This window comes from Pasteuria penetrans (assembly GCF_900538055.1).
In the GTDB taxonomy this organism is placed as follows: domain Bacteria; phylum Bacillota; class Bacilli; order Thermoactinomycetales; family Thermoactinomycetaceae; genus Pasteuria; species Pasteuria penetrans.
The window spans coordinates 288,356-346,026 of record NZ_UZAC03000001.1 but is presented as its reverse complement, the minus strand read 5'-3'; the positions used below and the strand labels follow the sequence as shown (position 1 = coordinate 346,026).

The window sequence follows — 57,671 nt, the reverse complement described above, 5'->3', positions numbered from 1 at the left end:
GTGGAGTTGAAAAATTCCCCTTTTCCCCAAATTGCCCTAGAGGTTTTGTTGTTGTCCACTTGCCAGTCCATGGTGGGGGAAAACTGCAGGGGATCGTTCTTTGCGGAGGGGGATAAGGATGGGGTTTCCTTTTCAGATTCGAATCAAGGGGGATTTCCCCCGGGGGGAACGGAGGCAAAGGAGCATTTCGACAGTTTAGTGCAGCGCTTTCAAAAATTGCGAGAACATTGCAATCATTTAACGGAGCGTGTTCAACGGCTGGAGGGGTTTCGTGTGCCGTTGAGCGTTGGACAGCAGGGGGTTTTGCCCTTTTTTCCCCAGGCCGGTTCCCCCTCGTTTTCCGATCGTTCTCCCACTCTTCGGGTTGATTGGTTGGAGGGGGCGGATTCCCCTCGATTACGTGAGATCGAAGGACGTTGGCCGGAAGTTTTGGATAGGGTGCGGAGGGAAGACGTTCGTTTGCATGCCTGGTTGAGCAGTGGTTCTCCCGTGGCGGTGACATCTGATACCTTGGTTGTTTCATTCGCGAGTGAAATCCATTGCAATATGGTTAGTCGGGCTAAGACGTGTCGGTGGTTGGAAAAAATACTCTCTGATTTTTTGTCGGGGGAATATCGCCTTCAACCCGTTCTGTCTTCGCTCTGGAAGGGTTGGATGGCGGGACGGACCATCGATACATCCCAGGAGGGGGCCAAGGGTACCCAAGGGGAGCGGGTGAAGGTAGCCTGGGAACGAGCGGTTTCCCTTTTTGGTTCATGGATGGTGTCTTGGCACGAGGAGGGGTAAGGGTTTTGGAGTGGGTTGTAGGGGGGTATAGGGTGTGGGATTGAGAAAATGGTATAGTGGTTGTGCAGTTTTGCGTCTACAGATGGGAACTTAAGAGTAGGTGGACGTGGTTCTCCATTCTCGGATCATTTTAGTATAGTAGGCATTTTGATACATGGGGGGATTCTTGTGCGCGGTGGTATGCCAAATCAACAGCAGATGATAAAAAATTTGCAGAAAATGCAGTCTGAAATGGAACGGGTTCAGGAAAATTTGAAGGGGAAGGAGGTAGAGGCCTCCGCGGGTGGGGGTGCTGTGAAGCTTTGTATGGATGGTCACAAGCGGGTTCGTAGTGTGACGATTTCCCCCGAGGTGATGAAAGCGGGGGATTCTGGTATGTTGGAGGATTTAATGGTGACGGCTTTCAATACGGCCTCTGATATGGCGGATGAAATGGCGAGAAAGGACATGGAGGGTGTGACACAGGGCATGCCATTACCCCCAGGTTTTTTGTGAATGGATAGGATGTAGTAACAATGGGGGGGTAGGTTTCTTATACACCCCTTCTTTGCACTGAGGAGGGTGATAGAGGAATGGGTGATTTTCGGATCCCCCCTTTGGTATCTGAATTGATCGAATTTCTCAATCGGTTACCAGGTATAGGTAATAAAACGGCCCAGCGTTTGGCCTTTTTCATCCTTGATATGGAGGAGGAAGAGGTGGTACGGATGGCAGAGGCAATGGTCCAGGCCAAACGGAGGTTGATTACCTGTGACCGTTGTCATCTGGTGGATGATCGCAATCCCTGTTTTCTTTGTTTGGACAAGTCTAGGGATTCCAAAACAATTTGCGTGGTTCAAGAAGTACGGGATGTTTGGGCGATGGAGAGAACGCAGGCCTATCGTGGTCTGTATCATGTTTTGCACGGGGCCCTATCTCCTATAGAAGGAATAGGGCCTGAGCATTTGTCCATTGCTGCTTTGTTGGATCGAGTGAAGGAGGGAGGGACGGGTGAGGTGATCTTGGCGACCAACAGTACAGTGGAGGGAGAGGCGACGTTGCTCTACCTTGCAAAATTGTTGTCTGCTTCACCCGTTAGGGTTACAAGAATAGCGCATGGTTTGCCGGCCGGGGGTGATTTGGAGTACGCGGATGAAATGACGTTAACGCGGGCTTTGGAGGGGAGGAGGTTGTTGGATGGGACAGGTGTGTGAGGTGAATCGTCCCTTGGTTCTTTGTGGGTCCTCTTCTGAATATCCCTGGGGGGAGTCCATTTTGTTTGCGGGCTATGAATAATGAGGGTTGATTGGGCCCGGGAAGCTGTGTAGGATGGGGGATGAAGGTGGATTTTATGGGTGGTCTTCTGTGGGTTTTTCTGGGGTTGTTGTTGTTGATGATCGTGGCCCGTTCCATAAGGAAACCACTATTGTGGTTGTGGTATGGTGTGGTTTATTCAACGGTAGGTGCCCTGGCATTGTTTGCACTGAATGGCGTAGGGCAATTTTTTTCTTTTTCGTTACCCATCAATCCCTTTACGGCCATGGTTGCGGGGGGGATGGGCATTCCCGGTTTGATTTATCTTGTGGCAATTCGTTGGTGTGTGGTGGTTTGAGGGGATCATTGTGGCGTGACTTTGAGAAGGAGTATTTTGTTAAGAGGGTAGCGGATGATGGGGGATGATGGTTTCTAAATCCTACTTTTCTAGGACGAATTTTTTTGAAAATAGGGTATTGACGATGTCGTTGTGACGATGTTAGAATAAGATCTGTTGCTGGCGGCCGTGGTTGATTCCTGAGGGGCCAGCGAGTTTTTCGAAAATAGGGTATTGACGAGTGCGGTGGCAGTGTGATACGATGTTTTCTGTCCTTCGGAATTGATCGGCTGGGAAGTCGTTCCGCCGAGGGGGTCAGGTTGGCCGTTGTTGGAGTGGTTGTATCCTCGAGTATCTGCGGGGTTGTGACCCCTGAGATATGGAGGCAAGTTGTTGGTCGTTTCCTTGTTTTTTCGCTCCTTGACAACCGAAGAGTGGTGGCATTTATGCAGAGTGCAGTAGCGTGAGGCCTTGGCCTTGCGTGGTAGATGTTTGTGTTCTATTCGCCATGACGAGTTTGATCCTGGCTCAGGACGAACGCTGGCGGCGTGCCTACTACATGCAAGTCGAGCGCGCTCCCCTTGGGGAGCGAGCGGCGGACGGGTGAGTAACACGTGGATAACCTGTCCAGAAGTCGGGGATTACCCCTGGAAACGGGGGTCAATACCGGATACGCTCTCTGGATCGCATGGTTCGGAGGGGAAAGGTACCTTCGGGTGTCGCTTTTGGGTGGATCCGCGGCGCATTAGCTAGTTGGTGAGGTAAGGGCTCACCAAGGCGACGATGCGTAGCCGGCTTGGGAGAGCGGACGGCCACACTGGGACTGAGACACGGCCCAGACTCCTACGGGAGGCAGCAGTAGGGAATTTTCCGCAATGGGCGAAAGCCTGACGGAGCGACGCCGCGTGGGTGAAGACGGCCTTCGGGTTGTAAAGCCCTGTTCATCGGGAAGAAGAAATGACGGTACCGGTGAAGAAAGCCCCGGCTAACTACGTGCCAGCAGCCGCGGTAATACGTAGGGGGCGAGCGTTGTCCGGGATGATTGGGCGTAAAGGGCGTGTAGGCGGATGTATAGGTCGGGCGTGAAAGGCACGGGCTCAACCCGTGTAAGCGTTCGAAACGGTGCATCTTGAGTGCGGTAGAGGGAAGCGGAATTTCTGGTGTAGCGGTGGAATGCGTAGATATCAGAAGGAACACCGGTGGCGAAGGCGGCTTCCTGGACTGTTACTGACGCTGAGGCGCGAAGGCGTGGGGAGCAAACAGGATTAGATACCCTGGTAGTCCACGCGGTAAACGATGAGTGCTAGGTGTAGGGATGCTCAGCATCTTTGTGCCGAAGGAAACCCATTAAGCACTCCGCCTGGGGAGTACGGTCGCAAGGCTGAAACTCAAAGGAATTGACGGGGGCCCGCACAAGCGGTGGAGCATGTGGTTTAATTCGATGCAACGCGAAGAACCTTACCAAGGCTTGACATCCCGATGAAAGGCCTCGAAAGAGTGCCGTGCCCCCTTCGGGGGGAGCATTGGTGACAGGTGGTGCATGGTTGTCGTCAGCTCGTGTCGTGAGATGTTGGGTTCAGTCCCGCAACGAGCGCAACCCTTATCTCCGGTTGCCAGCACGTAAGGGTGGGCACTTTGGAGAGACAGCCGGCGAAAGCCGGAGGAAGGCGGGGATGACGTCAAATCATCATGCCCCTTATGTCTTGGGCTACACACGTGCTACAATGGCCGTTACAGAGGGAGGCGAAGTCGCGAGACGGAGCGAATCCCAGAAAAGCGGTCTCAGTTCGGATCGCAGGCTGCAACTCGCCTGCGTGAAGTAGGAATCGCTAGTAATCGCGGATCAGCATGCCGCGGTGAATACGTTCCCGGGCCTTGTACACACCGCCCGTCACACCACGGGAGTGGGTCACACCCGAAGTCGGTGAGGGAACCTGGTTCGCCAGGACCCAGCCGCCGAAGGTGGGGCTCGCGACTGGGGTGAAGTCGTAACAAGGTATCCCTACCGGAAGGTGGGGATGGATCACCTCCTTTCTGGAGTTTCATTAGAGCACTCTTATGCATAGATAGCCATTACACTCTTCGGTTGTGAGGGAGCGAAGCAGGCCGAAATCGGTTTTCTTCCCTCCCTTTTCGTACCTTGCCAACTACATTATGGATTGAGAGAGCGTAGATCTGTTCCCGTTTGGTTGGGTCAAACAGAGAAGGGCGCACGGTGGAGGCCTAGGAGCCAAGTGCCGATGAAGGACGGGGCAAGCGCCGATATGCCACGGGGAGCTGCAGGCAAGCTGGGATCCGTGGATTTCCGAATGGGGAAACCCGCCTGTGTGGAGCACAGGTATCCGCAGGCCGAAGTGAGTAGGCCCGCGGAGGGTAATCAGGGGAAGTGAAACATCTCAGTACCCTGAAGAAGAGAAAACAAAAAGTGATTTCCTGAGTAGAGGCGATCGAAAGGGAAGTAGCCCAAACCGGCGGCTTTGCCGTCCGGGGTTGTAGGACGTATCTATGAGGCGTTTGGAATTCTGTAGGCGAAGTGATCTGGGATGGTCTGCCAAAGACGGTGAGAGCCCGGTAGCCGAAACGGAATAGGAAATGCTGGGGTACGATCCTGAGTACGGCGGGACACGAGGAACCCCGTCGGAATCTGGGAGGACCACCTTCCAAGGCTAAATACACTTGGCTACCGATAGTGAAGAGTACCGTGAGGGAAAGGTGAAAAGCACCCCGGAACGGGGAGTGAAAGAGTACCTGAAACCGTGTGCCTGACAGTCGGTCGGAGCTTGGGGTTGTGATACCCGCGAGTGACGGCGTGCTTTTTGAAGAAAGAGCCGGCGAGTGTAAGTGACGTGCGAGGTTAAGGTCTTATGGGGACTGGAGCCGAAGCGAAAGCGAGTCTACCAGGGCGCGAGTACGTCGTTTACGACCCGAAGCCGGGTGAGCTACCCATGTCCAGGATGAAGTGGCGGTAAGACGCCATGGAGGTCCGAACCCAAGGGTGTTGCAAAACCCTGGGATGAGGTGTGGGTAGGGGTGAAAAGCCTATCGAACCCGGTGATAGCTGGTTCTCCCCGAAATGGCTTTAGGGTCAGCCTGTAACGATAGCTGGCTAGGAGGTAGGGCTCTGGATGTGCAAGGGGCCCTCGCGGGTTACCGAGTGCAACTAAACTGCGAATGCCTAGGCAGAAAGTTATGGAGTGAGACCATGTGCTCTAAGGTTCATGGTCGAGAGGGAAACAGCCCGGACCATCAGCTAAGGTCCCAAAGTGATCGCTAAGTGGGAAAGGAAGTAGGTCCGCAAAGACAGCCAGGATGTTGGCTTAGAAGCAGCCACCATGGAAGGAGTGCGTAATAGCTCACTGGTCGAGTGGGCCTGCGCCGAAAATGTAGCGGGGCTAAGCGATCCACCGAAGCTATGGATAGTGCCATGGGTACTATGGTAGGGGAGCGTCCTGTGTGCAGAGAATCGGAACCGGAAGGTTTCGTGGAGTGCACAGGAGTGAGAATGCTGGCATGAGTAGCAAAAGAGGGGTTCAAAATCCCTTCCACCGAAAGCCTAAGGGTTCCTGGGGAAGGTTTAGCCACCCAGGGTTAGTCGGGGCCTAAGCCGAGGCGTAAAGCGTAGGCGATGGATAACAGGTGTATAATATTCCTGTACCGGCCACACGCGTTTGTACGAAGAGGGGACGCAGGTGGGATTGTGTCGCATTCTGTTGGAGATAGAGTGTGGAATCGGCGAGCTAGTGCGGGTAGGGAAATCCGCTCGCACGTTGGATGTGAGCCGTGATCCCAACTAGGGGGAGGTTCCCTAGGAGGGCGCATTGTCGTACTGCCAAGAAAAGCCTCTAGGAGTGTGTGGGCGCCCGTACCGTAAACCGACACAGGTGGGCGAGGAGAGAATCCACAGGTGAACGAGATAACGCTCGTTAAGGAACTCGGCAACTTAGCCCCGTAACTTCGGGAGAAGGGGTGCTCCCGTCCCCCTCACAGGGGAGGGGAGCCGCAGTGAAGAGGCCCAGGCGACTGTTTACCAAAAACACAGGTCTCTGCAAAGCCGAAAGGCGAAGTATAGGGGCTGACGCCTGCCCGGTGCTGGAAGGTTAAGGGGAAAGGTTGACGCCTTGAACCGAAGCCCCAGTAAACGGCGGCCGTAACCGTAACGGTCCTAAGGTAGCGAAATTCCTTGTCGGGTAAATTCCGACCCGCACGAATGGCGTAACGATCTGGGCGGTGTCTCAACGAGCGACTCGGTGAAATTGCAATGTCTGTGAAGATGCAGACGACCCGCGGCTAGACGGAAAGACCCCGTGGATCTTTACTGCAGCTTGGTATCGAGCCGGTGGCGTACATGTACAGGATAGGTGGGAGTCTGTGAAGTCTGGGCGCCAGCCTGGATGGAGACAACGGTGGGATACCACCCTTGTGCGTCGCTGGTTCTCACTGATGTTCCGTGACGGGACACAGGAATGTGCCTGGTGGGCAGTTTGACTGGGGCGGTCGCCTCCCAAAAGGTAACGGAGGCGTTCGAAGGTTCCCTCGGCGCGGTTGGAAATCGTGCGTGAGAGTGCAAAGGCAGAAGGGAGCCTGACTGCGAGACGTACATGTCGAGCAGGGACGAAAGTCGGACTTAGTGATCCGGTGGTACCGCGTGGGCGGGCCATCGCGCAACGGATAAAAGTTACCCCGGGGATAACAGGCTAATTCCCCCCGAGAGTCCACATCGGCGGGGGAGTTTGGCACCTCGATGTCGGCTCATCGCATCCTGGGGCTGAAGGAGGTCCCAAGGGTTGGGCTGTTCGCCCATTAAAGCGATACGCGAGCTGGGTTCAGAACGTCGTGAGACAGTTCGGTCCCTATCTGCCGCGGGCGTAGGAGGCTTGAAGGGGTCTGTCCCTAGTACGAGAGGACCGGGATGGGTATGCCGCTGGTGTATCTGTTGCTCCGCCAGGGGCACAGCAGAATAGCTAAGCATAAAGGGAGAAGCGCTGAAGGCATCTAAGCGCGAAGCCCGCCCTAAGATGAGGCCTCCCGCCGCAGAAAAGCGGGTAAGACACCTTGTAGAATACGAGGTCGATCGGTCCGGTGTGGAAGCATCGCGAGGTGTGGAGCAGACGGATACGAATCAGTCGAGGGTTTGACCTAGTTGATGGGAAATGGTTTTTACGCTACGTTGAAAATCCATAATGTAGGATGGTAGGGTGCGAGCTTGGTGACGATGGCGGAGGGGAACCACCTGTTCCCATTCCGAACACAGTCGTTAAGCCCTCCAGCGCCGATGGTACTTGGGGTGCAGACCCCTGGGAGAGTAGGACGTTGCCAAGCATTTTTTACATAGAACATAGGTGGGATTGGTTTATGGAAGATTTTGCTCTCTTGGTTGCTTCATTCCAAGCGCCGGGGGGCTTTTTTATGTTTTATAATAATAACATTCTGTAGGGGATATTTTTGTCTTTGGATTCCCGTGTGGGTGAAATCGGAAAGGAGGGGGGTATCTATTGCATGATTGTGGGGAAGCCCATCTTGGAGATCTACCTTGTTGCATCATTTGCAATCAAATCTGTTGGTCTGGCTTGCGTATCCAAACTCATTATCTTTGTCATCATTGTGAAAATGATATGGTTAGGATACAGGTGGAGGAGGGAGAAGGGGGGGATCGTTACCGGTACTTTTCCCATCGTTTGCGACCCCTAGCACGTTCCATGATGGGGGTAACCCTGAGGGAGAGAGGAAACAATAGACAGTAGAGAAGGGATGTAGGAGGATCCTATGGTAGCACCCCTATGGAATGAGTTATTGCAGCATGTGCGTCGGGCACAGGGTTCCTATCATGTCCCCGGCCATAAGCAGGGTTCCGTCTGGGATCGGGTTTCCTATGTCCATTTTTCCGCACTCCTGCCGTTTGATCTAACGGAGGTAGGACAGCTTGATGACCTACACAATCCGACGGGTGTCATTGCAGAGGCCCAAGCCTTGGCAGCGTGTGCCTTCGCCGCTGCCCATACATTTTTCTTAGTAGGCGGTTCAACGTCAGGGAATTTGGCAACCTTGCTATCTCTTTGTCAACCCGGGGATGGGGTGTTGGTGCAGAGGAATTCCCATCAGTCCGTTTATCATGGGTGTTGGCTTGCCCAGGCAACTCCTTATCCCTTATCCGTGTCTTTGGATCCATCTACAGGTTGCGAATTGCCCTTATCCGTGGATCAAGTGGAGGCTGCCCTTCGTACGTATACAAACATCAAGGTTGTAGTGGTTACCTCGCCATCGTATGACGGTATGGTAGAGCCTATCGAATCCCTAGCGAAATTATGCAGGCTTCATCGGGTACTTCTTGTTGTGGATGAGGCGCATGGTGCCCATTTTGGATTCCATCCTGATTTGCCCACTTGGGCTATACAGTGTGGTGCCGATGTTGTGGTGCAATCTACACACAAGATGTTGCCGTCGTTGACTATGTCCTCCATGTTGCATTTGGCCCCTTCTATGCTGGATAGAGTGCCAGTATTTCAACGTTCCCTCCGTTGGGTCGTTTCTAGTAGTCCCTCTTACTTATTGTTAGCCTCTCTAGATGTAGCACGCCGCTATATGGAAGAACATGGACAGGCCGTATTGACAGCTTCTTTGCGTGAGCTGGGGGTTTTCCGCTCTCGTTTGGCTGCTTCGTCTCGGTTTGGGGAGTTTGAATTCCCTGGTTTGCGAGATCCCTATAAGATTCTCCTAAGGCAGGAGGGTAGGGATGGTTTTTCCCTTCTACGGGTTTTACAGGAGAGGGGTTGCTATGCGGAAAAGGCTACATCACAATATGTTCTACTCATTTCTTCACTGGCTTTTAGTTCCACGGAGAGTGCGGTTCTATGGAATGTATTGGAATCCCTGCCCATCAAGGACGATACAGGGGGTACTGTGGAGGGGGGTTTCTTTGTGCATCCCGGGGGAAACACTCCTGTTGTACCGTTGGCTTTGGCATGGTCGGAATTGCGTCAGCGGTCCATGGCGTGGCGGTCCCTTGCTGCGTCGGTTGGGTGTGTTGCCGCGGATTTCGTTGTTCCCTATCCCCCTGGTATCCCCGTCTTACTGCCCGGGGAGCGGATCACCCCTGTAGTGGTGCAGCAGATGTTCGATTGGTTGGCATATGGGGGGCAGGTGCGCGGGATCCGGAACGGGGGCAGGGGATCGTCTGTTTCTATCCAGGTTGTCGTGTAGTGGCAATGTCTGTGTTGTTGTGGCAAGGGAATTTCGAGACGACGTTTGTGATAGGATGTAGCAGTTGGATTCAAAAATAGCGGGGGGATGTTCTTGGGGACACGTAGAGGTGATCGCCCTATAGGTTTTTTTATTACCCTGGAGGGGTTGGAAGGGGCGGGAAAGACAACACAGGCTTGTCATCTGAAAAACTGGCTAAGTCAGCAGGGCTGTGCGTACACGATAACCAAGGATCCCGGGGGTACTCTGGTTGGTGATCAAGTTAGGAACCTTCTTATGAAGGAAGGGGAAGGGGATCTTTCCTGGAAGACGCAGGTTTTATTGTATGCGTCGGCACGTGCCCAATTGGTGGACAAAGTCATTGTACCCAATCTTCTGGCGGGTCACGTGGTGGTTTCCGATCGTTATCTTGACTCCAACATAGCTTATCAATTTTATGGGGAGGGAAAGGATCCAGCATTAGGGATGAAGTGGCTTACATGGGCTTCTGATGGTTGGGTTCCCCATCGAACGTATCTTCTCGACCTAACGGTGGAGGAATCTCGTCATCGATTGCAGCAACGGGGTCAGCAATTGGATCCTATGGAATGTCGTGAGGATGCCTTTTATCACCGGGTACGACGCGGCTATCATGAACTGGCTGAACAAAGCGCTGATCGTTTCTGCGTAATTGATGCCACCCTTCCCGAGAAAACGATTTCAGAAATGATTTGCGGGGATTGTCGAAGGTTGTTGTCGTGGAGGGGGGCGCTGGGTGGTAGTGATGGGACGATGTTTGAAATAGGGTAGGGACCTCTTGCATCGTGGTCCTAGGGGTGTGTTTATATTCTTATCTCTAGTTCTTAATCTATTGATAGTGTTGGTGTCAATATATAGTAGGGCTACCAGTAACGATCCCAACCACTAAACATTTTTTAAAAATAATATGTAAATATGAATTTTGGGGACGGTTCTGCTTTGCACCATCATGATGTAGTATTCTTGGTGGATCCCAAAAGTATCGGAGTACAAACGATTGCATTGCAATATTATTTTTATTTTATATATGAAAATAATTATTTTTTTATATGATATATATTCATTTGTCATTATATAAGGGATTTTTGTTTTTTATAATATTTCCGATTCCGTGAGGGGGATTCTGGGGTGTTTTTCGTGTGCTTTTTTGGGGGGGAAAGTATCCGAACGGGTGTGTACATTCCTCTGGGATCGTGCAATTTCTTGTGGGGAATGCCCTATCTATGAATCTAGTCTCACCTTTTCGTAAAGCAATTGAGTAACATAATAACATTTTGTTATGACACTGTTCCTGTTTTTGTATCCCAGGGGTATTTATCTTATTTCATATGAATTTTTATAAAATTTTTACTAGGTCCTTGCGCGGAAGACGAACATTGTGTTGTAGTAAGATCCATCCTGTTTATGGTACGTACAAAACAACAAAAAATCCGTAATGTTGTCAACATTACGGATAAGATGGAACAAGGTTCCATTACCATGGACAAAGCGATCTGATCAACAAATAGGGCACGATCGCACGATCTGCAGTGAAAAAGAATGAAGCGTTATTATGTAAAAAGGGGATGACTCATGCCCCCTACCTCTGGTAGAATATTGATCACCAACAAACAATAAACTCAGAGAAGGGAAAACATGAGCATCCATACCCATAATACAACATTATCAGGAAAAATCAATATCCAAAAAGAAGAGTCATGGATAGCTAGAAATTCGATGAAGATAGGCGACCGGTCCATTGACTCCCCGTATTGTGGAAAAACACTGAAAAGTACGTGTCCCTTCTGTCATAGCCATAATGTCTTAATAGATGAGAAACTGATTCTAACCGATAGGCCCATAATGGCAATGGCAAACGAGAAGCTGGCCCTAGCCAACGAGACAATGACAATGGCAAACGAGAAGCTGGCCCTAGCCAACAAGGCAACGGCAATGGCAGCAGGGAATAAGGACACAAAATGGTCTGCGGTAGCCGGTGAGATTGGGAAATTACATAGTACGAATCCGTCCCCTGCCCCCCAAGAAACGGAACCCAACCCACTGATCGAGGATTCTCCATCCATAACTTTGCGTGACGGAAAAGATAAAGGTCCGGGGAATGCACGATCCGAAGGGGATGGATATCATCAATTGCACGATCCAAAAACTCGGGATCGATTCTTACGTGCTCAACGTTTTTTCGATGATCTCAAGGAGGGAATTACCTCATGGGGTCCCAAGGAGTGGGAGGAATCTAGGCATCTGATTGAGAAACTGCTATTATTGTGTTGTCCATCGAATCACAAGGAAAAAACGAAGGATTCCCTTCTCCTGAATGACGTTACTAGCCTTATGTTCCATCACGACGGTGGTAGTATTTTGGTGCGGGCGCTGATTGGATTGTTGAAAAACGCATGGATCCCAGAGATAGACCCTCTAACCGACCCAAAGACTTGGAAACCCGTTGTCGAGGACCTATGTAACTTACGCATGCGTGTAGATCAAACCCTCCATTGTCTGAAATATCCCCAGGATGAGGGGAATGGGGTCTATCATCGCGGATATAGCACACTGTTTGGGGAACTAGATCTAGAGGTTCCTAGGACAAGATGGGAATTTTCACCGTACTCGTTACCACGTTATCAGAGTGCAAAGAATACCCTCAAAGATTTCATTTATTGTCTTTATCTTCCAGGCTTTTCCTTGCGAAATAGTAGCAAACTCCTGAAGGAAAGGTTCAACCTTCAGACGCCCCCGGAAACGCTTTCGCAGTGGCTGCAACCCTATTACAACGATGCTATACAATATTTCGAAAGGGATCTGAGCACGACAGTATATACAGCCATAGGCATGGATACCCTCTTTGTTCCAGTTGGTGAAAGGGGGTACTGACGATTTGTACAAATACTCTAGTGAGATTAGTGGGGGACGGTTTAAGCGCTTGGGTGTTTGTGATCTTGCCTGCGGCGGTGTCACGGGTGCAGGTGGTTACGTGATTGGCTTGTTGGTCTCTCAGATCCATCCCGTGACGAAGCCCTTTGGTCATGTAGTTGGTGCGGGTGCAGCGACACTTACTGGTATAGGTAGCACTTATATTTGTGATCGATTTTGTTCGTGAATGATATCCGTAAATAACAATTGTCGAGCTGGGTTGGCTGAAATGCCAATCCAGCTCATGGAACTATATTCGGGTGCTAGTCTGATGTTGCGGCAGTACCCCTTTTTGCCGTATCTGTTCGAGTTTCGATCTAATGTTTGGTTCATCTTACAATGATTCTCCGCAATTTGGATTGTGCGTTGGCTGGATCAAGCCGGGTAATTCAAATCCCTTGCTACACCCCCATTACGGGGGTTTCATCACTATTATGAGTTCGATATTCCTAAATTATGAGTTCGATATTCCTAAATGGATTTCCTTCCTAGTGTTGTGATTTACTTAAGAGCAAATGTCGAAATAGTTGACCGCAGTGGTATAGAAACTGGGAATTGAATGGGAATGAAACCAATTTTGGTCTAAGGAATTTAGGAGCAGGTATTTCTATAGTTTCGGGGGGGAAGGGAATGGAGAAATGGCCGTATACTTCAATGATTGGGCCGCCACCCAAGGATACAGATCTTTGTTACCCTATACGATTCGTTGTGGCGCGTTGGGGTTGGATTAGCTTTCTCTTTCATTTTTTACTCTCCTTCCCTGTGTCACTCTACATGGTAGAAGGGGTACAGGCGTTGCCAAGGTATGTAATGCCATTGATGATAGGTTCCATTGGTTATATATGTTTTTCTATTATGGTTATTTTTTTGTTAAAAAAGGAAATAAAAAAAGAAAAAAATAATGAATTCCTTTCCCGGGCCCAGGTAGCTGCTAGACAGATGATTCAGTGGTCCACAAACCGTAAAAATTATCGGCGTGCTATAGTACAACATAGTTTATGGAGAAGGGGGGCTTGGTACTTGGTTTCATGGGGAGGAGGGGTATGGTTTTTGGTTATGACATGTGTATCCCTATGGACCTTTCCTTCCGTATGGTTGGTGACACTAGGCACAGTAGGATGGATGGCGGCTTTACGAGGGAGAATTTGGCAAGAAGAACACTGGTTGAGGGTGCAAGGCATTCATGTGGGTTTTGTCAATAGACGGATCATTATGTGTCTATTAGGGTATTTGTTATTCCTACATTTGCTTCATTTCGTTTCTCATTTTGGCGCTGGTTCAAACCCTTCTCTTCATTCGGATATGATATTTCGCGCCGGTAGTTCTTTTTCTTGTTTTTCGCTTTACCCTGTTTTACCTTCCTGGGCTCATCTCCTCTTAGGCCAGCGCCGTGCTTTCTTTAGGCCCTTCCTTAGCATTCGTTCTACTTCTGGTTTTTTCAGGCATTTAATTTTCTCACCTCCCTGCAATTATCTAGAAATATTTGATTATTATAATAATACACAGAGGAAGAGAGTGTTACAGTCCCGTAGTGGTACCAAAAATTGCTTACTTTGGGTTATTCTCGGTGTTTTAACGTTGTTTTCACTTTGTGGTCTTATCTGTGAAATTGTTAATATCAAATTGATTCTCTTCTGATCCCCTCTCCTGACTCACCCGAGCTAAAAAATTGTCGTTTGGAATCACGAGAGGCTGTTGCATGGACACCTAGACTTAGCCAGGTGAAAGGGCTAAGACTATACCGAAGCTGCGGTTGTGAACGGAGTCGGATCGTACGCTTTGCAAAGTGGTATGGACGATGAGGGAGGACCCCGATTGGGGTCTTGTTTCTTTTCAGAATTGGGCTGGTAGGGGCAAAGATTCTAAACCACCTTGCGCTGCTGGTGTAAGGAGTGGTCAAAGGAAAAGGCGGGGAGGCCTGTCGGGTGGGGGTCGTGGAGATCAGCGTGTGGTTCTGTGAGAGGGTTGGCTGGGATGCCAGTCCTACTCGACAGTATTCCCAAAATGGATTTGCTCCAACTAGTGGTTTTGATTTACCTGCGCACTGCCAGGGTCCTATAGCCCCGATTGGAGAATTAGGATGGAGAAGGAAAGCTAGGAGGTTGTTGTTATAGGATCGGAGGGACGAGTTACGGATTACGAATGTGGGAATTATGATACGAAAAATGGGAATTGATTTTACTTCGTGTCACTCATAGGGCAAATGTCGAAATAGTCGACCGTGGTGGATCAGAAACTGGGAATTGAATGGGAATGAAACCAATTTTGGTCTAAGGAATTTAGGAGCAGGTATTTCTATGGTTTCGGGGGGAAGGAAATGGAGAAATGGCTGTATACTTCAATGATTGGGTCGCCGCCCAAGGATACAGATCTTTGTTACCCTATACGATTCGTTGTGGTGCGTTGGGGTTGGATTAGCTTTCTCTTTCATTTTTTACTCTTCTTCTCTGTGTCACTCTACATGGTAGAAGGGGTACAGGCGTTGCCAAAGTATGGAATGCCATTGATGATAGGTTCCATTGGTTATATATGTTTTTCTATTATGGTTATTTTTTTGTTAAAAAAGGAAATAAAAAAAGAAAAAAATAATGAATTCCTTTCCCGGGCCCAGGTAGCTGCTAGACAGATGATTCAGTGGTCCGCAAACCGGAAAAATTATCGGCGTGCTATAGTACAACATAGTTTATGGAGGAGGGGGGCTTGGTACCTGGTTTCATGGGGAGGAGGGGTATGGTTTTTGATTATGACATGTGTATTCCTATGGACCTTTCCCTCCGTATGGTTGTTGACATTAGGCACAGTAGGATGGATGGCGGCTTTACGAGGGAGAATTTGGCAAGAAGAACATTGGTTTAGGGTGCAAGGCATTCATGTGGGTTTTGTCAATAGACGGATCATTATGTGTCTATTAGAGTATTTGTTACCCCTACATTTGCTTCATTTCGTTTCCCATTTTGGCGCTGGTTCAAGCTCTTCCCTTCATTCGGATATGATATTTCGCGCCGGTAGTTTTTTTTCTTGTTTTTCGCTTTACCATGTCTTACCTTCCTGGGCTCATCTTCTCTTAGGTCAGCGTCGTGCTTTCTTTAGGCCCTTCCTCAGCATTCGTTCTACTTCTGGTTTTTTCAGGCATTTAATTTTCTCACCTCCCTGCAATTATCTAGAAATATTTTATTATTATAATAATACGCAGGGGAAGAGAGTGTTACAGTCCCGTAGTGGTACCAAAAATTGCTTACTTTGGGTTATTCTCGGTGTTTTAACGTTGTTTTCACTTTGTGGTCTTATCTGTGAAATTGTTAATATCAAATTGATTCTCTTCTGATCCCCTCTCCTGACTCACCCGAGCTAAAAAATTGTCGTTTGGAATCACGAGAGGCTGTTGCATGGACACCTAGACTTAGCCAGGTGAAAGGGCTAAGACTATACCGAAGCTGCGGTTGTGAACGGAGTCGGATCGTACGCTTTGCAAAGTGGTATGGACGATGAGGGAGGACCCCGATTGGGGTCTTGTTTCTTTTCAGAATTGGGCTGGTAGGGGCAAAGATTCTAAACCACCTTGCGCTGCTGGTGTAAGGAGTGGTCAAAGGAAAAGGCGGGGAGGCCTGTCGGGTGGGGGTCGTGGAGATCAGCGTGTGGTTCTGTGAGAGGGTTGGCTGGGATGCCAGTCCTACTCGACAGTATTCCCAAAATGGATTTGCTCCAACTAGTGGTTTTGATTTACCCGCGCACTGCCAGGGTCCTATAGCCCCGATTGGAGAATTAGGATGGAGAAGGAAAGCTAGGAGGTTGTTGTCATAGGATCGGAGGGACGAGTTACGGATTACGAATGTGGGAATTATGATACGAAAAATGGGAATTGATTTTACTTCGTGTCACTCATAGGGCAAATGTCGAAATAGTCGACCGTGGTGGATCAGAAACTGGGAGCTGAACGGGAACGGAACCGATTGTGGTCTAAGGTAAGGGATTGAGAAGGTAGGTATTTCCATAGTTTCGGGGGGAAAGGGAATGGGGAGACGACTATATACTTCAATGATTGGGTCGCCCAGGGATAAAGATAGGCAGCATCCGGACGGGTGTGTGCATTTTTCGGAGGGGATTTTTAGTCCCACTTTTTTGCCTCCTTGGGTGACCTTTTCTTGTATTTTTTAAGCATAATTGTCTTATTAATTTGTATAGATAGAAAATTCGTTCCTGTCTTCCAACCTCTTCTCGTCCATTCTTATTATGAATCTTATAGGGATTGGGAAAAAGGAGATTCTTACTTTACCAAATTTTCAATCTAAATCGCAAAAAACACATGATTCCATACTATTTCTGCTTTCTTCCCAATCCCTATGATTCATGCTATCCTCTGGTCCGTTGTTTCCTGCCATTTTTGGTGATCACGGAGACAGAAGAGGGTGGATATTCGATAAGCAGCCCTGTCATCAGGATAGCAGCGGGCTTTGTTCGTAATGCGTTTTAAATTACCGTTTAAATTCTCCAGGATGTTGGTACTCCGATTCGACTTCTGATGGGTAAGGTCGTGTCCGAGGTGGATGGTGATATCTCGCAGGCCCTTTCGCAATACTTTTACCGTTTTCGGGGCCACTTCTTTATAATCCTCGCATATCCTTATGCCAACTGCATAGGCCGTTTCACAATTTTTACGGAACAGTATAACAGAAAGATAAACAAAAAGAAAATGGAAATTAATTACCATTTTTAATGAATTAGGATGGGTCAAGTACTATAGTGACATAGGTAAAAAAGGGGGGGAAGAGCTAGAAAACCAAAATATACGTTTTATATTTTAATATAGTAAATTTATTTTATATAGTAGTCCATGGGAGAAGCACCTCAAATGGGGGGAAATCCTCCTCCAAAAGCCCTGTTCAGAAATTCACATCCCCAACGGGATGCTGCCCTCTGGATCATCATAGAGCCAAGAATATAGACTATAATGTGGTATTTCCATAATGCAAGGGTTTTTAATGTAAAAAATAGGGACTGATCCCACCTCCGTACCGCCGCAGGACAAATGCTGAAATACCCAAATCCCATGGATGGGCCTAAAACTGGGGGGCGAATCAGCGAATCAACACTGCCCCCCTTTACAGGGATGGTTACCCAACCAGTATCAGCATCCACTCTGTTGGTTATAAGGTACAGTTCTGCTGTTATCTTCGCTGTTATCGGAGACAACGAATGTAAAGATCCACGCAACAGTAACAACCCCAACAACAACCGGAACAGAGGACTTTTCCGATATGCGGTATGGGAACTAAGCACTGGGGCAACAACAAATACCGCAAATAATATCAATATGGTAATCATTTCCGTTTTATTTCCATATCTTTTGAACCCACCGCAACAAGTATGGTGGGGAACCACACCCGTGCGGGGAAGGTATACATAATTGCTGGTATTTTGTCAATAGGGATAGTGAACCAAAACTAAAACGACAATCTTTTAGCCTGGATGAGTCAGAAAGAGATCAGAAAAGAAGCAGAGGAACCATTATAGAAAGTTTGATATGGACCAATCATAGGTAAGACAACAAAGCGACAATAGCGTTAAAGCACCAAGGATAGCCCAAAGTAGGCCATCTTTGACATCGCCATGGGACCGTAACACACCCCTCCCCTGCGTATCACAATCATAATTGAATATCTCTGGTGCTGGTGCTGTTAAAAAGGTTCACAATTGTTTCCTGGGGTTCGAATAAAAATGGAAAGTGGGCTTTTGTGGATTCATAAAAATAACTACATAAATTTTTATGAAATCATACTATCCATAGCAGTTCGGTTCCCTAATTATGGTTAGGCTACCGGTATTATAATAATATTCTGAATATATAAACAAAATGGGATATGACCCTATCTTCCTACGTACACTCGAAACAACTTTATATGTATTACCCGAAAAATACTTCCAAAGAAACTTGAAGACCATCTGTTATTCCTATACAATCCTCTTTATACACACATATATAAAAGGAGGTTGATAACAGATGGTATCAGGGTATTGTACCATAGAACAGTCGAACTTGGAAGGGGTAGGGGAATGGATTGAATGCTTCGCGGATAAGTGGCGCTGGTGTTCCACCAAGGAAGAAATTAAACTTGCAACCCTTTGCGAGTATTACGCGAAACATGCTTCATGGTACAAGGAAACATATGCCGATTATCATAATACTATCGGTCAACCCTGCAAGGATATCCTTTTTACCATAATCCTGGAGTCCATTAAAGAAACCTTTGGGTGGACAGACAGGCCAAGAGCCCCCAAAAGGATCCCCTTGGGTTCCCCTGATTCCGTACCCAATCTAAGGTACGGGGGTTTCAATTTTGGGATGGTAGGTTCTGTACTATAAGCATTCGGGGGATTGTGGTTTCTACAATAGCTATTCTTCTTGCCTATTTGTGATATGCTTGACTCCTAGGATTTTCCCATGATACACTAACTTGTGTGTGTTGTTTGTAAGGTGTTTATGTCCAAAGTTGGGATTTATTTCGTGTGTCCCCGTTGATTGTGAAGGTCCCGACCGTTTGGTGCGGGGTGAATGGGCGACGGTCGGTTTTCTACTCATGCTCTATCCGGGTGGGGTAAGGAATTAGGTAGTATTCTACCATATTATGGAGGGAATTTGGTTACTATGAAAAGAAAATTGGTTGCTTCCTTGCTTGTGGCCTCTTCATCAGTTGCTTTGGGGGGAGTCGTCGAGGCGAGTGCTCCTTATCAGATTGTGGTCGATGGACAGACGGTATTGTCCAGTGGCAGTTGTGTGGCTAACTACCAATGCAACACTTCTCTAGTTGCAGGGGCCCAAGTGACTACACTGTTGCCGACAACAGTTTTGAATGGGCAGTTTGTATCCTTTGGACAGTTGCAGCCCATGTATTACACGGTAGGTGGTGGCGTTCAGACGCAGTCCGTTTTCCTGAATCAGCTGGTTCAGTTCCTATCTTCCCATAGGGGCGAAGTGCCCATGAGGTTTTCTGTTGCTTCTTCCCAGGGTTCCGAGCTTTATGGCGTGACCATGGTGAATTACAGCCAAGGGGAAGTAATAAGGAATGTCAACGAAATCATGAACCGTATGAGTAAGAGTAGTGGTGGCAGGTTTATAATTAAGACCTCCCAGCAGCGTGTTTTTGAATTTACCGTTACACCAGGTGATATAGCGGTATGGGAACAGTTGTACAAAGCTAATGTTCTTCCCGCCTACGTCCCTAGTTACTAAGACAACTTCGTTGTTTTCAGTTTAGTTGTGGGTTTGTGGTCAGGATTATCGACATATGAAGAGGGGTAGTTGTTTACATCATGAGAAAATACATCGTTTCCCTTGCAAGTATGGTCCTTTTGTCCACATTGGGTAGTGTTTCTTCTGCACATGTTGTCCGGTCAGATGATCACTTCGACTGGGAAGATGCTCGTGAAGTGTGCACCTCCAATCGCACCTACGATTATTTTGGTAATAGAACTCAGGTTAAGACATGCCAGAAAACCGTAATGCGTGTTATGCGCAAGGTTGAGAGGGCGGCTTGGTATGTCGACCATTACGCCGACAGATATGGATACGTTTTTGTCCGATTGGGTGGAACGGAGTACAGGATCAGTCGGCAGTACAGTCCACACGAGGTGCAGGAGATCATTGAGTCTCTACTCCATAGGGCTCACGGCAGAGGGATTGTAGAATTTGGGAGGCCTGATCCAAATACAGGAAGGATTCTCTATCGGGGGGTACCCTATATAGACAGGGAAGTCATTTCTGTAGCAGACCGTCTCCGGCCGTTTTGATCCCTTTTTCATATGAAAGGTTGTCAATAGCACCAGTCCCTCCCAATAGGGGGATGGTGCTGTTTTTGTTGATTGTCATAATCTTTTGGTACTAGTGTAGTATCGGATTACGCTTGTTTCTGAACTTGTATTGGGAACTCATACAGTAGTAGAATTATTTATAGTGGGGGCCTTGTTTCTATTTTTCCTGTGAAATCAGAATGCTATAATTCCTTTCCGACACTTGGTAATGGCGCGATTTCTGTGATTCCTCTGCTCGTTCATTGCGGAGGGTAAGTTTTTTCAGGAGGATACCTTTTTCTAGCAATTCTTGGTTCTCCTGGAGGGCACGATAAAGCTCTCTGTCCTCTGTCGTTAATTCCAGATTGATGCGGGCCTCCAAAGGTAGGGACATTTCTTTACGTAAGTTTTGGATCTGGCGGATGATATTTCGGATCCATCCTTCTCCTCGTAATTCCATTGTGATCGTAGTGTCCATGAATACGAAGATATTTTCCTTCGGGTGATGAACCATGGCCCATTGGGATAGGGGTTCCATGGTGACCGTAAACTGTTCCTTCGATAGAGTGCAGGTGACGCCATTGGACAATGTACAGGTTCCCCCTTCATTTTGTACCATGTTCCAGGCCTCATCCGATGGCAATTCTTGTAGGTGTTTCCGCAGTATGGTGGTAGATTTCCCATAGATGGGTCCTGCTGTAGGTAAGTGCAATTGTAAGCGGGGTTTTAGCATAGTAGGGAGCTCATCATTCGTTACCTCCGCTACTTTTTTTACGTTGAGTTCCTGCTTTAGGAGTTCACCCGCTTCCTGTCCTATCCTTATCGCTCTTCCATGTATCTTCAAACTAGCTAAGGGTTGTCGTGTGGGGATCCCTGTTTCGTTCCGAAGTTGGCGACCTAGCTCTACAATGGTGCGTGTCCTTGCCATTTCTTTTTCCAGGGAGGGATCACACTGGATGGGATCATAGCTGGGGTAGTCGGTCTGATGAACGCTCTTCCCATCGGTTAGGTTTCTATGAATGGTTTCTGTAACAAAGGGAAGAAAGGGTGCCAGGAGACGGCTCAGTGTAACCAAGGTGGAGTGAAGAGTGGTGAAAGCAGATCGTTTGTCTTCCGACATGCCAGTATCCCAGAAACGTGGGCGAGAACAGCGGATGTACCAGTTGCTCATATCGTCAATCAATTTGGCTAATTGTTTGGCAGCGGAGCATAGGTCATAACCCCGTAAAATGCGGATTACCTCCTGCGTGGTTGTATGGAGACGTGAGATCATCCAGCGATCCATCCAGTGTGGGGATGGGTCTGGTGTGGTGGGAGGTGCGAATTGATCCAATTCCGCATAGAGAGAAAAGAAGGAATGTGCGTTGACAAGGGTATCAATGATCTGGGATTTGGCCTCTGCCACAGAGGTATCGGAGAAGCGTTTTTCCTGCCAAGGGGAGCCATTAGCATAAAGCGACCACCGGAAGGGATCCGCGCCGTATTCATTGATAATGGACCATGGATCCACGGTATTCCCCTTACTTTTTGACATTTTTTGTCCCCTTTTATCTAGGACAAGACCGGTGGCTAGTACTGTTTTGTATGCGGGTGGAACTTCTAGTAGAGCGGATATAGTGAGCAAACTAAAGAACCAGCCACGGGTTTGGTCGATTCCTTCACAGATGAAGTCAGCGGGGTATTGCTCCCGGCCCTCAGGGTCCTCAGAAAAAGGAAGATGGTATTGTGCAAAGGGCATAGAACCGCTGTCGAACCAGACATCAATGACCTCGGGGGTGCGGCGCATATGCCCCTCGCAATGAGGACAGGATACCTCGATAGAATCGATCCCTGGTTTATGAGGATCCCAGGGCCGTGGTGGTGGGGTTTTTGTCATCCGTTTTTCTAGGGAAGAGAAGCTGTCGGGAACGAAGAGAGCATCGCAGGATGTACAGATCCAGACATTGAGTGGTGTTCCCCAAAAGCGGTCACGACTGATATTCCAATCGACGAGGTTGTCGATGAAGTTTCCAAAACGTCCCTTTTGAACATGGCTGGGTAGCCAGCGGATCTGTTCATTGTAGGCTTGTAGGCGTTCCTTGATGGCTGTGGTTCGAATAAACCAGCTTGTTGTGGCCATGTACAGGAGGGGCGTGTCACAACGCCAGCAGAAGGGATAGCTATGTTCATGGTGGCCAGAATGAACGATACGTCCCGCCCTATGTAATTTTTTTATAATTTCTTCATCACAGTCTTTGACAAATCTGCCTGCAAAATCGGTAACTTCCTCCCGGTATCGGCCTCTAGAATCTACCAATTGTAGTACAGGCAACTCATTTTCACGGGCCGCACGTTCGTCCTCTTCACCATGCGCGGGGGCCATGTGGACAATCCCTGTTCCACTGGTTGCGGTAACGAAGGAAGAAGCTATCACTCGATAGGCAGGTGTGGTTTGCTGTGTCCCCTGGTAGGGAAAGGGGGCTTGGTAGGTTAGACCCTCTAGGTCCCTTCCCCGATAGCGTTCCACAATTTGATAGTCCTCATTTCCAAAGAGGGTATCCACCAGGTCCGCAGCGAGAATGTATTGATTCTGTTGCCGGGCTATCCGTACGTATTCTATGGTGGGATTCACTGCAAGGGCTACGTGGGATGGTAGCGTCCATGGCGTAGTGGTCCAAGCAAGAAGGGAGATATGGGGTTTGTCGACAAGGGGGAAAGAAACGATAATGGAGGGGTCCCGTACTTCTTTGTATCCCTGAGAGACTTCATGGGAACTCAGCGTTGTTTGGCAGCGTGGGCAGTAAGGACTCACCCGGTGTCCTTGCTGTAGAAGGCCCTTTTGGTGTATTTTAGCGAGGGCGTTCCAAACACTCTCGATGTAATCTGGATCCAGTGTGATATAGGGATTTTCCAAATCGACCCAATAACCGATAGCCTCGGTTAGTTTGTGCCAGGACTCCTTGTACCGGAAGACATTTTCACGACAGTCTTGAATGAATGTATCGACACCATAGGCCTCAATAGCCTCCCTCCCATCCAATTTTTTGGCTTTTTCCACACCTAATTCCACTGGGAGGCCATGTGTATCCCAACCCGCCTTAGGGTACACGTAGTATCCACGCATGGTTTGGTAACGTCCAACAAAATCCTTGATCACGCGGGCCAAAACATGGCCAATGTGGGGTTCTCCATTTGCGCCAGGGGGACCTTCGTATATCACAAAACGGGGGCGATGGGCACGATTTTTCATAGCGGCTACAAAGGTTCCTTCTTCCCGCCAAAGCTGCAGGATACGATCCTCGCGTGAACGGGCACTCTCACGTGCGTTGATGCGTTGAATCATAGGTCTCACCACCGTGTCTTTTCTATAGACATATTTCATGAAATTTTTCTATGGTTGGCTTTGTAAGAACAGAGGAACCAAAAAAATCCCCTAGCGGGGCACTTTTGCGACATTCTATCATGGAATGGGGTGCGTAGGCAACATTTCCGAACGGGGTGGTTGTTTGGGATGCTTGGGGGTTGATTGTGTTGGGCCCCCGTTCCTGATGATAGAGGTTCTCTCTTTATGGGATCATGGTATGGTAGGCGGGTAGTTCCCGTTTTCCCGTTCCATTACCGGATGGAAACCCAGAACCAAGGTGGACGGAAGAAACCCAATGTCATTCATAAAAAGATATTAACAATAGAGGATGGGGTCGCAATGGGTATGTTGGCAGAGAAAAATAGACCCTACGGTTTTCTATTAGTACTTTTTTCTATCATGGCTGGTATTCTTGCAGTGGATCAATGGAGTAAGGCTTGGGTTGTGCAGGAGATGGACAGGAATTCATCCTGGCCCGTCATTGAAGATTTTCTTCACATCACGCGCCATTACAATTACGGTGCGGCGTTCGGTGTTTTACAAAAACAGAAGTGGTTGATTGTTTTGGTATCGGTGGTAGTTCTATCCTTTCTCTTGTATTTCCTGCCTAAGTGGTCCCGAAAGGATCCACTTCAGGGGGTAGCAGCTGCTCTTTTGACTGGGGGAGGAATAGGAAATTTGATCGATCGTATACGGTTTGATGCAGTGGTGGACTTTTTTCAATTCCGTTTCTTTATTAAGGATTTTCCTTCCTCCATTTTCAATGTGGCTGATGTAGCCATTGTCACCGGTTTGGGGATATTTTTATGGATCCTATTCAAAAGAGGAAGGATTGCATTGTGATCAAATCCGGGTGTTGGGAATGGATGGTAGGTGCAGCGGAGGAAGGGCAAGGTCGTTTGGATAGGGCATTGACTCATTTTGAGCCTAGCTGGTCACGTACGCAGGTACAGTCTTGGATTGATGCGGGTAGAGTACTTGTGGACGGGTTGCAGGCCAGGGCGAGCCAGCGGGTGCGCCCTGGTATGCGCATTGTTGTTTCTATTCCCCCTGCTGTTCCTAGTCGTTTGCAACCTGAGGACGTACCTCTGGACGTTCGCTATGAGGATGACGATGTTTTGGTGGTCAATAAGCCGGCGGGAATGGTGGTTCATCCTGCACCTGGACATTATGAGGGTACCCTGGTAAACGCCTTACTGGCTCATTGTGGCGATAGTTTACGTGGTGTAGGGGGGGAGTGTCGTCCAGGTATTGTCCATCGCCTCGACAAGGATACCTCGGGTTTGTTGGTGGTGGCCAAACATGATACGGCGCATCGTCTCATGACCCAGCAATTGCGCGATCGTAGGGTGAAACGTATGTATTGGGCCCTGGTACAGGGACGGATCCCACGGGAGACAGGTAGGGTAGATGCTCCTATTGCCCGTGATCCCCTGGATAGGAAGCGTTTTCGTGTCCTCAACAAGGGGAAACGTTCCATCACACACTATGTAGTAGAGAAGCGCTTTGCCTATGCTACTTTGGTGCGGTGTCGATTGGAGACAGGGAGAACCCATCAGATCCGTGTTCATTGTAAGTATATGGGTTTCCCCATTCTGGGGGATCCCGTGTATGGTCCACGTAAGTCTCGATACCATCTTGATTTACCGGGACAGGCTTTACATGCTGGGGAGTTGGGTTTTCATCATCCCCGAACGGGTGAGTGGACGGAGGTGGGAATGGGTTTATCTGTTGGGATGGAGCAATCGATAGCTATGTTGGAGGGAGTACCCTAGGGCGTTGGTTTTGATTTCAAAGGGGGGAATGTATCAGATTGTTGGTGGAGACCATCCGTTTTTCTGTCTTTTTCCATGGGGGGATATTTTCGTTTCGTATGGGTTTCCTAGACCCATACGTCCCCCACATGGACAGAAAATCAGGTAAAAGAGGTCTCTCCTTGATGCAAAGGGGAAAGGGGCTAGAAACAGCAGTCCTGTTGTGGGCACGGGCATGGACAACATATGGGTTCAACACAGCACGTGATTTTGCGACATTCCTGAACTATCCGCGGTCTGCATTGGATGAATTCCTGGCAACATTTTTTGTTGGATTCACAGCATTTGTGATGATGATCATGATCAGGGTGGGAGTGTTGGTTCGGGTAACTGTTCTCAACATGATTATAAGTTGGTTGACTCACAGCAAGTGTCCTTTTGTGGCTGCTGTACCTTCTTTTTACCGTAGATTTCAAACCGCATTTTTTTCTCATGAATACCATGGCCCCCCGATATATTTTATTCTATATTTTTTAATGAAGGGTCTATCTTCTTGCGAAGGAGGAAGTGGAATGATATGGCAGTTTATAGGAGCTGCCATGTTTTAGGATATGTTTTTACTTTATAATAAACAGTATGTTTAACTAAATTGTAATAATTATATTATATACCTATGGTAGAGGGTATTTCTATGTAATGTTGCCAGGTAGGAGCTATCCCTGTTGGGTTCCCATAGGGTTATCCCTGTTATGGCCCCCGCCCACAGGGGAAGTGATAGGTGGGCGGGGAGCTCAGTTTCCATTGGGTGGGTACCCACAGTGATAGTTTCTTTGCATGGGAAATAGAGAGAGGGTTGAACCGGGATTGTCTAGTGAAGCGATCCAGATCTTAGTTTTTATTTATCGAAGAGATCACTGGGGAATTGTAAATTTGTTATGATTCCCAATCTCTTCCTACTGAGCAGAGGATCCTTCGGTAGTTGTAAAGGGGGTACGTGTTTTAGTAGTGATGATGGCATTTTTCACAAGGGCGACATATAGGTTTTATACAGTGTTTGATTTTGTAGCATTGTTGAACCACTTTGGGTTTACACTTGATGAATTCTCGACAGCATTCATTATGGTGGCCATGTCCATGGCCATAATAGACTTTTTTGTAACTATGACGACATCTTTTTACCCTGGGCTTATAGACGTATTTTCTTCCTACTAACATAGTGTATCCCCCATGTTCTATAATTTTTTAGAAATAATAGGAAGATAAGTTTTCTTCTTGAGCTGAGAAGGTTTTTTTAGCAGTTAGTAGGGACTGCCATATTCATTATGATATGTTTATCTCTTGAATAATAACTAGTACATTTTTATCATTTATAAATAATTATTATTATAAAACAGGTGAAAAAATAATGTCGGGCGGGACTGGATTCCATCCGTCTCTAACGTATATAAAAAAACGATATGCGTAAAGGATTATATATTGAAATATTATATAAATTTTATTTAAACAAAAATGTATACTCCTATCATTATCTCCCTTTATTATTACAGCTTACGGGGCACACCCCCAGGGGGAAATCACGCACGCGATCAGACACAATCTGCTTGACAAAATTAATCTGCTTGACAAAATTACGATAAATATATTAGAATACCCCGAGTATCGTTTATAGTATGGTTATGTGTGTGTTAAAGGGAGGGTTCTTTATTAAGGAGCGTGTAGGGTCAAAAAAACTTTCCGTAGTCCTACATCTATGGGAATGTGTTGGTCTTTCCGGTCCTTTCTAGGATTTTTTATATCTGGTGCTACCGCAGAAAGGAACGATCCGACAAGTACCGCCCAGAGCATTGGTTTCCAAAATTTGGTTCCCTCCCCGACCTATAATAAAATTTAATAAATATAGTAAGGTTATTTGATAGTACTTGCTCTTTCATTCAATGCATCCCCAGGAAATGGATCAGCACGATATTTCATAATAAACAGTTTATTTAGATTATTATGTATCAAACCATGGTAATTAAATCTTGTTAGTTAAAAAACATGGTAAGAGATATGGAAAAGCCATCTATCCTTGTTGTATAATCTTCCTTATAAAAATAAAAAAATATAAGGAGACTAGAGGACAGATGGCTTCCCAACGTTGTAACACAATACCCAATGACTACGAAACAGAGGAAATAGAACAAAGGGAAACTTACTTGCAGAATCGTCTATTATCCATGGTGGGTACGAAACAACCTTCTGATATAGAATTTGTTTTCATCCTCCTTGGCCTGTTCTTCACCGAATATGCATCCTTATATAGGAAGAGATACAGTGGTTACCACAATACCATTGGGAGGCCATGCATACATATACTCACACCATTGATTTTCGACATAATCAAGGAGTTTTTACGGTGTAGCGACCGTATGCTGATCATTCAAATTCCACGCGAAGGCCCTCTCTTTGAGGCATTGGGTGGTAAAGAAGGTAGACCACTTATGGGTGAAAGAACACTATATGAGAGTCGAAATCGCCTCAATGTCTATGAGGAAACCGAAGGCTATAATGTGAAGGAACAGTTCTACTCCGACTTCACCCAATTTTTGATGGGGATCGTGGGCATGGATCCCAGTATTTATCGGATGGATTCAACCCTTATCGACAGCTGTATCAGGAAACTGAGCCGCAATATGTTGATTTTCTTGGTGATTAGGATTTCGGTTCGTACGATGGCCAAACTTGCCCTACCTCTTCCTTCCGAATGGGAGATCTTCTTGCAACCAGATTGCGGGATGGCCGATGTGAACGAAGCCCAGGCCTATTCTTATAGGTCCCTCCTCCTTCTACCAGCAGATCACCCAACGGACAAGATGAAACGGAGGGCAACACTGCTAGAGATTTGCCTAGCCCTCAAACACTTTGGGAACCAGTACAAGGAGTTTCAATCCGCCCCAGTCCATATACTGTTGCAAAGGGTGATAGGAGAGCAGACAGAGGGAGTGGAACAGGAAGGGCAAAAGAAACTCATGGTGCGTTCCACCTCGCCATCAGGCAGTCTGCAAAGCCCCTTTGATCCAGACGCCCAATGTCGTATCAAGGGTAAGCAATTGTGTAGAGGGTATGTTTGTAACCTTGTCGAGGCTCGTGATGAGGTGAAGGGATTGAGTATACTCACCCATGTAAATACCCAAGGGGCACTTCACTCCGATAAGGATTTTGGAGTTGACTATATATCCAACCATGCACCAGAGGACAACAAGACCTTGTATTTCGACGGAGGGTACAACTGCCATGAGGTAAGGGAGGCGGCTAAAGAACGTACTATCGATATACACCCAACCGATATGTTGGGAAGAAAGGAAAATCCCAGTAAAAAAAGGGTAAGCGGGTTCAAGAGAGGAAAGGATGGAAAGATCCATCGGTGTCCTGGTGGCAAGACCCCCGACTCATCCACGTACCAACCCGGAGAGAAGGGCAAGGGTAAGATAGTGGCCCGCTTCCATGAGGGGACTTGCGGGGGATGTAAATTTGCCGAGCAATGTGCAGCCAAACCTCTGAAGAGGGGGGAAAGGGTCCTGCGCACCACAGATCAGTCCTATTCAACGGCGGAACAACGAGACAAAATGGAGCAACCGGGGTACAAAGAGAAGGGTAATCGTCGTGCGGCTGTGGAGGGGGTTTGTTCTTCTATGAAGAACCGTTTTCAGGCGGCCAAAATGAAGGTGCGTGGTAAGACGAGGGTGGCACGGGCCATGATGGCAAAAGGATCTGCTTATAATTTATCCCAGGCCGTTCGTTATCTTCAAAAGAAGATCAGGAAGATAAGGATAAGATCACCCATAACTACATAGGGTTTAATATATAATACTATTTAAATAAAAAATAAAATTCGACTTTATGTCGGTTTCTTTGGTGTGCGCAAAAGGGGCGAGATAGGAACCGGATCCTATGATTCCACGGTGATTTCGGTGGTTCAACAAAAAATAACCGATCGCACGAAATTTTCAGGTGCAATCCCCCTAGAAAGGGGTACCTTTCCACCCCAAAGAACTTACGCCGGAAATACCCAAGCAGACTGTTTTTATATACATTAACAATATAAACATTTCCTGAACACATCATTTAATCTACAAAAATATTTTAATAAGTTTGATACCTTTTTTCGCGGTAGCACCAGTACTAATTTTAAGTTATGGAAAATGCAAAAAATCCCTCTTGAGGTATCTCCCCGAGTTGATCGCTGTGTCCATTATTGTAAAATATATGTAATATAATAAATTTTTACTTATTACCCTATATATACGATTACTCCTTTGTTATAATTTGAAAAAATATATCTATGAAAATAAGGGAGTAGATATAGATGTCCTATTCCATAGACGATATGTGTGTCAAGAAGTCGGTCAAGAGATGAAGGTTGCTCGGCCCTTCGTAACCGGCTGATAGGTAGCAGGTTACAAACCGCCTAGTGCTGTGTGTCAAGAAGTCGTTCAAGAGATGAAGGTTGCTCGGCCCTTCGTAACCGGCTGGTAGGTAGCAGGTTACAAACTGCCTAGTGCTGCTGGGGTAAAGTGCCCTGGTTGTGAGCGATCTAGGAAAAGGCAGGGCATGACCCTGTCAGGTGGGAATCGGGGAGATCAGCGAAAGCGAACCGTTCGAAGACGCATCGAAAGGCGTAGTCCATGTCAAAACCGAGGTGGGGCACTAACGTCGGGATAAACCGTGGGGGACGACCTATCTTCTGCCCCGGTGGCATGCGGTGTACAGGCGGGATGAACCCGATTTAGGCTCTTGGTCGGAACTTGAGAGATCGTCGTACGGCGTCCGGCTGTCGCCAGATGGAAAGACCGAGGATAAACCGAGGTTCCGTGCACGAAGTCGGATCAGCTCATAGTAGTGTGGAAGCTTCTGTAATGGGAGTGGAGCGAAGGGGCTGACTCATCCTGAGGAGGACAGTAAAATGAAACTTTAGTGGGAGATCCGCTGGAGGAGATCACTGGAACCTCGGAGCAACATCCCTATAATCGAAGTATGACCTAAAGGGTCTGAAGATTGGGATGGGATGAGAAGAGCTGGATGATGCGAGAGTATCACGTCCAGTTCTGTGAGGGACTCGGCTGAAATGCCGGGTCTACTCGACGCTGGGGTTAAATGCCTTGGTTGTGAGCGATCTAGGAAAAGGCAGGGCATGACCCTGTCAGGTGGGAATCGGGGAGATCAGCGAAAGCGAACCGTTCGAAGACGCATCGAAAAATGTAGTCCATGTCAAAACCGAGGTGGGTATCGGACGTCGGGATGAACCGTGGGGGACGACCTATCTTCTGCCCCGGTGGCATGCGGTGTATAGGCGGGATGAACCCGATTTAGGCTCTTGATCGGAACTTGAGAGATCGTCGTACGGCGTCTGGCTGTCGCCAGATGTAAAGACCGAGGGCTAACCGAGGTTCCGTGCACGAAGTCGGATCAACCCATAGTAGTGTAGAAGCTTCTGTAATGGAAGTGGAGCGAAGGGGTTGAATTGCCTGCATGTTTCAGAGAAGTACAGCAACTTGGATGGAAATTACCGGAAGAGGAGACTGGTATGAAGCAAGCAACATCGGACCAAAATCCAGACAGATACAATATACAGCAGAAAGAGGTACTGAAGGCGTGGCATCAGGTAATGTCTAACGATGGAGGTCCTGGAGTGGATCAGCAGACGATTACCGCATTCGCATACGATCTGAGAAGTAATTTGTATGTGATATGGAATCAACTCTGCGCAGGATCCTACTTCCCCTCCAAGGTTAGGCGTGTGTGGATTCCCAAGTCATGCGGTGGAAAAAGGCCACTTGGCATACCCACGGTAGCAGACCGGGTAGCCCAGACGGTAATAAAGAATCGGCTTGAGCCTCTCCTAGAGACCCACTTTCATGGAGATTCCTATGGATGTCGCCCCAAGAGATCAGCGCATCAGGCGTTACGTGTAACCCGTGAGCGCTGTTGGGAGTACGACTGGGGAATCGACCTCGACATAGTGGGCTTCTTTGACAACATTCCGCATCACCTCATTTTGAGGGCCCTTGAGCACGTTGGGGCGGATAAAGTAACGTTACTCTATTGCAAGAGGTGGCTTAAGGCACCGGTATTATTACCTGATGGGACGAGCGAGGAAAGGGTTAAGGGCACGCCGCAAGGTGGAGTCGTAAAGTCCCCTCCTGGCCAATCTGTTCCTGCACTACGCTTTTGATCAATGGATAGAAACGGAGCACCCCGATATACGTTTTGCGAGGTATGTAGATGATATTATCGTCCACTGCCGGAACAAAGCGCAAGCTGAACATCTTCTTTCAGAAATTCGGCAAAGATTGGCAGAGTGCGGGCTGGAACTGCATCCGGAGAAGACCAAAATCTTCTACTGTGAAGATGATAGGCGGAACGGGAATCATGATGTTGTTGCCTTTGATTTTCTAGGGTACGCATTCAAGGCCCGTGAGGTCAGAAGTCGTCGTACAGGGGTGAGATCTGTGGGTTTCGTACCAGCCATAAGCCAAAAATCTAAAAGCAAGATAGCTAGGCAAGTTGGGAAGCTGGGCATCCCAAGTAGAGTGGGCATAGATCTGGAGGAGATAGCAAACCTTCTCCATGCCAAACTCATGGGATGGCTTACCTATTATGGCGCCTTCTACCCTTCGGCCATTAGGAATTTCTTGCGTGACCACATCGACCAAGTTCTGGCTCGATGGGCCACGAAGAAATACAAAAAGCTGAACAATTGGAAAAAGGCCCTGAGATGGGTTCGATATATACGGGGAAAGTACCGAAGGCTGTTTGTACACTGGCATCTGAATAGGACAAGATCCTAATGGGGCAATAAGAGCCGTATAATGGGAGACTATTAAGTACGGTTCTGTGAGAGGGTTGGCTGAAATGCCAGCCCTACTCGACAAGTAATTTTCCAGATCTTCATGGGAAATTAGAAAGAAAAAAGAGAAGAGAACAGGTGAGGAAAAAGAAACCCAATCTTTCAGAACAGCCTTGGGAAGATCATGAGGGCATAGGGGTAGAAGAAAAAAGCCGACTGCTTATGCTGCAGACATTAGCTACCACGGTCTACGGTCTCCCGAATGAGGAGAAGTCAAGCCGTACCCGTGTGATCGATCACCGTGTGTCGATATTGTGCTGTTTCGTTATGGCTATTTGGAATTTACAAAGTGAAAGAGAATTAATAAATGTTATAAATGGAAATAAAATGATAAGAGATATTATAGGGATTACGAAAGGGTTTAGTCGATCATTATATGATAAAAACATTAAAAAATGTATTGCAAAAAACGGAGAAACAATAATTTTTAACCTATTAGAATTTCTTAGTGAAGAAGATCAGAAGGTTATATTGTCGGAAATAAAGGAAAAATATCTTTTCTTGGATCAAGTGATTGTGTCGACAAGCAGACGGGCGAAAGATACGGCCACCCTTCGGAACTATAAGGGCTTTCACAGGGGAATAGGAGTAACCGTGGTGGCAACCATGGACGGCAGGATACCGTTGGTATTGGCCATGGGCCCCGCAAATTTAGGCGAGGTTGAAGCGTCCTGTTTACTGATCCCCGAGATATCAACCTTAGGATGTAGGGGCCTAGTAGCAGACAGTGCTTACGACGTACATGATCTGTTCGAATTATGTAAACAACACGGTTTAAAATTACTGGCTGGATATAATAAGAGAAGAGCCAAAACACCGAACTCCATCACCAGTCCACTGCGAAAGGAGAATTTTTATCAACTACAAACAAAGGGATGTAAAGAGTTAATGAAAAAACGTTCATCAGGAGAGCACTGTTTCACAATACTAAAGCATACAATGGGGCTAGATAAACATAGACCAACGTCATATAATCAGGCATTCATGCTAATTGTTTCATATATGATGACTATATGCTTTGATAGTATGATTCAGAAAAAGAATAACATAAACATAAGAAAGTCCCCGGGTAGACGTTTTTACCAGCAGATTTCCTGAAGGGGGCATCAATCTAATAATTTAAAATTTTCAAAAAACTATCAGAACATCCCGGTACGCACTATGATGGTAATATTTTACATAATAAGGAAGAAAAACCCTGGTATGAACTGGATAATCACGATGAGCATCGATTTCCAATTATATTGACGATTGTACCAGGAAGGCACCTTGATTTTAGATCATTATGTTCATCTTAATAAAATATATGTATATTTTATTTCTATAAATATTATTACACAATATCGATATCAATAAACATTTTTTTGGGTAGTAATACTTATAGACGTAAATAGGAGGGGGCTGTTCGCACCCCTCTTAGGGTAAAAAGGATATCCTTACACGGTTGACCAATCGTATTATGATAATCGGCATATGTTTGCCTGTACCATGAAGCATGTTGCCTGTAATACTCGCAAAGGATTGCAAGTTTAATTTCTTCTTTGGTGGAACACCAGTGCCACTGATTCGCAAAGCATTCCATCCATTCCTCTACCTCTTTCAAATTCGACTGTTCCATGGTATAACGCCCTGGGATCATCTGTTATCAACCTCCTTTTTTATAGTATAAAGAGGATTGTATAGAAATAACAGATGGTTCTCAAGTTTTTTTGGCAGTAATTTTCAGGTGAAACATAAAAGTTGTTTCGAATGTACATGGGAGAAAGGGGTCACATCTTGTTTTGTGTATATATTTCAGAATATTATTATAAATATCGATGGCCCGGCCGTAATTTGGAAACCAAACTGCTATGGATAATATGATTTCTTAAAAGTATATATAATTATTTTTATGAATCCGCAAAGGATCATTCCCTATTTTTATTGGAACCTCAAGAAACAATTGCGAACCTTGTTAACCGCGCCAGCACCATCAACTAGGGTTATAGGGCAGCCCGGTGAACTCAAACGATCTGTTTGCCTATCATCCGTTCTCCATATGCTATTCCATAATACTGCCTACCTGATTCATGCAATAATTTCATACCCTAAAGCCTCTGTTCATCCACCCGCTATAAACAGCGGAGACCCGTTCCTTCTTGCATCATATGAAAAAAAATTTTAAAAATGATTAATCTTAAGTATTAAAACAAAAATATGTTATTTATATAAATAAAGTATAATTATATAATCTAAATCAATGTTGAATGAAAACAATAGTGAACTCAATCCTTTTTTCCTTGGGTTGCCAATACATAGGACTATATATTATGATCTTGCTTATACTTGATTTGTTTACATCGATATTTAGGTGTAACATTTTAGTATAGCAAGTGGGAGAGGGTGGATAGTTCACTACAATCTGTAGCATTATACGGACTACGATATTTTCAACATTGTATCGATAAAATTAAATTCTATAGGAGTGGTCTACATTATGAAATTGTTTGGATGGAATGGAAAAATAGTAAAATCTGTTGCATGTGTGATGTTGCCCACGACCTTTCTTTTTTCCCCCATATCCCATACAGAGGCGGCGGAGCCGAGTGCTTTCTGGGGCAGGGTAATGCAGATGGTTGCCATGGAGCTTGTTCCCAAGGTTCTCATGTCCCCGACGCCATGCAGAAACAGTGATGGGAGTCTTTGTTAAGGATAGGCCTGGTATCTCAGATGGTCTTTCCGTCTCTTGTGGCCCACCCATCCTACCGGCCAGGACAGGACGTGGGTACCTGTTATTTTTTCATGTGGAATTGTTTCCTAATTTGTGGTGTTGATGCCAATACTATGTTTATTTTTGCATCAACACCATGGGTTTGTTTGTTGTGTAACCTTTATGCTTGCTGATGAGAAATTTCATAAGTAGGACAAATCCCTATGGGGGATGGATATCCCCCTGGAAACCCTGATGATCTGTCCGTGAATGTGGGCTCCCTTGTGTAAAATCCCCCTACTCAGATGGGGGAGATTCTGTATTTTACGGACCCCCTTTACAAAACTGTGTGGGTTGCCCTTATAGTATACGTATACGCTCCCACATAGGTTTCACAGGGAATCCAGCTTCTGCAGTGTTTTATGTTGTTCTGTGATGCATTCTGGTGATCCCCTCTCCCTTTGCTATCTTCCCCATACGAATTACAGTTTGCAGTTACGTATTTCCCTGTTTTTCGCACAGATTGTGTGTAGACGCACTTCTTGGTTTGTATAGGTTGTTCTCTTCGTTTGTCCCCCGTTCCGAACTTGGTTGTTGAATCCTTCAGTGTCCATGATGCCCGGGTTGGGGTGCAGATTTCTAGAAAGAGTAAGACGTTGTTAGGTAGGTGGTTTCTTTACACAGATGAGTAATTGTGGAGGGTCGTCGGTTCACTTCCCTTGATTCATGCTTTCAGTTTATGGACTTGTGGGGGTCTTAGGGAATCATTGCAGTGGTTTTTTGGATCTTAGGGAATACGTTGAAGTGTAGGGCGGATGAATGGTACGGTTGGTCACGGGTTCATCGTAGTACGATGCTTGGACATGGGGTGCATTGAATTTTGTTATCGATTCCAGATATTGTTCCAGGGGTTATTTTTTTGATTTTCTTATTGATTGTTGTCGTTCTTTTTTCTATTCCATTTGGCTGGTATAATTCCTTTATAATGGATAGGGGATTCGGGACTTTTGGACGTATAATAGCATTTTCTCTTGGTTTATTTTTTTTTCATGTAACTTTCAATATGGTTTTAGGAGTACTTTCCGAGGTCTTTTCCCCGTTCCTGTAGGGAACATGCCTATGAAGCATTTTGCGTGCGACTCATTGGGGAGGGATCTTGGCCGCATATCGGACTTGGGGGTTCAGTCTCGGGAGTGGGAATAGGCAACTCACCCCCTATCAGGTAATAAGGGGTTGTTGATATGAAAACAGAACTAAATTTCCCGGGGCCCCCCTTTTTCGGACGGGTCTCCGTACTTTAATGATTACGGAACCAGTAGGACCTAGGACGGTCCTATTTTTTTATGGTTAATAATAAAAAAGACAACGGAGAGAATTGAATCAGCATACCCATACTGCAATGTTGGGACCGTGCAATTTCTTGTGGGGAATGCCCTATCTATGAATCTAGTCTCACCTTTTCGTAAAGCAATTGAGTAACATAATAACATTTTGTTATGACACTGTTCCTGTTTTTGTATCCCAGGGGTATTTATCTTATTTCATATGAATTTTTATAAAATTTTCACTGTCGAGTAGGGCTGGCATCTCAGCTAACCCTCTCACAGAACCACACGTAATACTCTCGCATTATGTGGCTCTTATGGTCCCATAGGATTTTGTCCATTCAGAACCCCAGTCTGGTGTCACGTTCTCCGTACCTCCCTCTGCTGTGTTCTATCCGGATTTCGATCTGATGTTGCCTGGTCCAACTGCGATCATCTCCTTGTCTCAGATTGTGCGTCCAGTTAGACCCATCGGGTCTAACCCACGATCATCTCTTTGCTTCGGATTGTACGTTGGCTGGTCCAGGCAAACCATTCAACCCCTTCGCTCCACCCTCATTACAAGGGTTTCTCCACTACTATGAGTTGATCCAACTCTGTTCACGGAGGCCTTGGTATACCCTTAGCCCTTTACACCTGGCTAAGGCCGGGTGTCCGTGCGACAGTCTCTCGTGGTTCCCTATGAGGGCCTAAATCAGGTTCATTCCATCTATGCACCAGATGCTGCCAGGACAGTAGGTGGTTCGCCCTTCATGGCTTCGTTCCAAGGATAGGACCCGATACCCTTGTTTCGACATCGACTACGCTTTTCGATGCTTTCCTCCAATGGTTTGCTTTACTAATCTCCCTGATTCACACCTGACAGGATTCTTTCGTCCTGCCTTTTCCCAGAACGCTCACCACCATTGCTCTTTACAACAGCAGCACTGGTCGGTTTGAAATCTGCCTACCACCTGCCGGTTTCGGGGGGCCCCTCCCCCATCCCTCATAGAGCACGACACGACACACAGGTCCTTGCGCGGAAGACGAACATTGTGTTGTAGTAAGATCCATCCTGTTTATGGTACGTACAAAAACAACAAAAAATCCGTAATGTTGACAACATTACGGATAAGATGGAACAAGGTTCCATTACCATGGACAAAGCGATCTGATCAACAAATAGGGCACGATCGCACGATCTGCAGTGAAAAAGAATGAAGCGTTATTATGTAAAAAGGGGATGACTCATGCCCCCTACCTCTGATAGAATATTGATCACCAACAAACAATAAACTCAGAGGAGGGAAAACATGAGCATCCACACCCATAATACAACATTATCAGGAAAAATCAATATCCAAAAAGAAGAGTCATGGATAGCTAGAAATTCGATGAAGATAGGCGACCGGTCCATTGACTCCCCGTATTGTGGAAAAACACTGAAAAGTACGTGTCCCTTCTGTCATAGCCATAATGTCTTAATAGATGAGAAACTGATTCTAACCGATAGGACCATAATGGCAATGGCAAACGAAAAGCTGGCCCTAGCCAACGAGACAATGGCAATGGCAAACGAGAAGCTGGCCCTAGCCAACGAGACAATGGCAATGGCAAACGAGAAGCTGGCCCTAACTAACAAGGCAACGGCAATGGCAGCAGGGAATAAGGACACAAAATGGTCTGCGGTAGCCGGTGAGATTGGAAAATTACATAGTACGAATCCGTCCCCTGCCCCCCAAGAAACGGAACCCAATCCACTGATCGAGGATTCTCCATCCATAACTTTGCGTGACGGAAAAGATAAAGGTCCGGGGAATGCACGATCCGAAGGGGATGGATATCATCAATTGCACGATCCAAAAACTCGGGATCGATTCTTACGTGCTCAACGTTTTTTCGATGATCTCAAGGAGGGAATTACCTCATGGGGTTCCAAGGGGTGGGAGGAATCTAGGCATCTGATTGAGAAACTGCTATTATTGTGTTGCCCATCGAATCACAAGGAAAAAACGAAGGATTCCCTTCTCCTGAATGACGTTACTAGCCTTATGTTCCATCACGACGGTGGTAGTATTTTGGTGCAGGCGCTGATTGGATTGTTGAAAAACGCATGGATCCCAGAGATAGACCCTCTAACCGACCCAAAGACTTGGAAACCCGTTGTCGAGGACCTATGTAACTTACGCATGCGTGTAGATCGAACCCTCCATTGTCTGAAATATCGGGGACGGTCAGATCTTTCTGTACGGAACCTCTGTACGTCAAAAACCCTGCTCCAGCAAGGAGCAGGGTTTTATTTGTTTAAAAATGTTAATTGGGAATCCAACCCGAATCCTGTATCTATCTATTCAGGACCTGTTTATAGTAATTTTATATCTATATTAAACGATGATATTGTTTGTTTGTTGTAAAAGTTCAGAATTTTTTTGTATAAATAACATCGAATTACGAAAACCATAATATTCAACCCTTGTCAAGGTAGATCTTTGCAATTATCCGTGAGGCCAAATTCATATAGAAATACGTCTTGCAAAATATAATCTTACAGTGTATATTGTAGCAAATGTTCGCTGTTATTACCGAAATGATGGTAAAGGGAATGGGAAAAAACATGGTTCGCAAGAAATCGCACACAAAAGAGTGCCCAAATACTTCACACCCTATTGTCTAAGATATTCAAACCCACCAAAGTCTAAACATACTTTCGAAAGGGGAGGAAGAAATGAGCACTCCACGTCATTGTACCACAATTTCCCGAAAAGACAACCCGTCAAGCCAGCCCCTTTTTCATGTTTCACCTCTGCAGTACAGCTATGGGGACTTCATAGCCAGCGGGGATCCAACGCAATTGAAATATATTGTTGAAGAGGCAAGAGAAATAGAGAATTCCCCGCTTACTCCTGTTGAACAAAGGGATAGGGTTAGGAAAGTAAGAGAATCCCTCTGCGCGTTGTCAGAGGAATTCGAACGTGAGGGAGCACCCCCCTCCCGGCCCAATGATCGTAAACAGGGTTTTGAACAGCAACAGTCGAAAGAGGGGGAGGACCCTATTGCTGAAAAATGGTGTCCAAAGCCCAACAATGAGTCATTGAAAGAACAAAAGGAGGAAAACAACGCTAAGAAGGGGGGATCCAAAGCCCAGGGGGAGAGAGCAGCGGTAATATGGAAGAGAGACCAAAAGCTCTTAAGGATATTATCTACAGATGCAATCTACGGATCAGACGACATAACAGTGTCTAAGGAGGAACGTGAGATAGCTTCCCACCTGGCAAAAGCCGCTAAAATTTGTTTAGGGGATAACGACATGGCTGTTCGAATGCACCAGTTTATTACTACATATCCCAAACAATCAACAAGGATGTTTCTCTCTACGTTCATCAGAACCCCACTAACGAATCATAGGGTGGATGATATTGAAGAGGAGTTTTGTACAAACGGTTTAAAGCACGCTATAGAGCTAGGTTTGTGCTTTGAGCAATGGTATAACCATGGAATGATGCCCGGAAACTCTCGTAATGGGTTCACCATTCGTGAACGAAACGGGTTGAAAATACGCATTCCTCAATTGCGTGAGGCCGTTACCACTCAAATGATTGGCGATTCGGGTATTTTGGGATATCGTGATCTCAAATTAGTGGAAGGTTCTTGGATAAGAGGCATATCATTTCAGAGTATATCCGAACTCTTGTATGAGGCAAGGGGTATCGAGATCTCGCCATCCACTCTAAAATCCCATATCCAACCTCTTTATAACAGGCTAGATTCTTTTGGTAACCAGGATTTGAGCGGTTACAAATGTTTTGGCATCATGTTGGATGCCTCCTATGATCACACTGACATCATCACCCATAAGGGTAAGAGGAAAAAGAAGCGTAAACGGGGAAAACCCGTACTTACAGCCCTCGGGATCTTCATAGATGACGAGGGCATCAAGCTGGTATATTTGGGTTGTAAGAGCGTGGACAGTGAATCTACCGACAATTATGCCCTGCTTGTTGGGGAACTGGTGAAGCGGGGTTTCTCTACAAAGAATGTGGAGTTAATGTTGAGCGACCGTCATCGGTCGTTCGCCGGTTTACGAGATAAGATATTTCCGCAAGCCGAGCTGCATTACTGCGGTGTCCACCTCACTCGTAACCTAGGAAAAAAGATCCCGAAATGTTTGAAAGGACCATTGGGATCGGTGTTTTTGAAGGCAGCTTACTGGGTCTTAAAAGGCACCACCAAGGAAGAGGTTTGGGAAAGATTTGGGCTTCTCAAGTCCGCCCTCGAGTCCACCTACGATGGTGAAATGAAAGACGCTATAGAATACTTATGTGTAAATATAGAATCACATACGAATGTTGTAAAGTTTTTTAGTAATCCAGAAATTATTAGGGTTTTATTGAATACTAATAGGATTGAGAGTATGAATAGGCTCATAAGCCGCTGGGCTGATTGGAAAGGTGGATTTCGCAGCACAGAGGAACAAGAGAGAGCAGCCCACATAGCTGGACTGAGGATGGAAAAATCCCCCCTTATTTTCCCATTCAAGGAAGGGGATCTAATCCTTGATGAAGAAATTTCCGATAAGGAAAAATGTTTTGAGTTTAGAATAGGGCGTGTCGAGAAAAACTGTCGGAGTCTTATGGAGATATGTATAAAGGGATGGAAAGGAGATTGCCAAGAATTGGGGAACATCCTTGCCTCGTTGGCAAAACAAACTATTGAATGTTGCAATGGGCTATTATGGATACGGCATAATCAGCTTTTGTTATAGAAAATGGCTACAATGGTTTGATACGTCCTGGTGGTATCCGGCTTACCACCGTACCAGATTCCCCGGTGTCCTCTTAGCCCACATTCCTGATCCCCTCGGGGGAAGAATCTAGGGGATCCCGTAGGTGATGTACGGAATTCCTGAATGTAGGTTCGATTAGATTCCGGGGGCGTCACTGTGGGTACCCCTGTTGGTCCCTCGGTTTATCAAGGTCCCATGAGTATACAAGGATCTCCGAAAACAGGTGCCACTGCCTCCCTGGGTTTCGGATTCCCCGCGCAAGGGTCTGTACAATTTAGGCCCAGTCCTGATCCGGATACCGCAGCTGTTAGCGACTTCCCGCTGGTCTCTCCCTAGGTTCCACAAGGTCTGATACACCACCGGGGTATGATATGGGTGCCAGTGGAACTTCCCAATCCCCTGGGTCTAATGGAAGGGACGGAATCCCTAACACTGCAATGCAAGTGTGCAAGTGTTACCGGGCCTTTGGGAACCCCCAACAAGGTTTTACAGGCCTCACAAGTACACATTATGGGGATCATCATCATCTGAATCTGACACGATAGGGGCAATCCTTGTATCATATTCATAATTATAAAATAAAAATAACAATATAAATGCATTTATGAATATATATTAAATCATACCCAATGAGGCCTGAAAGGTATAGAGAAAGATAGATACAAGGGTTCGGGTTGGATTCCCAATTAACATTTTTAAACAAATAAAACCCTTCTCCTTACTGGAGCGGGTTTTTTGACGTATGGAGGTTCCGTACAGAAAGATCTGACCGTCCCCATATCCCCAGGATGAGGGGAATGGGGTCTATCATCGCGGATACAGCACACTGTTTGGGGAACTAGATCTAGAGGTTCCTAGGACAAGATGGGAATTTTCACCGTACTTGTTACCACGTTATCAGAGTGCAAAGAATACCCTCAAAGATTTCATTTATTGTCTTTATCTTCCAGGCTTCTCCTTGCGAAATAGTAGCAAACTCCTGAAGGAAAGGTTCAACCTTCAGACGCCCCCGGAAACGCTTTCGCAGTGGCTGCAACCCTATTACAACGATGCTATACAATATTTCGAAAGGGATCTTAGCACGACAGTATATACAGCCATAGGTATGGATACCCTCTTTGTTCCCATTCGGGAGGAGGGTCGTTATGTTTCGAAGGCGATCGCAGTCAGCACGGGTATCACGGCAGAGGGGAGGCGGGATATAATAGGGATCACCCCCTCGCCTGATGAGAATGTGGAATCCTATGATCAGCATATAAGGAAACTAAAGGAACGGGGCCTGAATGTTAACGATATACGTATCGTTACCACAGATGGGCATAGGGCTTTTCCCTTAGTTGTACGCAAGCATTTTCCTCACCATACGGTTCACCAACGATGTTACGTTCACGCGATTCGTAACATCATGAATGCAGCTCCTAAAAGTATGAAGAAGGAAATGGCTAAGGACGCTTCTTACGTCTTACGGTCTGGGGATATGGGACAGGCACTAGAACGGTGGTCTGAGTGTGCGGGGAAGTATCGGTTTGGAAATAAGGTGACGTGCGAAGCATGGGAAAGGCTCAGTCCTAAAAAAATCTCCCTGAGCTTACAAGCGGCATCCATAACCCAAAACCCCATACTTCTGCCCTATATACTGTCCACGAACTACACGGAATCGCTGAATGCTTTGTTTCGTGAGAGAACGAATAGCAAAAAAGGTGGATTCGTTGGTCTTGAGGTAGCGATGAAGGAATTGATGCTTACCGCTTTCTATTGGGTGGGGAAACAAAAAGAAAACCCCAACCCATTGCCTGTCGAGGATCTTCTTTCGATCCCTGCTGACTACGAGTCCGAAATTTCGAACGGAGAACCTCTCCCCACCACGGCTTATGACTTTCATCCCCTCTTATGCACGGAACAAGGGCAGGGTTGTATGGACGATGTCCATACCCTTGATTTCTAGCTAGCACCTTTCGGGGAAAATCCGTCTAAGGCGCCACGACGGTTTTTCCCCGGGAAACTCCCTCCATCCGACGAGTTCTTCCACGGAACGGAGGTACCATATTCCTTCTCAAGAATCCCACCGCCTAGTTCTGGGGGTAACCTATGTGGTACAATCCTTCCAGCATCAGACTGGGTATCCGCCGCCCATCTCAATATCCATTATACCCCTAAATCTCGCAACGGCCTGTTCAGCCCATTATTTTCTGAATTTACAATAAATTAGTGATTAAAGGAAACACCTTATAAATATAAGATAAATACCCCTGGGATACCAAAACAGGAACAGTGTCATAAAAAAATGTTATTATGTTACTCAATTGCTTTACGAAAAGGTGAGACTAGATTCATAGATAGGGCATTCCCCACAAGAAACTGCACGGTCCCCCCTTTCCCCTTATACTGCTTTACCCCACCCCTGACCCTGGCAGTAATGAAGTATGTGGAACCAGTTAGACCGATCGGGTTCAACCCACGACCATCTCTTTGCTTTGGATTGTACGTCGGTTGGTCCGGGCAGATCATTCAACCCCTTCGCTCTACCCTCATTACAAGGGTTTCCCCACAACTATGAGTTGATCCGACTCTGTCCACGGAAAGCCTCGGCATACCCTTTTAGCCCTTCTCATTACACCTAGCTAAGGCCAAGGTGTTCGTGCGACGACAGTCTCTCATGGTTCCCTATGAGGGCCTAAACCAGGGTCCTTCCATCTGTGCATCGGATGCCGCCAGGATCGTGAATGTAGGTCATCCTCCGTGGCTTCTCCCGACGTAGGAACACATACTTCGGTTTTGACATGAACTGTTCTTTTCGACGCGTTCTCGAACGGTCCATTCTCGCTGGGCTTCCTAATTCCCCACCGGACGAGGATTCTAGCCTCGCCTTTTCCTAAACCGATCACCACCGGGGTGTTTCCCCACCAGCAACATTAGGTGGTTTGAGACCTTGCCACCTACCTACCCGCCAACTCCGAAGAGCCAATTACAACCTTCACCACTTATACATAGCCTCGCATCCTCAACGGGAAAGGGTACGTTGTTTGCTAACTTCCCCGCGGATCCCCGCTGTATACGCAATCCCTGAACCTAATAGTAGGGAGGAACTGCTATCTGTTGTGGCAAAGATTTTATGTGACAATCAACCTAAATGTATACTCAGGAGGAAGCAACTGACATGATCCGTTCCATAACATGGCTGCTCTGGCTCATTGTCTTGGGATCGTTGGGCGTATGTGGATATTTCAGCTACCAAATGTGGGTGCAGGTTAGGGGTTCAGGAACGGATGATCCCCTCTATGCCTTCAATTCAATGGAGAACGCAAGGGATACCTCTCCCCAGCCAACCATTGCCCCAAGGAAGTCTGTACAAAAGATAGCTAAGAGTTCAGAGGTGTGTCCAAAGGTAATGGAGCTAACATTTCCAAACAGGAGTGATAGGGTTTTTGATGTGAGGCTTGCCGAACATATCGAAATGGAGAACCTGTGCCTGAAGAGGGGCCCTACCCTAATCAGGAGATCGTCACAACTTGTATTCCCTGGGGAACCTGGCTTGGCCGTCATCTCTGCGCATCGTGATACAAGCTTCACATTTTTAAGACATAAAGACCTAAGAGTAGGGGATTATGCTGTAACAAATGATGGTAAAACCAAACGCGTTTTTCAAGTTCGAAATATTCGTACCCTTCCAGAAAAAGAAGCTTTCCTATATCCTATTAGGAACAAGCATTCCTTTTTGAGAATTACAACTTGTTATCCTTACGTTTTTATCGGGGGTTCCCCTGAACGCAGATTTTTTGATTTTGATTTGGTTCGGGAGGAAAGGGGTACAAATTGGCGACGTTCCGTTGTGGATGTAAATCCCTGAACAGGGTTTTTAGGGAGGATTTCACGCATCTTCAAGATGACAGCAGCATCCGAACGGGTGTGTGCATTCGTCGAGTAGGAGGGCTGGCATCTCAGCTAACTCTCTCACAAAACCACACGCACTACTCTCGCATTATGCAGCTCTCATTGCCCTATCTTAGTGTTTTAGTGGAAAAGGTCCCCGTATCTTCCTCGTATATACTGGATCCCTATGATCCCTTCGCATGCTATTGAGTTTCCTGTACCCCTTTTTGGACCACAGGGCCAAAACATTGTCATGGAAGCTGCGTAGGGTTTTTCTCAGTTATGGGATTGGGGGCTAGGAGAAGGACTCTCATCAACAGGGGAGTATCTCCCGCCCCCCTTTTTGCTTCTGGGAACCATGGGAGGATCCAAATGAATCAAGTTCCATCTTGGCTTTCGTTATGGGATTTGCTGTAAAAAGGAAAACCATGGATACCTATATCCTATTAGACCCCCTGATATAATAGGTTCAGGTGGGTATAAGGGGAGCAGGTTTCCCGTAAGGGGTGAACACGAAAATGGCACGGGGAAAATTTTCGTTGGAATTCAAACAGAGAGCAATTGAACAGGTCAGGGATGGGCAACATGTTGTCCAAGTATCTAGACAGCACGACTTTGCTGTTAGCACGATGAACCGTTGGATAAAGGGGGATAGGGAAGGCATATTAGCCAGCTCATTCTCTCCCTCGAAGGGTCATCGTCCTGATGGATTCCTCGTCCCTCCGGTTTCTGCAGAAGGAGGTTGATGATGTAAAGGGACTCCTGGGCAATTCTTTACATATAGAAATACATGGGTAGTTGGGAGAGGGAGATACCCCCGCCCGTTTCGGCATTCCAAACTAAGGTACTATGTTGCATAGTGGGCGTCCCAATTGGGCCCATCCCCCTTGTACACTGTGCATGCTGCCCGAACGTATAGGACAGGTCCGTTGTCGTTCTTCCCCTCCGCGACTTTTCCCGAGATACCATATCCCTCAGATTTGGCGTGTACTTAGCCGCAGCTGTCCATGATGAAAAGGAAGGGGCCTATCAACTGGTTATAGGGCAGCCCAGTGACCTCAAACGATTTGTTTGCCTATCCGTTCTCCATACGCTGCTTCATAATACGGCCCACCTGATTCATGCCATCATTTCACACCCCAAAGCCTCTGTTCATCCACCCGCTATGAACAGCGGAGACCCCCCAGGATCCAACAAGGATCGTTAACGTTATATAAGCACCCTACCCCTAAGCCAAAGGAATAGTAAAATACTATTTTCTATAATTTTTATAAAAATAGACGTGCGGTGTCCTTGATTACGTTTCAAAAAGCTAATTTCCGGGTTTTATTGGCTTGTTTTTCATTATTTAATAACTTATTTATAAAAAAATAAAAATAATTATTTTGTTTATCTTAATTATCTTTTTGTTCACAATTCCGGTAGGCGATTTCCCTCTTGTTTCGGACAGCCCAGGAGGACTGTGGGGATCCAACCAACAAGCGTAGGACATAAACTAGTGGTGGTAAGTTCCTAATACCTTATAAATTTAAGTACAATTATGATTTAAGAATAATTACGAATAAAAATGAGGAATGGACCTGTTTTGTTCCGAACAGGTGAGGGATAGGGCTATTTTGCCATGGTGGGATAAAAATAGGGGGTTGACCCGCTTTTTATGTGGCAACAGTATCTGAACAGGGAAAAATCCTATGGGGCGGTTGGGCCGTGTAATGGGAGACTACTACACATGATTCTGTGAGCGGCATGGCTGTGATGCTGGGTTTACTCGACAATATTTTGTTGGTTCCAAGCATAGGGGTGGATAGTTCAAGTCATGTGTGCATAAGCATCACAGGAGAATGTGGGGGGAGGGATGCCCAATTGCCTTATTTAGATTGGGATATGGATCGTTTGTTGACCCATCTCCATGTAGATCCTGAGCAGGGTCTTGATTCGACAGAGGCATCCAAACGGTTTCTCCAGGGGGGGCCGAATCGATTGAAGACGGCCCCCCGTCCGGCATTGTGGCAACAGTTTTTAGTGCAATTTAAGGATATTATGGTGTTGATATTGTTGGTGGCGACAGGATTATCCCTATGGTTGGGTGAGATCATTGATTCCATAGCGATCGTTGCTATTATCTTAGTCAACGCCATTTTGGGAATGGTGCAAGAGGCAAAGGCAGAGCGGTCCTTGCAGGCCCTGCAGTCGTTGTCATCGCCGGTTACAACCGTTGTACGTCATGGCGGGAAAACAAGGATACCAGCGGAGGAATTGGTCATCGGGGATATTGTTTTTCTTTCTTACGGGGATCGTGTTCCTGCGGATTTGCGCCTGTTGAAAACATCTTCCCTGATGATTGAGGAATCATCCTTAACGGGCGAATCCGATCCTGTCTCCAAAGGGGATGGGGTTCTGCCTACACAAACCCCTCTTGCTGATCGTTCCACAGTGGCCCACATGGGGACAATGGTGGTACGTGGTAGTGGAAGGGGTGTTGTTGTTGCCACAGGTATGGATACAGAGATGGGGAAGATTGCACGTTTGATTGAAACAACAGGGTCTGTTTCCACCCCTCTGCAGAAGCGATTGGTACAATTGGGTCGCGTACTGGTTGTTTTGGCCGTTTTCCTAACTATGATTGTAGTTCTAGCAGGGGTTGCTCATGGTTATAACGCATCCTATATGCTCTTGTCCGGTATCAGTCTGGCCGTGGCGGCGATCCCTGAGGGGTTACCCGCCATTGTGACGATCGCATTGGCGCTTGGGGTGCAACGTATGATTCGTCGCCATGCGATTGTGCGTAAATTACCGGCCGTGGAGACACTGGGTTGTGCCACTGTCATTGGCTCGGATAAGACAGGTACACTGACGGAAAATAAGATGGTAGTTACCCATCTTTGGATGGAGAGGCATCTGGTGCAGGTAACCGATACCGGTTTACGGGATGCTTCCAGAAAAATGCCTGATATTTCCCTACTAGAACGTTTGGTTTTAGTGGCAGAAAATTGTAACAACGCATGTTTGCTGACATCGGATAAGGGAACAGGGGATCCTACAGAGGTAGCCCTCCTGGCGTGGGCACGTCAGATGCGTCGTCACTACAGTTTGTCTAAGCATCCCGTCCATCGTTTGCAGGAAAGGGCTTTTGATTCCGAACGCAAACGAATGTCCGTGGAGGTTCAGCTTATAGAAAATGGCCAGAACTGTTGGTGCACTAAGGGTGCTCCCGAGACGGTGTTGCCGCTTTGCACCCACATCGTACAGGAGGGGAGGACCGTTTCTCTCAGTCCAAGTGTGCAGGGATATCTGTTAGCTAAGAGTCAAAACCTCGCTGGACGGGCCCTACGTGTTTTGGCTTTGGCGGATCGTATGGAGCGTGGCGAGGGTGAGGAAGGTCTTGTTTTTCTCGGTTTTGTTGGTATGATGGATCCACCAAGAAAGGATGTAGCACAGGTATTTCGTATCTGTCAGGCTTCTGGAATACGAACGATTATGATTACGGGGGATCACCGTGCTACAGCGGAGGCCATTGCCACCCAACTCAACATGAGGCGGATCGATAGTAAGACCCTCACTGGCGAAGAAATGGATCGATTCGATGATACAGAACTGTGCAAACAGGTGGAGATAACGGATGTGTATGCACGTGTGACACCGGAACACAAGTTACGTATTGTCCGCTCCCTTCAGGCTAATGGCCATGTTGTGGCGATGACGGGGGATGGTGTCAACGATGCCCCTGCCATTAAGGCGGCCGATATTGGGGTGGCTATGGGGGAAGGGGGAACGGATGTCGCTAAGGAGGCCTCCTCACTGGTTCTCGCCGACAATCGCTTCAGTACGATCGTGGCGGCTATTGAGGAAGGTCGTAATATTTATGAGAGTATCCAGAAGTTTGTCTGTTACTTATTGGCTAGCAATGTGGGCGAAATTCTGCTTATGTTGTTAGCCATGATGTCTGGATTTCCCACCCCCCTTGTGCCCATCCAAATTCTATGGGTTAATTTGGTTACGGACGGTTTGCCTGCCCTGGCCTTAGGTGTGGACCCAGCAGAGAGTAATGTGATGAAGAATCCCCCCCGGGATGCAAAGGAAAGTATCTTTTCGCGTGGTGTGGGTTGGAAGATTGGTACGCGCGGAATTTTGATTGGCCTTTGTTCTCTATTGCCTTTTTTGCTCTCCTTACGGGAAAATCCCATTGATTTGGAACGTGCCCAGACCATTGCTTTTACTACCCTGGTTCTGGCACAACTAGTGTTTGTGTTTGATTGCCGGTCGACAGGGACGATTTTCCAACGGAAGCCTTGGGATAATGTATGGTTGTTACTTGCCGTGGCTTCCTCTGCCTTTCTTCTCTGGATTGTGGTATATAGTTCCTGGCTGCAACCGATCTTTCATACCATAATGTTGACAAAGAGGGAATGGGTGCTCGTGGGTGTTATGGCTTGTTTGCCCGTTGTCCTGGCGGGTCTTTTGGATCGCTGGCGGATGGTGGGATTGGGGCTGTTGCGGAAAACTGTGCGCGGATCCTCCTCCGCATAAACATAAATCGATGACCCAAGGGGGTGGATTAGTAGATGCAATCCCGTCTGGCACCAGGAATCACATTCACTAAGATGCATGGTTTAGGAAATAATTTTATTCTGATCCCCTGGTCACGGTTATCCTCGGAGGGAACCGACCCCGTGCTCTCCCGGCTTGCCTGGACACTTTGCCATCAACAAATGGGGGTGGGTGCGGATGGGCTGGCCGTTTTTACCACTGCTCCCACGACGGGGGATCTCGAGATGCTCTACTGGAATGCGGATGGTTCTAGTGCGGAGCAATGCGTCAATGCCCTACGTTGTGTGGCTTTTTACCACCATATGAGGTCACCCGGTTCACCGCGTTGTTTCGGTATCAAAACCCCTGCGGGTTTTCATCCCGTAAGGGTGCTGGAAAATGGGGACATTCATGTTACGCTGGGGGTGCCTATTTTTGGACCCGGGGAGACCCCGGGGACAGGGGGGGGGGAAGAATCATGGAGGGTTCCCCTATCCACCCCTGCGGGGGATTATGAAGGTGTTGCTGTGTGCTTGGGCAATCCCCATTTGATCATTGAAGGATCATGCAGGGATTTTCCCTTACACCAACTGGGCCCTTCCTTAGAGAAGCATCCTTTCTTTCCAGCAGGGGTGAATGTTACCATTGCTGAGATGCGTGGGACGGATTCTATTTGGGCTTATACCTGGGAACGTGGTGTTGGACTGACCCTGGCCTGTGGTTCCGCGGCCGCTGCTACATTGGCAGCGCTGGTTCGATTGGGGCGCTGCGATCGATCGGCCGAGGTGTACATGCCTGGAGGTGATTTACGAGTTTCTTGGTCCTCCGATGATAGCCCTATTGTTCTACAGGGTGGTGCTAGTTTTGTTTGTGATGGAACGTGGATCGGTGAGGAGGTCCCACGATCGGTTCCGATGTTGGGTCATTTCTATAGGGGTTTTACCCAGTTTTTGAATGAGGATGATAACTGATTATGAGTGAAGGGGGGCGTACGATGGACGCAATAGAAAAGAGAATAGCAGAATTGGTCAATGCCAATGGGATCAGTGGCTTTGAGGATGAGGTTCGTAAGTGTATGGAGGGTTACATGGCCTCACCTGTGTCTGATGCAATTTGGAAGGATCGGTTGGGTAGTTTGGTGGGCAAGAAGGTAGGGGATTCTGAGGGGCCCCGAATTTTGGTGGCTGGGCATATGGATGAAGTTGGTTTTATGGTTACTGATATTATGAAAAAGGGATTTTTACGCTTTCAAACGGTGGGGGGATGGTGGTCGCAAAATGTTCTTGCGCATCGTGTACGTATTCAGTCGAGGGATGGAACAATCCATCGGGGTGTGATCGGTTCCAAGCCGCCCCATCTTCTGAAACCTGAGGAAGTAAAGAAAACGGTTGAATTGTCGGATATGTTCATTGACATCGGTGCGAGGGATGCCGATGAGGTAGCCCAATGGGGGATACGTCGCGGGGATCCCATCGTTCCTGACTCCGATTTTTATACGTTGGCCCATGGCACGATTTGGGCTGGCAAAGCTCTGGACAACCGGTCCGGGTGCGCCCTAGCGATTGAGGTCCTACATCGGTTGAAGGGAATGGATCATCCCAATATTGTCTTTGCTGGTGCTACCGTACAGGAAGAGGTAGGCCTGCGGGGGGCGGAAACATTGGCCCGAAGGGTTCAACCGGATATTGCTTTTGCAGTGGATGTGGGTTGTGCAACGGATATGCCCGGGTTTGAGGATAGGGCGACATGTATGGTAATGGGTCAGGGGCCAACGGTTGTTTTATATGATTCCTCTATGTTGCCCCATCGTGGGTTGCGTGATTTTGTTATGGATACGGCGGAGGAACTGAAAATCCCCATTCAACTGGATTCTATGGCCAGGGGTGGAACCGATGGTGGGAAATTCCATTTGACAGGTATAGGTTGTCCCACGGTTGTGGTGGGTTTTCCCACGCGGTATATTCATAGTCACAATGCTCTCATGGCACGTTCTGATTTCGAGCAGGCGGCCCAGTTGCTTGTTGCTGTAATTGAAAGACTGGATCGCCGTAGTCTACAGAATTTGGTTGGTTTTGATGTGGGGTGATGATTAGGAAAACAGGCCTCAGTGGGGTCTGTTTTGTGATGGTGGATTCTCATTACGGTTTTCCTACGATAGAAATGGGAGTGGGTGGGGTGTGACAGGGTCTTTTTCCGTGGAGAAAAAACTCCGCGATCTAGTGAATGCGGACGGTGTTTCGGGCTTTGAGGATCCGGTGCGTCGGTGTATGAGGGATCACCTCTCCCCCATGGTGGAGGAAATTCTCTACGACCGTTTAGGAGGAATGGTAGGTAGGAAACAAGGGGATCCTGAGGGTCCGAGGGTATTGATAGCGGGTCACATGGATGAGGTAGGTTTTCTCGTTACGGGTGTTACGAAGGGTGGGTTTCTGCGGTTCCAGACTATAGGTAGCTGGTGGTCACAAAATGTTTTGGGGCATAGGGTACGGATTCATTCTCGGGATGGAGGTGTACATCGTGGTGTGATTGGTTGTAGGTCTCCTCATCTCTTGAAGGTGGGGGAAAGGGAAAAAACTGTGCAAGTGAGTGATTTGTTCATCGACATTGGTGCGGGGGATTCAGAGGAGGTTGCGCAGTGGGGTATCCGACCTGGTGATTCCATTGCTCCTGATTCATGTTTTTATACGCTGGCTGACGGGATGATCTGGGCTGGAAAGGCTCTAGACAATCGTGCGGGTTGTTTGTTAGCCATTGAAGTGGTAGAGAGATTGAAAGAACAATCCCATCCTAATATCCTCTTTGCTGGTGCCACGGTCCAGGAGGAGGTGGGGTTGCGGGGTGCGGAGACGTTAGCCCGTCTTGTGGAACCGGACGTGGCTTTTGCTTTGGATGTAGATATTGCTACCGATACACCTTCGGGGTGTTCCTCAGGGCTACGTATGGGTGCGGGTCCCGTGCTGGCTATGTATGATGATGGTCTTATTTCTCACCGTTTTTTGTGTGATTTTGTTTTGGATGTAGCAAGGGAGATAGGGATTCCCGTTCAGAAGGAAGCGGGGGGAAAGGGGGGGACCGATGGGGGTAAGTTTCATCGATTTGGGATCGGTTGTCCTACTGTAACATTGGGTTTTGCGACTAGATATATCCATAGTCACAATTCCCTTTTGCATAAGGATGATTTTATGCAATCCATTCAATTGCTGACAGCTGTTCTGAGGCGTTTGGATCGGCCCCTTCTCAAGGATCTTTTGAGGTAGGGGTGGTATCATTCGTTCGGTATTTTGGGGTAGGAAAAAACCATTCCCTGATAGAGGAATGGTTTTTTCCTTTGTAGAGAGCAAATACGAAAACTATGGTGGGAGTTCCTGGATGGTCAACCCGTACTCACTCATACTTTGGACCTGATATCCTAGGGGGAGCTGATACTCTTTTTTATGTGTTCAAGAAAATAATTTGGGGGTTGCCATGATTTTTCCTCTTCCTCTGTGGCGGGGACTACCATCCCCTTGGCGACGGCTTTTTCGCCAGCTTCCAGGATCATGTCTGATTGTTGCGTTTTTTTAGCATCCAATTTATCGGCGTAGTCTCTCTTGATGTCAATAGCCCCTTCGGAAATTCCATAGGGGTTGATTCTTCCAAATGAGGAGGTATCCCCCTTCCTCATCTTGTTTATCATATCTTTGAAGACCAAATAGAAGTGTTTACGTACAGATCCTATGATGTGATTAGGGGCTTCCGATTTTTGGTCCTTATCGGTACCGATACCCCATATTTCCCTGTCTTTTGTTTCCCTGATTGCACGAAACATTCCCTTGGCCACCTTACCTGCAGCATGATAAAACACATCGACTCCCTTGGCGATGAGGGGAGGTGTGAGCGATAGGCCCAGATTTGCATCGAGGAAACTATTTGCATAAACGACCTCGACCTCTATGGGTTTTTCCTTGGCTTGTGAAATGACCTTCACTCCTGCTTTGAATCCTGCTATGAAACGACTGACTAGGGTGCACGGCATTCCGGCAATGAGTCCGACTTTTCCCGTTTTTGTGACGTAGCCTGCCAGGAGTCCTGCCAAAAAAGCTCCCTGGTGATCGTTGAATAGGCAGGAAGCCATATTGGGGGGAAACTTTTGATTTTTATCACTATCTATTACTATGAAACGGGTGTTGGGATATTCTGGTGCTAATTCCATCATAGGTTCCGCAAGCCGAAAACTTACTCCTATCATGAGTTCTTTTTTCTTTTCCAGAAGTCTCTTCATGTCAGACTTCTGGGCCGTTTCTCCCTTGTTTTCGATGATTTGGTAGGTTAATGGATTTCCCTCTTTCTCTAACCTTGCCAAAGCTTCATCGGCGGCTTGGCCATAGGATCCATCCTTATTCCCTCCCTCATTGAGAACTAAACCTATGTTGAAACGGTCCTCACCACTTGTCTGCCTATCATTACTGTTGCATCCTCCTAATCCAAATAGTGCGAGGGAAAGGCTGATGATACCTGAATAGGTAGTCCGTATTCCTTTTCTATTCATTATGTTCGCAGTATCCTTTCCCCAAATTCTTGCAGTATACCCCTGACCCACTCTTTGTTGTTTTGTGAAAGATGGTAACGATGGGGAAGGACCATGAATTTTTCATAGGGAAACGAAGAAGGGGGGATCCCTCCCATTTCTTTTGTTCCTATGGTTGGGAAATTTATCTTCCTTCCCGGCTCTATTTTCCATGATGGGGGGTCTCTTTCTTTCCTCGGGTAGACAGTGTACCATCACAAGCCCTGATGGGGCAATGGGTTTTTCCACTACGGTATCGAACGGGTCATTATGGTTGAATATCTTGCTGATCGTAGGAAGATCCCAATCTGAGATCACCCAACCATCTGTTTCTTGATCGTATGGACGGTTTTCGTCGCTGATGAGCTGTGTACGTCTGGCAATGATAGTACCCAATTCTTCTTTACAAAGGAAATCGGGTAGGGTAAGGTGTATGCGATAGGTTATCGGGGGGTAAAATCTTTTATTATATAATTTTATCTGGATGTATATGCAAATATATAGATAGTTGGTTGTATCTTTGCTATTCTATTTGATATTTCCATATGTAAGCATAGAAGGTAAAAATATGTGGATAAGGAAGGGGACGAGAGTTCGAAGTCTATTCTGAAGTATGTTCTAATTTTTTATATTCATAAGGAGTGGTGCTACCGCAAAAAGGAACGATCCGACAAGTACCGCCTAGAACACTGTTTTCCAAAATTCGGTTCCCTCCCCGATCTATAATAAAATTTAATAAATATAGTATGGTTATTTGATAGTACTTGCTCTTTCATTCAATGCATCCTCAGGAAAAAGATTAGCCTATGGTCAGGCTACCCATATTTATGATAATATTCTGAATATATAAAGTAAAGTAGGATGTGATCCTCTCTCCCTATGTACATTCGAAATAACTTCTATGTATTACTTGAAAAATACTCCCAAAAAAACTTGAAGACCATCTGTTATTCCTATATAATCCTCTTTATACCCACATACAAAAAGGAGGTTGATAACAGATGGTCTCAAGGCATTGTACCATGGAACCGTCGAACTTGAAAGGGGTAGAGGAATGGATTGAATACTTCGCGGACAAGTGGTACTGGTGTTCCACCAAGGAAGAAATTAAACTTGCAATCCTTTGCGAGTACTACGTGCAATATGCTTCATTGTACAAGGAAAAATATGCCGATTACCATAATACGATTGGTCAACCCTGCAAGGATATTCTTTTTATCATAATCCTGGAGTTCGTTAAAAAGACCTTTGGGTGGACCGACAGGGAATTGATCGAACGTCTCCCACGGGAGGGATTATTTTTTGAAGCTCTGGGGGGGAAGAAAAGAAAGCCCCTTATAGGTAGAAGGACATTATATGACGGCAGGAAACGGTTGTTGGCATACGAGGAGGAAACAGGATGCAATGTTACACAGGATTCCTTTCAGCATTTCACCACCTTCCAAAAGTCAATAGTAGGTATGCTATCCACCTGCCGTAGAATGGATAGCACACTAATCAACAGCAACATAAGGAAATGAACCCGTAATGAAGTGATCGATCTGGTGGCAAAAAATGTGGTTTGTATCTCGGCTGAACTTCTGATTCCCCTCCCCGCGGAGTGGGGGGTCTTTCTGGAAAAAGGGGTGCAAAGTAACAGACATCGGTAGTCGGCAATCATTGGGCCATCAGTCCTCCCTTCTCCCTCCCCGAAGGAGTAACAGCAAGGGATCATAGAACTGCAGAGCTAATTGGGGTTTGCTTGGCCATAAGGGAACAGGTCTCCCAATAGGACAAAATCAGATCAACCATGGAGTATGCATTGCTGGAAAGGGTGATCTGGGAACAGACTGAAGAGGATGAACAAGGAAATCTCAGGATGATTCCCAAGGTGCGTTCTGGTAGTCTACAAAGCCCTTGTGATCCTGATGCTCAGTACAGGAAGAGGAACAAACAGGAATGTTGGGGATATTCCGGACAGATCGTGATGGGGAGAAGGGAATAAGCCTAATTTCCTTCTTTGATCTGAGAGGTTCCTTTCTATCCAGATACGACCTTTGCGAAGGAGTACATAGGAACATGAATTCCCCATGATGGAACGTGGTTGTATGCCGATGGGGGGTACTACAGCTATGAGATCAGTGAGCTTGCCCAATCAAAGGGTACTATATTTCACCAATATGACGGGCAAAAGGGAGAACCCCAATCAATTGAGAGCAAGCACGTTTGTGCGGGACAAAAAAACGAAGGAAATTACACGATGCGTGGACAACAGGGAACCCGAGAACAGCTTATCCATACATATCATAAAGAAGTAATTCATTAACTGTTAGCAATCAAAATATCCTATTTTTAAACATAATTAATATCGGAAAAAACTAAATCAACTGACTTTTACTCCCCGCACCAGCACCGTGTGTCAAGAAGTCGTTCAAGAGATGAAGGTTGCTCGGCCCTTCGTAACCGGCTGGTAGGTAGCAGGTTACAAACCGCCTAGTGCTGCTGGGGTCAAATGCCCTGGTTGTGAGCGATCTAGGAAAAGGCAGGGCATGACCCCCTGTCAGGTGGGAATCGGGGAGATCAGCGAAAGCGAATCGTTCGAAGACGCATCGAAAAGCGTAGTCCATGTCAAAACCGAGGTGGGGTGCTAACGTCAGGATGAACCGTGGGGGATGACCTATCTTCTGCCCTGGTGGCATGTGGTGTATAGGCGGGATGAACCCGATGTAGGGGCTCTTGATCGGAACTTGAGAGATCGTCGTCGTACGGCGTCTGGCTGTCGCCAGATGGAAAAAGACCGAGGATAAAACCGAGGTTCCGTGCACGAAGTCGGATCAGCTCATAGTAGTGAGGAAGCTTTTGTAATGGAAGTGGAGCGAAGGGGCTGACTCATCCTGCGGAGGACAGTTAGATGAGAACTTTAGTGGGGGATCCACTAGAGGAGGTCACTGGAACCTCGGGGCAACATCCCCATAACCGAAGTAGGACTTAAAGGGTCTGAAGATTGGGATGGGATGAGAAGAGCCGGATGATGCGAGAGTATCACGTCCAGATCTGTGAGGGACTCGGCTGAAATGCCGGATCTACTCGACAGTAATCCATGGAGGATAGCACCTCGAATGGGGGGAAATCCCCCCCAAAAACCCTGTTCAGAAGTTCACACCCCCAACAGGATGCTGCCAACGTAGGGTCGCATTCTTCACTTTAGAAAGATAGAAAATCCCCAAACCAAACGGAGGTATTTTCGAAGTATTCACAATGGAGGATAGGGGAGCCTAAACGGTAGTTGGGAACCAACGTAAGCCCCTTTTGAAGCCACTCTCCACCCTTGCTTCCTATGGATGTCGTTTGGGGAAATCATCTTTCCGGATGCGGTGGATCGGAATGGAACATTATGTTGGAAATGCGTTTATGGGGTCTATTCCCGGCCCAACCTTCTATGTGGGAAATATCCGTCTAATAACCGAGTATCTGTTTCACTTCGTTTGCCTTCCCAGAGCCTCTAGTGTTACACCGTTTGTTCGGAAGGAAACAAGCTTTTTCAACAGGGGAGGGGTCCCCCTAACGGAAGTAGGGGTTTGGCCAGGACCGACTGGAAATTGGCGTTCTGTAAGCCGTGGAATCAGGGGAGGTAATAGGGCCTTTATGGGTATCTAGGATACGTTTCCTATAGCCATTCCTGGTGATTTTGCAGCGTCCCCCACCGTTTCTCAGTTTTTATTGT

The 57,671-nt window shown here is 47.0% G+C and carries 46 protein-coding genes, 3 rRNA genes and 2 pseudogenes (1 of these 51 cut by a window edge); 42 read left to right on the top strand and 9 right to left on the bottom strand.

Going from position 1 to position 57,671, the window contains the following annotated elements; all coding sequences use genetic code 11:
• The 17 genes and pseudogenes from dnaX to PPRES148_RS10405 all read left to right on the top strand — a co-directional run.
• Nucleotides 1–786, top strand: the 3' end of a protein-coding gene (gene dnaX, locus PPRES148_RS01435) for a DNA polymerase III subunit gamma/tau (RefSeq protein WP_187820343.1). Its footprint begins 1,113 nt before the window's first position; the window shows 786 of its 1,899 coding nt (coding positions 1,114–1,899); the start codon falls outside the window, past its left edge; its stop codon occupies nucleotides 784–786.
• A gap of 168 nt (nucleotides 787–954) precedes the next feature.
• Nucleotides 955–1,281 carry a YbaB/EbfC family nucleoid-associated protein gene (locus PPRES148_RS01430; protein ID WP_246142872.1) on the top strand — a complete coding sequence of 109 codons (327 nt, stop codon included), beginning with the start codon at nucleotides 955–957 and terminating at the stop codon, nucleotides 1,279–1,281.
• A gap of 77 nt (nucleotides 1,282–1,358) precedes the next feature.
• Complete coding sequence (recR, locus tag PPRES148_RS01425) at nucleotides 1,359–1,979, top strand: recombination mediator RecR (protein WP_149452899.1); 621 nt, start codon at nucleotides 1,359–1,361, stop codon at nucleotides 1,977–1,979.
• A gap of 122 nt (nucleotides 1,980–2,101) precedes the next feature.
• On the top strand, nucleotides 2,102–2,377 hold the full coding sequence (locus PPRES148_RS01420) for a pro-sigmaK processing inhibitor BofA family protein (RefSeq protein WP_149452898.1): 276 nt from the start codon (nucleotides 2,102–2,104) through the stop codon (nucleotides 2,375–2,377).
• A gap of 299 nt (nucleotides 2,378–2,676) precedes the next feature.
• Nucleotides 2,677–2,823, top strand: coding sequence for a hypothetical protein (locus tag PPRES148_RS01415; RefSeq protein WP_187820342.1), 147 nt, complete (start codon nucleotides 2,677–2,679; stop codon nucleotides 2,821–2,823).
• 38 nt (nucleotides 2,824–2,861) lie between these two features.
• Nucleotides 2,862–4,390: ribosomal RNA gene (locus PPRES148_RS01410) — 16S ribosomal RNA — on the top strand.
• 158 nt (nucleotides 4,391–4,548) lie between these two features.
• A 23S ribosomal RNA gene (locus PPRES148_RS01405) occupies nucleotides 4,549–7,495 on the top strand.
• Nucleotides 7,496–7,558: 63 nt separating this feature from the next.
• Nucleotides 7,559–7,675 (top strand): 5S ribosomal RNA (rrf, locus tag PPRES148_RS01400).
• The 16S, 23S and 5S rRNA genes sit together here, the layout of an rRNA operon.
• A 173-nt stretch (nucleotides 7,676–7,848) precedes the next feature.
• Nucleotides 7,849–8,097: a sigma factor G inhibitor Gin gene (locus PPRES148_RS01395; RefSeq protein WP_149452896.1), complete on the top strand. Its 249-nt coding sequence runs from the start codon at nucleotides 7,849–7,851 to the stop codon at nucleotides 8,095–8,097.
• 22 nt (nucleotides 8,098–8,119) lie between these two features.
• Nucleotides 8,120–9,553 carry an aminotransferase class I/II-fold pyridoxal phosphate-dependent enzyme gene (locus PPRES148_RS01390; RefSeq protein ID WP_149452895.1) on the top strand — a complete coding sequence of 478 codons (1,434 nt, stop codon included), beginning with the start codon at nucleotides 8,120–8,122 and terminating at the stop codon, nucleotides 9,551–9,553.
• Between the two features lie 93 nt (nucleotides 9,554–9,646).
• Nucleotides 9,647–10,342: a dTMP kinase gene (gene tmk, locus PPRES148_RS01385; protein WP_223127907.1), complete on the top strand. Its 696-nt coding sequence runs from the start codon at nucleotides 9,647–9,649 to the stop codon at nucleotides 10,340–10,342.
• A 1,428-nt stretch (nucleotides 10,343–11,770) separates the two neighbouring features.
• Nucleotides 11,771–12,436: pseudogene (locus PPRES148_RS13225) on the top strand (transposase); the annotation flags it as partial.
• Nucleotides 12,437–12,446: 10 nt separating this feature from the next.
• Entirely contained in the window at nucleotides 12,447–12,668 is a 222-nt protein-coding gene (locus PPRES148_RS01375) for a hypothetical protein (RefSeq protein ID WP_149452892.1), read from the top strand.
• A 443-nt stretch (nucleotides 12,669–13,111) separates the two neighbouring features.
• Nucleotides 13,112–14,119 (top strand): hypothetical protein, encoded by a 1,008-nt coding sequence (locus PPRES148_RS01370; protein ID WP_149452891.1) that lies wholly within the window; start codon nucleotides 13,112–13,114, stop codon nucleotides 14,117–14,119.
• Between the two features lie 160 nt (nucleotides 14,120–14,279).
• On the top strand, nucleotides 14,280–14,441 hold the full coding sequence (locus tag PPRES148_RS10410) for a hypothetical protein (RefSeq protein ID WP_223127906.1): 162 nt from the start codon (nucleotides 14,280–14,282) through the stop codon (nucleotides 14,439–14,441).
• Nucleotides 14,442–14,798: 357 nt separating this feature from the next.
• Nucleotides 14,799–15,806, top strand: coding sequence for a hypothetical protein (locus PPRES148_RS01365; protein ID WP_149452890.1), 1,008 nt, complete (start codon nucleotides 14,799–14,801; stop codon nucleotides 15,804–15,806).
• Between the two features lie 160 nt (nucleotides 15,807–15,966).
• Nucleotides 15,967–16,128, top strand: coding sequence for a hypothetical protein (locus tag PPRES148_RS10405; protein ID WP_223127906.1), 162 nt, complete (start codon nucleotides 15,967–15,969; stop codon nucleotides 16,126–16,128).
• 698 nt (nucleotides 16,129–16,826) lie between these two features.
• On the opposite strand, the gene PPRES148_RS01360 is transcribed toward PPRES148_RS10405, so the two are convergent.
• Both PPRES148_RS01360 and PPRES148_RS01355 read right to left on the bottom strand, forming a co-directional pair.
• Nucleotides 16,827–17,213: a transposase gene (locus PPRES148_RS01360; protein WP_425468232.1), complete on the bottom strand. Its 387-nt coding sequence runs from the start codon at nucleotides 17,211–17,213 to the stop codon at nucleotides 16,827–16,829.
• Nucleotides 17,214–17,326: 113 nt separating this feature from the next.
• Complete coding sequence (locus PPRES148_RS01355) at nucleotides 17,327–17,860, bottom strand: hypothetical protein (protein WP_149452888.1); 534 nt, start codon at nucleotides 17,858–17,860, stop codon at nucleotides 17,327–17,329.
• Nucleotides 17,861–18,479: 619 nt separating this feature from the next.
• Here PPRES148_RS01355 and PPRES148_RS01350 point away from each other — a divergent pair.
• The 3 genes from PPRES148_RS01350 (at nucleotide 18,480) to PPRES148_RS01340 (ending at nucleotide 20,266) form a co-directional block, all read left to right on the top strand.
• Nucleotides 18,480–18,842 carry a hypothetical protein gene (locus tag PPRES148_RS01350; protein WP_149452887.1) on the top strand — a complete coding sequence of 121 codons (363 nt, stop codon included), beginning with the start codon at nucleotides 18,480–18,482 and terminating at the stop codon, nucleotides 18,840–18,842.
• A 282-nt stretch (nucleotides 18,843–19,124) separates the two neighbouring features.
• The gene (locus PPRES148_RS01345; protein ID WP_149452886.1) at nucleotides 19,125–19,709 is read left to right on the top strand and encodes a hypothetical protein; all 585 of its coding nucleotides are present in this window, start codon (nucleotides 19,125–19,127) and stop codon (nucleotides 19,707–19,709) included.
• An 80-nt stretch (nucleotides 19,710–19,789) separates the two neighbouring features.
• The gene (locus PPRES148_RS01340) at nucleotides 19,790–20,266 is read left to right on the top strand and encodes a hypothetical protein (RefSeq protein ID WP_149452885.1); all 477 of its coding nucleotides are present in this window, start codon (nucleotides 19,790–19,792) and stop codon (nucleotides 20,264–20,266) included.
• A 178-nt stretch (nucleotides 20,267–20,444) separates the two neighbouring features.
• Here PPRES148_RS01340 and ileS read toward each other — a convergent pair whose 3' ends face one another.
• The gene (ileS, locus tag PPRES148_RS01335; protein WP_187820339.1) at nucleotides 20,445–23,588 is read right to left on the bottom strand and encodes an isoleucine--tRNA ligase; all 3,144 of its coding nucleotides are present in this window, start codon (nucleotides 23,586–23,588) and stop codon (nucleotides 20,445–20,447) included.
• A gap of 225 nt (nucleotides 23,589–23,813) precedes the next feature.
• Here ileS and lspA point away from each other — a divergent pair, with 225 nt between their 5' ends.
• The 8 genes from lspA to PPRES148_RS01300 all read left to right on the top strand — a co-directional run bounded on the left by lspA (nucleotide 23,814) and on the right by PPRES148_RS01300 (nucleotide 33,347).
• Nucleotides 23,814–24,452, top strand: a complete 639-nt coding sequence (gene lspA / locus PPRES148_RS01330; RefSeq protein ID WP_149452883.1) for a signal peptidase II — start codon at nucleotides 23,814–23,816, stop codon at nucleotides 24,450–24,452.
• Nucleotides 24,416–25,384, top strand: coding sequence for an RluA family pseudouridine synthase (locus PPRES148_RS01325; protein ID WP_246142871.1), 969 nt, complete (start codon nucleotides 24,416–24,418; stop codon nucleotides 25,382–25,384). The genes lspA and PPRES148_RS01325 overlap by 37 nt, the downstream gene beginning before the upstream one ends.
• A 38-nt stretch (nucleotides 25,385–25,422) precedes the next feature.
• The gene (locus PPRES148_RS01320) at nucleotides 25,423–25,971 is read left to right on the top strand and encodes a hypothetical protein (protein ID WP_149452882.1); all 549 of its coding nucleotides are present in this window, start codon (nucleotides 25,423–25,425) and stop codon (nucleotides 25,969–25,971) included.
• Between the two features lie 1,515 nt (nucleotides 25,972–27,486).
• Nucleotides 27,487–29,196, top strand: coding sequence for a transposase (locus tag PPRES148_RS01315; protein ID WP_149452881.1), 1,710 nt, complete (start codon nucleotides 27,487–27,489; stop codon nucleotides 29,194–29,196).
• A 1,350-nt stretch (nucleotides 29,197–30,546) separates the two neighbouring features.
• Complete coding sequence (locus PPRES148_RS10400; RefSeq protein ID WP_187820337.1) at nucleotides 30,547–30,720, top strand: hypothetical protein; 174 nt, start codon at nucleotides 30,547–30,549, stop codon at nucleotides 30,718–30,720.
• A 143-nt stretch (nucleotides 30,721–30,863) separates the two neighbouring features.
• Nucleotides 30,864–31,574 (top strand): reverse transcriptase domain-containing protein, encoded by a 711-nt coding sequence (locus tag PPRES148_RS01310; protein WP_149452880.1) that lies wholly within the window; start codon nucleotides 30,864–30,866, stop codon nucleotides 31,572–31,574.
• Nucleotides 31,543–32,190 carry a reverse transcriptase domain-containing protein gene (locus tag PPRES148_RS12725; protein WP_149452879.1) on the top strand — a complete coding sequence of 216 codons (648 nt, stop codon included), beginning with the start codon at nucleotides 31,543–31,545 and terminating at the stop codon, nucleotides 32,188–32,190. The genes PPRES148_RS01310 and PPRES148_RS12725 overlap by 32 nt, the downstream gene beginning before the upstream one ends.
• Nucleotides 32,191–32,327: 137 nt before the next feature.
• Entirely contained in the window at nucleotides 32,328–33,347 is a 1,020-nt protein-coding gene (locus tag PPRES148_RS01300; RefSeq protein WP_149452878.1) for a transposase, read from the top strand.
• A gap of 280 nt (nucleotides 33,348–33,627) precedes the next feature.
• Here the strand turns inward: PPRES148_RS01300 and PPRES148_RS01295 are convergent, their stop codons facing one another.
• A complete protein-coding gene (locus tag PPRES148_RS01295; RefSeq protein WP_149452877.1) occupies nucleotides 33,628–33,888 on the bottom strand; it encodes a hypothetical protein in 261 nt (86 codons plus the stop codon).
• Between the two features lie 837 nt (nucleotides 33,889–34,725).
• Between PPRES148_RS01295 and PPRES148_RS01290 the strand changes: the two genes are divergently transcribed.
• The 4 genes and pseudogenes from PPRES148_RS01290 to PPRES148_RS01275 all read left to right on the top strand — a co-directional run bounded on the left by PPRES148_RS01290 (nucleotide 34,726) and on the right by PPRES148_RS01275 (nucleotide 42,970).
• Nucleotides 34,726–34,938, top strand: coding sequence for a hypothetical protein (locus PPRES148_RS01290; RefSeq protein ID WP_149452876.1), 213 nt, complete (start codon nucleotides 34,726–34,728; stop codon nucleotides 34,936–34,938).
• A 3,223-nt stretch (nucleotides 34,939–38,161) separates the two neighbouring features.
• Nucleotides 38,162–38,467, top strand: a pseudogene (locus PPRES148_RS13220) (IS256 family transposase); the annotation flags it as partial.
• A gap of 500 nt (nucleotides 38,468–38,967) precedes the next feature.
• On the top strand, nucleotides 38,968–41,004 hold the full coding sequence (locus PPRES148_RS01280; protein WP_149452874.1) for a transposase: 2,037 nt from the start codon (nucleotides 38,968–38,970) through the stop codon (nucleotides 41,002–41,004).
• 847 nt (nucleotides 41,005–41,851) lie between these two features.
• A complete protein-coding gene (locus PPRES148_RS01275; protein WP_149452873.1) occupies nucleotides 41,852–42,970 on the top strand; it encodes an IS256 family transposase in 1,119 nt (372 codons plus the stop codon).
• On the opposite strand, the gene PPRES148_RS01270 is transcribed toward PPRES148_RS01275, so the two are convergent.
• The 3 genes from PPRES148_RS01270 to PPRES148_RS10390 all read right to left on the bottom strand — a co-directional run bounded on the left by PPRES148_RS01270 (nucleotide 42,967) and on the right by PPRES148_RS10390 (nucleotide 43,843).
• Nucleotides 42,967–43,164 carry a hypothetical protein gene (locus tag PPRES148_RS01270; protein WP_149452698.1) on the bottom strand — a complete coding sequence of 66 codons (198 nt, stop codon included), beginning with the start codon at nucleotides 43,162–43,164 and terminating at the stop codon, nucleotides 42,967–42,969. The two genes, PPRES148_RS01275 and PPRES148_RS01270, sit on opposite strands and share 4 nt — an antisense overlap.
• Nucleotides 43,165–43,320: 156 nt before the next feature.
• On the bottom strand, nucleotides 43,321–43,533 hold the full coding sequence (locus PPRES148_RS01265; RefSeq protein WP_149452872.1) for a hypothetical protein: 213 nt from the start codon (nucleotides 43,531–43,533) through the stop codon (nucleotides 43,321–43,323).
• A gap of 166 nt (nucleotides 43,534–43,699) precedes the next feature.
• The gene (locus PPRES148_RS10390; RefSeq protein ID WP_187820334.1) at nucleotides 43,700–43,843 is read right to left on the bottom strand and encodes a hypothetical protein; all 144 of its coding nucleotides are present in this window, start codon (nucleotides 43,841–43,843) and stop codon (nucleotides 43,700–43,702) included.
• Nucleotides 43,844–44,182: 339 nt separating this feature from the next.
• Between PPRES148_RS10390 and PPRES148_RS01260 the strand changes: the two genes are divergently transcribed.
• From PPRES148_RS01260 to PPRES148_RS01235, 6 genes are all read left to right on the top strand, one after another.
• Nucleotides 44,183–44,872 carry a sortase domain-containing protein gene (locus tag PPRES148_RS01260; protein ID WP_187820333.1) on the top strand — a complete coding sequence of 230 codons (690 nt, stop codon included), beginning with the start codon at nucleotides 44,183–44,185 and terminating at the stop codon, nucleotides 44,870–44,872.
• Between the two features lie 541 nt (nucleotides 44,873–45,413).
• Nucleotides 45,414–45,641 carry a transposase gene (locus PPRES148_RS01255; RefSeq protein ID WP_149452870.1) on the top strand — a complete coding sequence of 76 codons (228 nt, stop codon included), beginning with the start codon at nucleotides 45,414–45,416 and terminating at the stop codon, nucleotides 45,639–45,641.
• Nucleotides 45,642–46,641: 1,000 nt separating this feature from the next.
• The gene (locus PPRES148_RS01250; RefSeq protein WP_246142941.1) at nucleotides 46,642–49,422 is read left to right on the top strand and encodes a cation-translocating P-type ATPase; all 2,781 of its coding nucleotides are present in this window, start codon (nucleotides 46,642–46,644) and stop codon (nucleotides 49,420–49,422) included.
• 35 nt (nucleotides 49,423–49,457) lie between these two features.
• Nucleotides 49,458–50,393, top strand: coding sequence for a diaminopimelate epimerase (gene dapF, locus PPRES148_RS01245; protein ID WP_149452869.1), 936 nt, complete (start codon nucleotides 49,458–49,460; stop codon nucleotides 50,391–50,393).
• 2 nt (nucleotides 50,394–50,395) lie between these two features.
• Nucleotides 50,396–51,508, top strand: coding sequence for a M42 family metallopeptidase (locus tag PPRES148_RS01240; RefSeq protein ID WP_246142870.1), 1,113 nt, complete (start codon nucleotides 50,396–50,398; stop codon nucleotides 51,506–51,508).
• A gap of 91 nt (nucleotides 51,509–51,599) precedes the next feature.
• Nucleotides 51,600–52,679: a M42 family metallopeptidase gene (locus PPRES148_RS01235; protein ID WP_246142869.1), complete on the top strand. Its 1,080-nt coding sequence runs from the start codon at nucleotides 51,600–51,602 to the stop codon at nucleotides 52,677–52,679.
• A gap of 152 nt (nucleotides 52,680–52,831) precedes the next feature.
• Here PPRES148_RS01235 and PPRES148_RS01230 read toward each other — a convergent pair whose 3' ends face one another.
• Nucleotides 52,832–53,950 (bottom strand): BMP family lipoprotein, encoded by a 1,119-nt coding sequence (locus PPRES148_RS01230; protein WP_149452868.1) that lies wholly within the window; start codon nucleotides 53,948–53,950, stop codon nucleotides 52,832–52,834.
• A gap of 102 nt (nucleotides 53,951–54,052) precedes the next feature.
• On the bottom strand, nucleotides 54,053–54,364 hold the full coding sequence (locus PPRES148_RS01225; protein ID WP_149452867.1) for a hypothetical protein: 312 nt from the start codon (nucleotides 54,362–54,364) through the stop codon (nucleotides 54,053–54,055).
• Between the two features lie 605 nt (nucleotides 54,365–54,969).
• Here PPRES148_RS01225 and PPRES148_RS01220 point away from each other — a divergent pair.
• The 4 genes from PPRES148_RS01220 (at nucleotide 54,970) to PPRES148_RS12720 (ending at nucleotide 56,754) form a co-directional block, all read left to right on the top strand.
• Entirely contained in the window at nucleotides 54,970–55,488 is a 519-nt protein-coding gene (locus tag PPRES148_RS01220; protein WP_149452866.1) for a hypothetical protein, read from the top strand.
• Nucleotides 55,489–55,781: 293 nt separating this feature from the next.
• Nucleotides 55,782–55,952, top strand: a complete 171-nt coding sequence (locus tag PPRES148_RS10380; protein ID WP_223127905.1) for a hypothetical protein — start codon at nucleotides 55,782–55,784, stop codon at nucleotides 55,950–55,952.
• A gap of 127 nt (nucleotides 55,953–56,079) precedes the next feature.
• Nucleotides 56,080–56,265, top strand: a complete 186-nt coding sequence (locus PPRES148_RS01215; RefSeq protein WP_149452865.1) for a hypothetical protein — start codon at nucleotides 56,080–56,082, stop codon at nucleotides 56,263–56,265.
• Nucleotides 56,266–56,619: 354 nt separating this feature from the next.
• The gene (locus PPRES148_RS12720; RefSeq protein ID WP_281289887.1) at nucleotides 56,620–56,754 is read left to right on the top strand and encodes a hypothetical protein; all 135 of its coding nucleotides are present in this window, start codon (nucleotides 56,620–56,622) and stop codon (nucleotides 56,752–56,754) included.
• The last annotated feature ends 917 nt before the right edge of the window (nucleotides 56,755–57,671 follow it).

What these genes read in the sequence shown, in the direction of transcription:
- lspA (WP_149452883.1), top strand. Translation starts at nt 23,814, where the DNA reads ATGGGATCATGGTATGGTAGGCGGGTAGTTCCCGTTTTCCCGTTCCAT.
- recR (WP_149452899.1), top strand. Translation starts at nt 1,359, where the DNA reads ATGGGTGATTTTCGGATCCCCCCTTTGGTATCTGAATTGATCGAATTT.
- PPRES148_RS01295 (WP_149452877.1), bottom strand. Translation starts at nt 33,888, where the DNA reads ATGATCCCAGGGCGTTATACCATGGAACAGTCGAATTTGAAAGAGGTA.
- PPRES148_RS01215 (WP_149452865.1), top strand. Translation starts at nt 56,080, where the DNA reads ATGAGATCAGTGAGCTTGCCCAATCAAAGGGTACTATATTTCACCAAT.
- ileS (WP_187820339.1), bottom strand. Translation starts at nt 23,588, where the DNA reads ATGATTCAACGCATCAACGCACGTGAGAGTGCCCGTTCACGCGAGGAT.
- PPRES148_RS01325 (WP_246142871.1), top strand. Translation starts at nt 24,416, where the DNA reads ATGGATCCTATTCAAAAGAGGAAGGATTGCATTGTGATCAAATCCGGG.
- PPRES148_RS10390 (WP_187820334.1), bottom strand. Translation starts at nt 43,843, where the DNA reads ATGGACCGTTCGAGAACGCGTCGAAAAGAACAGTTCATGTCAAAACCG.
- PPRES148_RS01220 (WP_149452866.1), top strand. Translation starts at nt 54,970, where the DNA reads ATGGTCTCAAGGCATTGTACCATGGAACCGTCGAACTTGAAAGGGGTA.
- PPRES148_RS01240 (WP_246142870.1), top strand. Translation starts at nt 50,396, where the DNA reads ATGAGTGAAGGGGGGCGTACGATGGACGCAATAGAAAAGAGAATAGCA.
- PPRES148_RS01315 (WP_149452881.1), top strand. Translation starts at nt 27,487, where the DNA reads ATGGCTTCCCAACGTTGTAACACAATACCCAATGACTACGAAACAGAG.
- PPRES148_RS01255 (WP_149452870.1), top strand. Translation starts at nt 45,414, where the DNA reads ATGGCACGGGGAAAATTTTCGTTGGAATTCAAACAGAGAGCAATTGAA.
- dapF (WP_149452869.1), top strand. Translation starts at nt 49,458, where the DNA reads ATGCAATCCCGTCTGGCACCAGGAATCACATTCACTAAGATGCATGGT.
- PPRES148_RS01390 (WP_149452895.1), top strand. Translation starts at nt 8,120, where the DNA reads ATGGTAGCACCCCTATGGAATGAGTTATTGCAGCATGTGCGTCGGGCA.
- PPRES148_RS01290 (WP_149452876.1), top strand. Translation starts at nt 34,726, where the DNA reads ATGAAATTGTTTGGATGGAATGGAAAAATAGTAAAATCTGTTGCATGT.
- PPRES148_RS01265 (WP_149452872.1), bottom strand. Translation starts at nt 43,533, where the DNA reads ATGATCTGCCCGGACCAACCGACGTACAATCCAAAGCAAAGAGATGGT.
- PPRES148_RS01250 (WP_246142941.1), top strand. Translation starts at nt 46,642, where the DNA reads ATGGCTGTGATGCTGGGTTTACTCGACAATATTTTGTTGGTTCCAAGC.
- PPRES148_RS01345 (WP_149452886.1), top strand. Translation starts at nt 19,125, where the DNA reads ATGAAAAGAAAATTGGTTGCTTCCTTGCTTGTGGCCTCTTCATCAGTT.
- PPRES148_RS12720 (WP_281289887.1), top strand. Translation starts at nt 56,620, where the DNA reads ATGACCTATCTTCTGCCCTGGTGGCATGTGGTGTATAGGCGGGATGAA.
- PPRES148_RS01340 (WP_149452885.1), top strand. Translation starts at nt 19,790, where the DNA reads ATGAGAAAATACATCGTTTCCCTTGCAAGTATGGTCCTTTTGTCCACA.
- PPRES148_RS01370 (WP_149452891.1), top strand. Translation starts at nt 13,112, where the DNA reads ATGGAGAAATGGCCGTATACTTCAATGATTGGGCCGCCACCCAAGGAT.
- PPRES148_RS01280 (WP_149452874.1), top strand. Translation starts at nt 38,968, where the DNA reads ATGAGCACTCCACGTCATTGTACCACAATTTCCCGAAAAGACAACCCG.
- PPRES148_RS01420 (WP_149452898.1), top strand. Translation starts at nt 2,102, where the DNA reads ATGAAGGTGGATTTTATGGGTGGTCTTCTGTGGGTTTTTCTGGGGTTG.
- PPRES148_RS01230 (WP_149452868.1), bottom strand. Translation starts at nt 53,950, where the DNA reads ATGAATAGAAAAGGAATACGGACTACCTATTCAGGTATCATCAGCCTT.
- PPRES148_RS01260 (WP_187820333.1), top strand. Translation starts at nt 44,183, where the DNA reads ATGATCCGTTCCATAACATGGCTGCTCTGGCTCATTGTCTTGGGATCG.
- PPRES148_RS01365 (WP_149452890.1), top strand. Translation starts at nt 14,799, where the DNA reads ATGGAGAAATGGCTGTATACTTCAATGATTGGGTCGCCGCCCAAGGAT.
- PPRES148_RS10405 (WP_223127906.1), top strand. Translation starts at nt 15,967, where the DNA reads ATGAGGGAGGACCCCGATTGGGGTCTTGTTTCTTTTCAGAATTGGGCT.
- PPRES148_RS10410 (WP_223127906.1), top strand. Translation starts at nt 14,280, where the DNA reads ATGAGGGAGGACCCCGATTGGGGTCTTGTTTCTTTTCAGAATTGGGCT.
- PPRES148_RS01350 (WP_149452887.1), top strand. Translation starts at nt 18,480, where the DNA reads ATGGTATCAGGGTATTGTACCATAGAACAGTCGAACTTGGAAGGGGTA.